At 35.1% G+C, this 52,651-nt stretch carries 63 protein-coding genes, 2 tRNA genes and 1 other RNA gene; 24 read left to right on the top strand and 42 right to left on the bottom strand.

Annotated features, from left to right (window positions below):
• Nucleotides 1-492: nickel-dependent hydrogenase large subunit (locus MV052_RS03555; protein ID WP_297441041.1), on the top strand; the 492-nt coding region annotated here is incomplete at its 5' end.
• Between the two features lie 10 nt (nt 493-502).
• The gene (locus MV052_RS03550; protein WP_297441039.1) at nt 503-1,615 is read left to right on the top strand and encodes a hypothetical protein; all 1,113 of its coding nucleotides are present in this window, start codon (nt 503-505) and stop codon (nt 1,613-1,615) included.
• A gap of 22 nt (nt 1,616-1,637) precedes the next feature.
• Here MV052_RS03550 and MV052_RS03545 read toward each other — a convergent pair whose 3' ends face one another.
• The 4 genes from MV052_RS03545 to MV052_RS03530 all read right to left on the bottom strand — a co-directional run bounded on the left by MV052_RS03545 (nt 1,638) and on the right by MV052_RS03530 (nt 4,717).
• Nucleotides 1,638-2,459, bottom strand: a complete 822-nt coding sequence (locus MV052_RS03545) for an EF-hand domain-containing protein (protein ID WP_297441037.1) — start codon at nt 2,457-2,459, stop codon at nt 1,638-1,640.
• A 62-nt stretch (nt 2,460-2,521) separates the two neighbouring features.
• Nucleotides 2,522-3,646 carry a HAMP domain-containing sensor histidine kinase gene (locus MV052_RS03540; RefSeq protein WP_297441035.1) on the bottom strand — a complete coding sequence of 375 codons (1,125 nt, stop codon included), beginning with the start codon at nt 3,644-3,646 and terminating at the stop codon, nt 2,522-2,524.
• A complete protein-coding gene (locus MV052_RS03535) occupies nt 3,636-4,292 on the bottom strand; it encodes a response regulator transcription factor (RefSeq protein WP_297441033.1) in 657 nt (218 codons plus the stop codon). Before MV052_RS03535 ends, MV052_RS03540 begins: the two co-directional genes overlap by 11 nt.
• Nucleotides 4,293-4,312: 20 nt before the next feature.
• Nucleotides 4,313-4,717 (bottom strand): cytochrome c, encoded by a 405-nt coding sequence (locus MV052_RS03530; protein WP_297441031.1) that lies wholly within the window; start codon nt 4,715-4,717, stop codon nt 4,313-4,315.
• 150 nt (nt 4,718-4,867) lie between these two features.
• Between MV052_RS03530 and MV052_RS03525 the strand changes: the two genes are divergently transcribed.
• The 6 genes from MV052_RS03525 to MV052_RS03500 are packed head-to-tail and all read left to right on the top strand — an operon-like array spanning nt 4,868 to nt 9,214.
• Nucleotides 4,868-5,284 (top strand): DUF1924 domain-containing protein, encoded by a 417-nt coding sequence (locus MV052_RS03525; RefSeq protein WP_297441030.1) that lies wholly within the window; start codon nt 4,868-4,870, stop codon nt 5,282-5,284.
• A gap of 9 nt (nt 5,285-5,293) precedes the next feature.
• A complete protein-coding gene (locus tag MV052_RS03520; RefSeq protein WP_297441027.1) occupies nt 5,294-5,833 on the top strand; it encodes a diheme cytochrome c in 540 nt (179 codons plus the stop codon).
• A complete protein-coding gene (locus MV052_RS03515; RefSeq protein WP_297441025.1) occupies nt 5,823-6,944 on the top strand; it encodes a cytochrome b/b6 domain-containing protein in 1,122 nt (373 codons plus the stop codon). Before MV052_RS03520 ends, MV052_RS03515 begins: the two co-directional genes overlap by 11 nt.
• A gap of 1 nt (nt 6,945) precedes the next feature.
• Nucleotides 6,946-7,329, top strand: a complete 384-nt coding sequence (locus MV052_RS03510) for a hypothetical protein (RefSeq protein ID WP_297441023.1) — start codon at nt 6,946-6,948, stop codon at nt 7,327-7,329.
• Nucleotides 7,329-8,006 (top strand): response regulator transcription factor, encoded by a 678-nt coding sequence (locus MV052_RS03505; protein WP_297441021.1) that lies wholly within the window; start codon nt 7,329-7,331, stop codon nt 8,004-8,006. Before MV052_RS03510 ends, MV052_RS03505 begins: the two co-directional genes overlap by 1 nt.
• Before the next feature lie 53 nt (nt 8,007-8,059).
• Nucleotides 8,060-9,214 (top strand): ArsS family sensor histidine kinase, encoded by a 1,155-nt coding sequence (locus tag MV052_RS03500; protein WP_297441020.1) that lies wholly within the window; start codon nt 8,060-8,062, stop codon nt 9,212-9,214.
• Here MV052_RS03500 and MV052_RS03495 read toward each other — a convergent pair.
• The 20 genes from MV052_RS03495 to MV052_RS03400 form a co-directional block, all read right to left on the bottom strand.
• Nucleotides 9,201-9,731 (bottom strand): YtfJ family protein, encoded by a 531-nt coding sequence (locus MV052_RS03495; protein ID WP_297441017.1) that lies wholly within the window; start codon nt 9,729-9,731, stop codon nt 9,201-9,203. The genes MV052_RS03500 and MV052_RS03495 overlap by 14 nt on opposite strands.
• A gap of 1 nt (nt 9,732) precedes the next feature.
• Nucleotides 9,733-10,329 (bottom strand): hypothetical protein, encoded by a 597-nt coding sequence (locus MV052_RS03490; protein WP_297441015.1) that lies wholly within the window; start codon nt 10,327-10,329, stop codon nt 9,733-9,735.
• 58 nt (nt 10,330-10,387) lie between these two features.
• Nucleotides 10,388-11,044: an MBL fold metallo-hydrolase gene (locus MV052_RS03485; protein ID WP_297441014.1), complete on the bottom strand. Its 657-nt coding sequence runs from the start codon at nt 11,042-11,044 to the stop codon at nt 10,388-10,390.
• The gene (locus MV052_RS03480; protein WP_297441012.1) at nt 11,028-11,363 is read right to left on the bottom strand and encodes a type II toxin-antitoxin system RelE/ParE family toxin; all 336 of its coding nucleotides are present in this window, start codon (nt 11,361-11,363) and stop codon (nt 11,028-11,030) included. The genes MV052_RS03485 and MV052_RS03480 overlap by 17 nt, the downstream gene beginning before the upstream one ends.
• Entirely contained in the window at nt 11,338-11,568 is a 231-nt protein-coding gene (locus tag MV052_RS03475; protein ID WP_297441010.1) for a hypothetical protein, read from the bottom strand. Before MV052_RS03475 ends, MV052_RS03480 begins: the two co-directional genes overlap by 26 nt.
• Nucleotides 11,569-11,702: 134 nt before the next feature.
• The gene (locus MV052_RS03470; RefSeq protein WP_297441007.1) at nt 11,703-12,269 is read right to left on the bottom strand and encodes a DUF3365 domain-containing protein; all 567 of its coding nucleotides are present in this window, start codon (nt 12,267-12,269) and stop codon (nt 11,703-11,705) included.
• Nucleotides 12,269-12,556 (bottom strand): DUF134 domain-containing protein, encoded by a 288-nt coding sequence (locus tag MV052_RS03465; protein WP_297441005.1) that lies wholly within the window; start codon nt 12,554-12,556, stop codon nt 12,269-12,271. The genes MV052_RS03470 and MV052_RS03465 overlap by 1 nt, the downstream gene beginning before the upstream one ends.
• 8 nt (nt 12,557-12,564) lie before the next feature.
• Nucleotides 12,565-12,939 (bottom strand): NifB/NifX family molybdenum-iron cluster-binding protein, encoded by a 375-nt coding sequence (locus MV052_RS03460; protein ID WP_297441004.1) that lies wholly within the window; start codon nt 12,937-12,939, stop codon nt 12,565-12,567.
• On the bottom strand, nt 12,936-13,712 hold the full coding sequence (locus tag MV052_RS03455) for a sulfite exporter TauE/SafE family protein (protein WP_297441002.1): 777 nt from the start codon (nt 13,710-13,712) through the stop codon (nt 12,936-12,938). The genes MV052_RS03460 and MV052_RS03455 overlap by 4 nt, the downstream gene beginning before the upstream one ends.
• A gap of 10 nt (nt 13,713-13,722) precedes the next feature.
• Nucleotides 13,723-13,884 carry a hypothetical protein gene (locus MV052_RS03450; protein ID WP_297441000.1) on the bottom strand — a complete coding sequence of 54 codons (162 nt, stop codon included), beginning with the start codon at nt 13,882-13,884 and terminating at the stop codon, nt 13,723-13,725.
• A gap of 81 nt (nt 13,885-13,965) precedes the next feature.
• Entirely contained in the window at nt 13,966-15,108 is a 1,143-nt protein-coding gene (locus MV052_RS03445) for an MFS transporter (RefSeq protein ID WP_297440998.1), read from the bottom strand.
• Between the two features lie 77 nt (nt 15,109-15,185).
• Nucleotides 15,186-15,887 carry a c-type cytochrome gene (locus tag MV052_RS03440; RefSeq protein ID WP_297440996.1) on the bottom strand — a complete coding sequence of 234 codons (702 nt, stop codon included), beginning with the start codon at nt 15,885-15,887 and terminating at the stop codon, nt 15,186-15,188.
• Entirely contained in the window at nt 15,888-16,349 is a 462-nt protein-coding gene (locus MV052_RS03435; protein WP_297440994.1) for a rhodanese-like domain-containing protein, read from the bottom strand. It abuts the gene before it with no gap.
• 71 nt (nt 16,350-16,420) lie between these two features.
• Nucleotides 16,421-16,567 (bottom strand): hypothetical protein, encoded by a 147-nt coding sequence (locus MV052_RS03430; RefSeq protein ID WP_297440992.1) that lies wholly within the window; start codon nt 16,565-16,567, stop codon nt 16,421-16,423.
• Between the two features lie 28 nt (nt 16,568-16,595).
• Complete coding sequence (locus tag MV052_RS03425; protein WP_297440990.1) at nt 16,596-16,979, bottom strand: DUF1566 domain-containing protein; 384 nt, start codon at nt 16,977-16,979, stop codon at nt 16,596-16,598.
• 2 nt (nt 16,980-16,981) lie between these two features.
• Nucleotides 16,982-17,407, bottom strand: a complete 426-nt coding sequence (locus MV052_RS03420) for a thioredoxin fold domain-containing protein (protein ID WP_297440988.1) — start codon at nt 17,405-17,407, stop codon at nt 16,982-16,984.
• Between the two features lie 8 nt (nt 17,408-17,415).
• On the bottom strand, nt 17,416-17,859 hold the full coding sequence (locus MV052_RS03415) for a DsrE family protein (RefSeq protein WP_297440986.1): 444 nt from the start codon (nt 17,857-17,859) through the stop codon (nt 17,416-17,418).
• Between the two features lie 23 nt (nt 17,860-17,882).
• The gene (locus MV052_RS03410) at nt 17,883-18,413 is read right to left on the bottom strand and encodes a carboxymuconolactone decarboxylase family protein (RefSeq protein ID WP_297440983.1); all 531 of its coding nucleotides are present in this window, start codon (nt 18,411-18,413) and stop codon (nt 17,883-17,885) included.
• Nucleotides 18,414-18,415: 2 nt separating this feature from the next.
• Nucleotides 18,416-19,015, bottom strand: a complete 600-nt coding sequence (locus MV052_RS03405; protein WP_297440981.1) for a YeeE/YedE thiosulfate transporter family protein — start codon at nt 19,013-19,015, stop codon at nt 18,416-18,418.
• Nucleotides 19,012-19,524: a YeeE/YedE thiosulfate transporter family protein gene (locus MV052_RS03400; RefSeq protein ID WP_297440979.1), complete on the bottom strand. Its 513-nt coding sequence runs from the start codon at nt 19,522-19,524 to the stop codon at nt 19,012-19,014. Before MV052_RS03400 ends, MV052_RS03405 begins: the two co-directional genes overlap by 4 nt.
• 90 nt (nt 19,525-19,614) lie before the next feature.
• Here MV052_RS03400 and MV052_RS03395 point away from each other — a divergent pair, with 90 nt between their 5' ends.
• Nucleotides 19,615-20,289, top strand: a complete 675-nt coding sequence (locus tag MV052_RS03395; RefSeq protein WP_297440976.1) for a MerR family transcriptional regulator — start codon at nt 19,615-19,617, stop codon at nt 20,287-20,289.
• Here the strand turns inward: MV052_RS03395 and MV052_RS03390 are convergent.
• The 10 genes from MV052_RS03390 to yajC are packed head-to-tail and all read right to left on the bottom strand — an operon-like array spanning nt 20,284 to nt 33,087.
• On the bottom strand, nt 20,284-23,277 hold the full coding sequence (locus MV052_RS03390) for a DEAD/DEAH box helicase (protein WP_297440974.1): 2,994 nt from the start codon (nt 23,275-23,277) through the stop codon (nt 20,284-20,286). The two genes, MV052_RS03395 and MV052_RS03390, sit on opposite strands and share 6 nt — an antisense overlap.
• A 9-nt stretch (nt 23,278-23,286) precedes the next feature.
• Entirely contained in the window at nt 23,287-24,252 is a 966-nt protein-coding gene (locus tag MV052_RS03385) for a M23 family metallopeptidase (RefSeq protein WP_297440972.1), read from the bottom strand.
• Nucleotides 24,245-25,393, bottom strand: a complete 1,149-nt coding sequence (locus tag MV052_RS03380) for a bifunctional folylpolyglutamate synthase/dihydrofolate synthase (RefSeq protein WP_366089041.1) — start codon at nt 25,391-25,393, stop codon at nt 24,245-24,247. Before MV052_RS03380 ends, MV052_RS03385 begins: the two co-directional genes overlap by 8 nt.
• 2 nt (nt 25,394-25,395) lie before the next feature.
• On the bottom strand, nt 25,396-26,940 hold the full coding sequence (locus MV052_RS03375; protein WP_297440970.1) for a GGDEF domain-containing protein: 1,545 nt from the start codon (nt 26,938-26,940) through the stop codon (nt 25,396-25,398).
• Between the two features lie 12 nt (nt 26,941-26,952).
• Nucleotides 26,953-27,474, bottom strand: coding sequence for an LPS assembly lipoprotein LptE (gene lptE, locus MV052_RS03370; protein WP_297440968.1), 522 nt, complete (start codon nt 27,472-27,474; stop codon nt 26,953-26,955).
• A 3-nt stretch (nt 27,475-27,477) separates the two neighbouring features.
• A complete protein-coding gene (gene leuS, locus MV052_RS03365) occupies nt 27,478-29,931 on the bottom strand; it encodes a leucine--tRNA ligase (protein WP_297440966.1) in 2,454 nt (817 codons plus the stop codon).
• Between the two features lie 9 nt (nt 29,932-29,940).
• Nucleotides 29,941-30,279 (bottom strand): DUF6394 family protein, encoded by a 339-nt coding sequence (locus MV052_RS03360; protein WP_297440963.1) that lies wholly within the window; start codon nt 30,277-30,279, stop codon nt 29,941-29,943.
• Nucleotides 30,280-30,291: 12 nt separating this feature from the next.
• Nucleotides 30,292-31,263 carry a protein translocase subunit SecF gene (gene secF / locus MV052_RS03355; RefSeq protein WP_297440961.1) on the bottom strand — a complete coding sequence of 324 codons (972 nt, stop codon included), beginning with the start codon at nt 31,261-31,263 and terminating at the stop codon, nt 30,292-30,294.
• Nucleotides 31,264-31,265: 2 nt separating this feature from the next.
• Nucleotides 31,266-32,831: a protein translocase subunit SecD gene (secD, locus tag MV052_RS03350; RefSeq protein ID WP_297440959.1), complete on the bottom strand. Its 1,566-nt coding sequence runs from the start codon at nt 32,829-32,831 to the stop codon at nt 31,266-31,268.
• Nucleotides 32,821-33,087, bottom strand: a complete 267-nt coding sequence (gene yajC / locus MV052_RS03345; protein WP_297440957.1) for a preprotein translocase subunit YajC — start codon at nt 33,085-33,087, stop codon at nt 32,821-32,823. Before yajC ends, secD begins: the two co-directional genes overlap by 11 nt.
• 84 nt (nt 33,088-33,171) lie before the next feature.
• Between yajC and MV052_RS03340 the strand changes: the two genes are divergently transcribed.
• From MV052_RS03340 to MV052_RS03330, 3 genes are all read left to right on the top strand, one after another.
• Entirely contained in the window at nt 33,172-34,380 is a 1,209-nt protein-coding gene (locus MV052_RS03340; protein WP_297440955.1) for an apolipoprotein N-acyltransferase, read from the top strand.
• A gap of 61 nt (nt 34,381-34,441) precedes the next feature.
• Nucleotides 34,442-36,541, top strand: a complete 2,100-nt coding sequence (locus MV052_RS03335; protein WP_297440954.1) for an RNA degradosome polyphosphate kinase — start codon at nt 34,442-34,444, stop codon at nt 36,539-36,541.
• 8 nt (nt 36,542-36,549) lie between these two features.
• The gene (locus MV052_RS03330) at nt 36,550-37,077 is read left to right on the top strand and encodes a gamma carbonic anhydrase family protein (protein WP_297440952.1); all 528 of its coding nucleotides are present in this window, start codon (nt 36,550-36,552) and stop codon (nt 37,075-37,077) included.
• On the opposite strand, the gene argJ is transcribed toward MV052_RS03330, so the two are convergent.
• From argJ to rpmB, 3 genes are read right to left on the bottom strand one after another with little or no spacing between them, the layout of a single operon-like run.
• Nucleotides 37,065-38,243, bottom strand: a complete 1,179-nt coding sequence (gene argJ, locus MV052_RS03325) for a bifunctional glutamate N-acetyltransferase/amino-acid acetyltransferase ArgJ (protein ID WP_297440950.1) — start codon at nt 38,241-38,243, stop codon at nt 37,065-37,067. The two genes, MV052_RS03330 and argJ, sit on opposite strands and share 13 nt — an antisense overlap.
• The gene (locus MV052_RS03320) at nt 38,236-39,366 is read right to left on the bottom strand and encodes a potassium channel protein (protein WP_297440948.1); all 1,131 of its coding nucleotides are present in this window, start codon (nt 39,364-39,366) and stop codon (nt 38,236-38,238) included. Before MV052_RS03320 ends, argJ begins: the two co-directional genes overlap by 8 nt.
• A gap of 15 nt (nt 39,367-39,381) precedes the next feature.
• Nucleotides 39,382-39,570 (bottom strand): 50S ribosomal protein L28, encoded by a 189-nt coding sequence (gene rpmB, locus MV052_RS03315; protein ID WP_021287002.1) that lies wholly within the window; start codon nt 39,568-39,570, stop codon nt 39,382-39,384.
• A 159-nt stretch (nt 39,571-39,729) separates the two neighbouring features.
• Between rpmB and MV052_RS03310 the strand changes: the two genes are divergently transcribed.
• From MV052_RS03310 to MV052_RS03290, 5 genes are all read left to right on the top strand, one after another.
• Nucleotides 39,730-40,533, top strand: a complete 804-nt coding sequence (locus MV052_RS03310) for an HDOD domain-containing protein (protein WP_297440946.1) — start codon at nt 39,730-39,732, stop codon at nt 40,531-40,533.
• Nucleotides 40,530-41,927: a chemotaxis protein CheX gene (locus MV052_RS03305; RefSeq protein ID WP_297440944.1), complete on the top strand. Its 1,398-nt coding sequence runs from the start codon at nt 40,530-40,532 to the stop codon at nt 41,925-41,927. Before MV052_RS03310 ends, MV052_RS03305 begins: the two co-directional genes overlap by 4 nt.
• 84 nt (nt 41,928-42,011) lie before the next feature.
• Complete coding sequence (gene rpe, locus MV052_RS03300; RefSeq protein ID WP_297440942.1) at nt 42,012-42,653, top strand: ribulose-phosphate 3-epimerase; 642 nt, start codon at nt 42,012-42,014, stop codon at nt 42,651-42,653.
• Between the two features lie 4 nt (nt 42,654-42,657).
• Entirely contained in the window at nt 42,658-43,242 is a 585-nt protein-coding gene (locus tag MV052_RS03295) for a phosphoribosylanthranilate isomerase (RefSeq protein WP_297440940.1), read from the top strand.
• Complete coding sequence (locus MV052_RS03290) at nt 43,232-44,038, top strand: 3'-5' exonuclease (protein WP_297440938.1); 807 nt, start codon at nt 43,232-43,234, stop codon at nt 44,036-44,038. Before MV052_RS03295 ends, MV052_RS03290 begins: the two co-directional genes overlap by 11 nt.
• Here MV052_RS03290 and accA read toward each other — a convergent pair.
• The 5 genes from accA to gpmI form a co-directional block, all read right to left on the bottom strand.
• Entirely contained in the window at nt 44,035-45,039 is a 1,005-nt protein-coding gene (accA, locus tag MV052_RS03285; RefSeq protein ID WP_297440937.1) for an acetyl-CoA carboxylase carboxyl transferase subunit alpha, read from the bottom strand. The genes MV052_RS03290 and accA overlap by 4 nt on opposite strands.
• Before the next feature lie 16 nt (nt 45,040-45,055).
• Complete coding sequence (locus MV052_RS03280; RefSeq protein WP_297440935.1) at nt 45,056-46,273, bottom strand: beta-ketoacyl-ACP synthase II; 1,218 nt, start codon at nt 46,271-46,273, stop codon at nt 45,056-45,058.
• Nucleotides 46,274-46,389: 116 nt separating this feature from the next.
• Nucleotides 46,390-46,617, bottom strand: coding sequence for an acyl carrier protein (acpP, locus tag MV052_RS03275; protein WP_297440933.1), 228 nt, complete (start codon nt 46,615-46,617; stop codon nt 46,390-46,392).
• 61 nt (nt 46,618-46,678) lie between these two features.
• A complete protein-coding gene (gene fabG, locus MV052_RS03270; RefSeq protein WP_297440931.1) occupies nt 46,679-47,425 on the bottom strand; it encodes a 3-oxoacyl-ACP reductase FabG in 747 nt (248 codons plus the stop codon).
• Nucleotides 47,426-47,448: 23 nt separating this feature from the next.
• Nucleotides 47,449-48,924: a 2,3-bisphosphoglycerate-independent phosphoglycerate mutase gene (gene gpmI / locus MV052_RS03265; RefSeq protein ID WP_297440929.1), complete on the bottom strand. Its 1,476-nt coding sequence runs from the start codon at nt 48,922-48,924 to the stop codon at nt 47,449-47,451.
• Nucleotides 48,925-49,027: 103 nt separating this feature from the next.
• Here gpmI and mraY point away from each other — a divergent pair, with 103 nt between their 5' ends.
• From mraY to MV052_RS03230, 7 genes are all read left to right on the top strand, one after another.
• A complete protein-coding gene (gene mraY, locus MV052_RS03260; protein WP_297440927.1) occupies nt 49,028-50,089 on the top strand; it encodes a phospho-N-acetylmuramoyl-pentapeptide-transferase in 1,062 nt (353 codons plus the stop codon).
• A 5-nt stretch (nt 50,090-50,094) separates the two neighbouring features.
• Nucleotides 50,095-50,658, top strand: coding sequence for a formyltransferase family protein (locus tag MV052_RS03255; RefSeq protein ID WP_297440925.1), 564 nt, complete (start codon nt 50,095-50,097; stop codon nt 50,656-50,658).
• Complete coding sequence (locus tag MV052_RS03250) at nt 50,646-51,245, top strand: TRIC cation channel family protein (protein ID WP_297440923.1); 600 nt, start codon at nt 50,646-50,648, stop codon at nt 51,243-51,245. Before MV052_RS03255 ends, MV052_RS03250 begins: the two co-directional genes overlap by 13 nt.
• 63 nt (nt 51,246-51,308) lie before the next feature.
• Nucleotides 51,309-51,384: transfer RNA gene (locus tag MV052_RS03245), tRNA-Phe, on the top strand.
• Between the two features lie 36 nt (nt 51,385-51,420).
• Nucleotides 51,421-51,496: transfer RNA gene (locus MV052_RS03240), tRNA-Phe, on the top strand.
• An 84-nt stretch (nt 51,497-51,580) separates the two neighbouring features.
• Nucleotides 51,581-51,957, top strand: a transfer-messenger RNA (tmRNA) gene (ssrA, locus tag MV052_RS03235).
• A 193-nt stretch (nt 51,958-52,150) separates the two neighbouring features.
• Nucleotides 52,151-52,477 carry an integrase arm-type DNA-binding domain-containing protein gene (locus MV052_RS03230; RefSeq protein ID WP_297440921.1) on the top strand — a complete coding sequence of 109 codons (327 nt, stop codon included), beginning with the start codon at nt 52,151-52,153 and terminating at the stop codon, nt 52,475-52,477.
• Nucleotides 52,478-52,651: the final 174 nt, after the last annotated feature.

Here is a 52,651-nt window from a genome sequence, read left to right as displayed (position 1 = left end):
AAATCAGGAAAAACACTACAAAGTCTCTACTCAACAACAGGAAGAACAATAGCAAGAGCATTGGAGAGTAAACTTATTAGCGATGTTATTAGCTCATGGGTTGATGAACTTAGCAGTAACATAGCAGTAGGAGATGTAACAAGCTGGAGCAAATTTGACTTTGATACAGCAAGTCAAAGTGCTCAAGGGTTTGGTGCGGAGGAGGCTCCTCGTGGAGCACTTGGACATTGGGTTAAAATTGAAAACGGAAAGGTTACTAACTATCAAGCTGTCGTTCCTTCTACTTGGAATGCCGCGCCTAGGGATTATGCTGGAAGACTTGGTGCTTATGAGAAGAGTCTTATAGGTGTAAAACTTTCAAATATTGATGAGCCTTTGGAAGTGTTACGAACTGTTCATAGTTTTGATCCTTGTATTGCTTGTGCTGTACATGTAATGGACACGCAAGGTAAAGAGCTAAGCTCTTATAAAATCAATCCTGTAATTCTATAAGGAATCTGTTATGAAAAAATTACATATAAAATTGCTTACTGTTGCACTTTTTAGTTATTTGTTTACAGGCTGTGGCGGTGGAGATACCACTAACACTGAAACGACGCCAACTGTTACAACGCCAACTGTTATGCCAACACAGGCTAATAAACTCAATACTTGGTATACTCCACGCGTATTTGCAAAGTCGCTTGCAAACTCTAGTTGTAATCAAGATAAGGTTTTTTCTCTGAGACCGCATCAAAATAGCATCAAAGCGAGATTAGTAGACTTTAGTATACCTGGTAGTCATCCTACAGGGTATCGTCTTTATGCCAAGCAGGTAAGAGATCCAAACATTGCATTTGAACTCAGCTACGACACCACTTTAAAACAATATGTAAAAGAGTGTAGCAGTGTCTCTTATGTAGACAAAAAAGATATCTATCCGACTTATTGGATTGAAGCAGTTGATGCAAATAATAGTGTTGTCACAAGAGATAAGGTAACACTCTATGATGGTGGAGATCAAAACTGTATTGCCTGTCATGCTTCAACAAGTGAGTATCCTTTAGCGTATGGGAGCAATCCAGCGAACAACCCAGATCCAGAAGTTGATTTTAAGACAAACATCTTGCGCATTCATGATCAAAAACACAACACAACACTTGAGCAAAAAGTCAATAATGGCGAAGTTGTCTCATGTACATCTTGTCATGGAATAAATGGTGTAATGCTCAGTGGACAGAAAAAATATCCATCGCTTACAAATGCACTGCACAAAGTACATGTAAACCTAAGTGAACCAAATTTAGTAGGTGCACAAAACTGTTTAACATGCCACTCTGGAGAAACTATACAAAAAACTTTTAGTGGGAAAATTGTGCACCCTTTTACCGATTTATGGAAAGATGAAGATGGTCATGGAGAATGGGTAGAGAGTAATGGTGCTGCAAGCTGTACCCTTTGTCATGGAATGGATCTTCGTGGAACACAAATCTCTAATAATGTAAGTTGTTACAAATGTCATGGTCAGGAGTGGAAAACACCCCAAATTGGGACAACAACTCTTAGTGCAATAAATTATGATCCATCAACTGAAACGCAGTATGAAGATGATGAAGATGATGAAGATGATGATTAAATCATCTTCATATTCACTTCTTTTATTGTCCCTGCATTCTTTTCATCATTCTAGACTGACGAAATACACGAAACTCTTGCGGTGAAATTTTTCCATCACCATTAGCGTCCATACTCTCAAATGATGGTGCCTTTGAAGCATTTCTCATCATCATTCCTGATTTTGCTCGTGCTTCTTGTTTTTGTTTGCGAACTTTTAACAGCTCCTCTTTTGTAATATAACCGTCTTTATTTAAGTCAAAATCCATAAATGTAGAACGATTGCGTCCCATTCCCTGTTTTTGCATTCCTTGCTTTTGCATCATACCCATTCTTTGCTGCATTCTTGATGCTCTATAGTTAGCAAACTCTTCTTTTGTAATGACTCCATCACCATTTGCATCAAACATTGCAAATGTTGGACGATTAGCCATACCTCTTTGCATCATATTCATCCCACCTTTACCATTCATGCGTGCTGCACAGGCAAAGTTTTTTGGAGGATAGTTTTCAAACATCCACTCAGCAACTTCTTTTAACTCTTCTTTTGAAATATTCTCTTTTTGTGAAGGCATCAAACCAAAACGAGCAATTTTTTGTGGCATACAGACAGCTTTTTCTTTACTAGGATTACGCACATAATCAACAATAAATGCTACAGCTTCATCTTTGTTTGGATATGCCATTTTTACATGACGCATCATGCCCATCAAAGCTGGTGCTACCATCGTTGAAAAATCTTGTGGCATCGTTTTTATATGGCACATGGCACACTTAGCATCAAACACCTTCTCTGCACTCGGTGATGCAAAAACAGATGTAGCTAAACCCACTAAACCTACTACTTTTATTATTGAAGATTTCATATCTTACTCCTTTAGTTTTGTTTATTATGCCATTTACATGTTAAGATGATGTTAAATTTGGTCTAAAAGAAGACTTTTACCGATACTTTTTGTTTGTGATTTTTTATTTCCAGGCGTAAATTATAATTTACACAAATTTTTTGCACAATATAAAGCCCAAGACCAAAACCACCTTCACTTTTATTTTCCCTTTCAAATTTTTTTATCACTTTTTCTTTGGCTTTTATTGATCCTGCGTTAATAATTTCTAAATAATTTTCATTCAGTTTTATTGTTATTGTTGCATGCAAAGGAGAGTATTTTATTGCATTGGAAAGTAAATTATCGACAAGGCGTATGCCATCTTCTTTGTCAATTTTCAACTCTTTTTGTTCTATTTGCATTTCGATGTGAAGATTTTTATTTTTAATAAAAGTCGCAAAAAAGCCAATTTGTTTTTTTAAAAGTTGATCAAATGCAATTTTCTCTACATGCTGCTTTTTTTTATGTTGCAAATTTACAAAACTTAAATCTTCAAACAACTTTGAAATTCGTAATGCAGAATTTTCAATTTTTTTAAACTCTTCACTTTTTGCACACTTGGGCTCCAGCTCTTTGGAGAGTTCTATATTAATTAATATGTTACTAAGTGGAGTGTTAATCTCATGCGTAGCGTCAGTTATAAAATCTTCTATATTCTTTAGTGCCAAACGCATAGGTTCTAAAAATATTTTTCCTAAAACAAAAGAGACAGCAATAATAAAAAGTCCACTTACAAGCATAAAGTAGATTATATTTTTTTGCAAATTTTTTATTGCACTACTAATATTCTTAGAGGTAATAAAATAAACATCACCCCAACGCTTATGCTCTTTGTGTAAATAATATATATCTTCATTCTTTATAAAGTATTCTTTTGAAAAATCGATACCTACAGGTTTAAAAAAACCGGTTTTGAATTTTTTATCTATGTAAATTGCTATTTTTTTATTATTGTACTGCGGTGGAATCCCTGTTTTTATAAAATGATTTTTGTGATTGGTTTTAATAAAATTTTCAATATCTGATTTTAAACTATTGATATTGTTTTGTGCAATATGCTGGTAGCTCATTTGATAATAAAACCATACTCCAAATCCTAAAAGCAACAACGAGGAAAAAACATAGACAAATAAAAACCTTTGAAAAGATCTCTTTTCAGCCAACATATCTATAACCCAAATTTTTAATTGTTTCTATTTTTTCTTTACCAATTTTTTTTCGTAAACTGTTGATAAATACACGCAATGAAGCATCGCTTGGTTCAGCAGAAAAATCATACAGCTTGTCAAATATTTCTCTACGGCTAAGTATATTGTTTTTATTCTGCAAAAAGAAACTCAGTAACAGTGTTTCCTTTTCTGTCAGATGCACAGGTATGCCATTTTTGTAGAGTGTGAGACTTTGTGTATCAAATGTATGTTGGTCGTCCATTATAAGTATCGAATTGTTTTGATAAACCCTGCGTAAAACAGCTTCTACTCTCATAAAGAGTTCAGCAAGAGAAAAAGGTTTTGTTATATAATCATCCCCACCACTTAAAAAGCCGCGCTCTACATCTTTTTGAGAGTTAAGAGATGTTAAAAAAATGATTGGAATGTTTGAATTTTTTCGTATCTCCTGTGCTACACAAAATCCATCTTGATTTGGAAGTTTTACATCCAATATAACAATATCAAAAGTTTCTTCATATACTTTTTCTACAGCACGCTTCCCTTCATATACGCTCAAGCATGCATATCCCTTCATTGTAAGATATTTAGTAACTGTCGTGTTTAAATCAATATCATCTTCTACTACTAATACTTTTTTCATAACAAAGAGTATAACACACTTTAATAACTGCTTCTTCCCATTCCTCCTTGACCCATTCCTCCTTGACCCATTCCCATACCTTGCCCCATACCGCGTCCTCTTGCTTTTGGTGCCTGTGCCAAGATATAATCTGCCAATACACTTAACTGCTCTGGTGTTAAGTTTGCATAAGGTGGCATTGCGCTATCTGCAAAACGACGATACTTCCCTTGAGATCCATTTCGTATACTGCTCATAATAATACTTTTTGCATCATCTCCATAAAACCTTGTATTTCTTCTCCCAATACCAGCAAAAGCAGGTGCATTTTTCATGCTTGCTACTGCATGACAAGAGAGACATCCATTCTCATTTATAATCTCCTGCGCACTTTGTGCTAATAAAAGTGAACTCAACATAACTGTACCAACTATAATTTTTCGCATAATAAGCTCCTTACATGTAATAAAAACATATTCTATAAACAGAATGTTTATGTAATGTTAATTAAAGTGTAAAGAAAGTGTAAAGAAACCTTCTTGCATCTCTTGACAAAAAAAGCGCATACTTTTATTATCTAAAAAAAGGAGCGTTTTATGAAACAGTTTATTTTAGCCCCACTACTTGTTAATGCACTGTTTGCATTTGATTTTAACCCACAGATGCAAAAATATATGCAACAATTAACACAAGAAGCTAAAAAGCAAAATAGCAATTTTTCCGGTTTTAGTTACAGTCGAGGTGAGCAGATTTTTACATCTAAACATATCGGGAAAAAAGGCAAGATGATTACTTGTACTTCATGCCATGGAGACGATTTGACACAAAACGGCAAAAATATCTCGACGGGGAAAGTTATCGAGCCACTCTCCCCCTCTGCAAATCCTAAACGATTTACAAAAGTAAAAAGTGTAAAAAAATGGTTGCGTCGCAACTTTCGTGATGTATATACACGAACAGGAACAGCGCAAGAAAAGGGTGATGTTATCACTTATATAGTCAATAAAAAATAGGAGAAGGTTATGAAAAAGATATTTGTTTTATTACTCGTTGCAGGTAGTTTAGTGTATGGTGATGGCTGGTTTGAAGAAGGTTTTTCATTTGGTGCAAAAAAAGCAGGTGTTAAACCAGTAGATAATAAACTCTACATAGAGGAGTGTGGTTCATGCCATTTTGCTTATCAGCCAGGTCTTTTACCTGAGCGTTCATGGAAAAAACTGATGGCAAATTTAGAAGATCATTTTCAAACAGATGCTTCATTGGAAGAGCAAGATAGAAAAACACTGCTTGCATATCTTATAAAAAACAGTGCAGACAAAGCGCATCAGTATAAAAGAAGCAAAAAAATAGACAGGAGCATACCGTCATCACAAACTCCAATAGCAATTACACAAACACCTTACTTTAAACATGAACACTATGAAATTCCAAAAAGATTTATCATACAAAAAGAGGTTCGCTCACTTGCAAATTGTGCAGCATGTCATACAAAAGCAGACAAAGGACTCTACTCAGAAAGCTTTATAGCTATACCAAATTATGGGAGATGGGATGATGACTGATATGACAAAAAAAACTTTTGTGTGGAGTATTTTTACACGAATATTTCATATTTTACTCATTATATGTGTAAGCATTGCCTATATAACAAGTGATTTTGACAACCTTCTTAGTTTTCATGCTGCTTTTGGATATACCATGGTTGTGCTTTTTTTATTTAGGATTGTATGGGGATTTATGAATGTACGCTATTCAAAATTTAGTGACTTTACTTTTAACCTTCATGATTTGTTTGATTATTTGACTCACATCTTTCATCCAAAAAAATCCTATATAGGGCATAATCCCGCTGCTTCTTGGGCAGTTGTAGCGATGATTATATTAGGTATTTTAACAGGAATGAGTGGTGCTTTAGTCTATGGTACACAAGAAGGAATGGGGATATTTTCTTTTTTAAACCATACATATTTTAAAGAGATGGAGCTTTTTGAAGAGTTGCATGAAGTTATTGCCAATGCTTTTATGCTTGTTGTTTTGGCTCACATAGCAGGTGTATTGGTAGATAAATTTGTGCATAAAGGTGATGCAATAACATCTATGATTGATGGCACAAAAAATGCAAACGCCACAAACCTTATACTTACATTTGGACAAAAAATCTTTGGTTTTGTTTGGGTAGCGACATCCATTCTTTTTTTACTCTACCTTTTATCATCTTCTGACAATCCTTTGTTAAAAGATGGGAATACTCACATCAATTATGAACAAGAACATGCACTCTTTTTTGAGGAGTGTAGTTCTTGTCACATTCTCTATCCACCTTTTTTACTTCCAGAGAACTCATGGAAAATCATGATGAATAATTTAGAAGATCATTTTGGAGATGATGCCTCTTTAGAAGAGGTAGATAGGCTTAGTATTAAAAATTATCTTTTAAGTCATGCAGCGCAGCACTCTACAAAAGAATCAGCACTTAAAATTATGCAATCAATGAAAAATAAGGATACAATTGCCATTACACAAACGCCTTATTGGATACAAAGGCATAAAAATATAGACAAAGCGCTTTTTCAAAGTGCCAAGGTACAAAAAAAATCAAACTGTAAGGCCTGCCATAAAAATTTTGAGCATGGCTTGCTTAACGATAAAGATATACACCTTCCAAAGGAATAGTATGCAAATATTACTTATTTTACTGCTTCTGTTTTCTGCTCTTGTTGCAGACAATGATGAATATCATCACACAGAACATATGCAAAAAGAGTTTTCACATATAGCGCTTACACAAGTACAAAAACAGCAAATCAAGAAAGTTTTACAACAATTTCGTTATGATTTGCAGGAGTATAGAAACCTAAAAAATAAGATACAAAAACAAAAACAAAGAGTTTTCATGAAAAAAACACTCAATACAAAAGAGTTAGAAAAAATCAATCAAAAACTTTATAAAAAAGCTATAGAGGTTGAAAATAATTTTTTAAGACAACTCCATGATATTCTCAATAAACAACAAAGAGAACAATTTCTTTTATATTTTGATGATTGGGAGGTGGAATAGTGAGTAAGACTATTTTGCTTATTGAAGATGATGTTGATATACAAAATCTTCTTGTAGAGTATCTAAAAAACTACAATTTTGATGTTGTTGTTTTTGCTAACCCACTTGATGCGCTTAAAACTTTTTCCGCTAAAAAAGAGACTTATAGTCTTGTCATACTTGATTTAATGCTTCCGCAGATGGATGGGTTTGATGTATGCAAACAACTGCGTAAAAATTCTGACATACCTATCATTATCTCTTCTGCTAGAGGTGAAGTCAGTGACAAAATTCTTGCCTTTGAAGCAGGAGCTGATGATTATCTCTCAAAGCCCTATGAACCAAGAGAGTTGATTATTCGCATCAATGCCATTATGCGAAGAGTACAAAAAAATGGAATAATACAAGTAGCTGATTTATCTATAAATGAAAATAAAAAAGAGGTTACAATAGATGGCTTTAGAGTAGATTTAACAAAAATCGAGTTTGATATTTTACTTTTTTTTGTGCAAAACAGCGAAAAAATTATCTCAAGGGAACTCCTTTGCAATGCTATTGAAGGGATTGAATATGAAACAAAAGGGAGAAGTGTTGATATGCATATAAGCAATCTGCGACAAAAAATAGGTGATGATGCAAAAAACCCAAAATATATCAAATCGGTTTGGGGTATAGGATATAAGTTTATAGGAAAATAAAAATGTCAATTTTTTTGAAAATATCTCTGCTTTTTTCTTTAAGCTTTGTTCTCATGTACTATATTTCCTATAAAAATGAAGTGTTAACCAAAAACACATTTACCTCTCTTATAGAGGAGCATTACCAATATGCTGCCAAAGAGCTATTTACATACTTAGCAAATAATAATACGCAAAAATTAGAAAAAAAAATCAAAGAACTTCAGTTTAAAAGAGTTGTTTTAAAGAAAAATGAGATTTACACTACCGTATATATACATAAAGATGACTTTTCAGGTGTGAAAATTTTACAAAACAAAAAACAGCAACACTTTCTTGTTATGCACTATCTTGATGATACTCTTACACTCACTGACACACGAGAGGAACACTATCTTCATGAAATAGCTATTCTTGATTATCTTATTGTAGCTGATATATTGATTTTGATACTTCTGTTTGTTTTTGTTGTTAAACTTCTCTATCCGCTCAAACAAATAGCATATAATCTTCAAAAGTTTGGAGATGGTGACTACACTATACAACTTGAACAAAAAAGCAATGATGAAATTGGTTTGCTGGCAAAACAGTTCAATAAAATGGCACAAAAGATAAAAAATCTTATTGATACAAGGGAGAGACTCCTTCGAAATGTCGCGCATGAACTTCGCACCCCTATTACAAAATCAAAACTTGCTTTAGAGATGCTTGAAGAGACTCCCTACAAAAAAATTCTTACGCAAGCAAATTATGATATGGACAGGTTAACAAATGAGCTCCTCTCTCTTGAAAAAATTCAGCAACAACAAAATCTTCTGCATCGGGATGATTTTACTGTTGAAACACTCATAACTGAAGCATTGTCTCAACTCCTGCTGCAAGATGAAACAAGTATACAGGTTCGTATTGATGAAAATTTTGCTATGCAAGGAGATCTCTTTTATTTGAGCATGGCTCTTAAAAATCTTATAGACAATGCACTTAAATTTGCTCAAACACTTCCAATAGAAATAATCGTAAAAAAGAAACAAATCATCGTAAAAAATCTGGGGAAATCTTTAGAACATCCCCTTGCATATTACTGTGAAAACTTTACACAAGGAGAATACGCAAGAACAACAAAAGGTTTTGGCATTGGACTCTCTCTTGTAAAAACAATTTTAGACAAACATCATCTCTCACTGCACTATAGCTATACAGATGGGAAAAATATTTTCACGATTTCTTGAGCAACTCTTTTATAACTTGAAAAGATTTTTGTCGCTCTATAGTATCTAATTTACCAGATTTATAAAACACCACTTCACCATTATTATTTAAAATCAAAAGATTAGAAGCGTCATCTTCTAATCCCCATTCTTTTACAAAAAAGCTTTTTTTATCTTTTACATAAACAATATTTGGAAACTCTTTTTGTTTCGATGCCAAAAGTTTTTCTATAACAAAATCTGGTTTCCATGTCGCAGCAAGATTTACTATAGCAACAATTGTAAAATCCAAATTATTCTCTTTTTTAAATTTTATTAAGGATTGCATATAGCCTTCATTATCACTTTTTTTATCCGGATCCATATATAAAATTACGCTTACATTTCCTTTGAGCGTTGCCGTATTCCATGGTTTAGCATCATGAACAAGAGATCCATTTTCACCCGATAAAACAACTTCTTTAGGAGTATCTCCTAAGCTTAATGCACTAAGATTTATCGCACAAAGTATTGATAAAAGAAAGAGTTTATTTTTCATCTTAAAGCTCTTTTCTTATCTCTAGAACTTCATCTATATTTTCAAATACTGTTTGAACCATTTCCTGAAATCTTCGAGGAAAACTCTCTTTATCTTCTGCTGTTGCATTTGGCACTATAGCACTTTTTAGAATTGCCATAGGGTTAACAATCTTTTGTGGTTTGTAGTTTATCGCTACTTTTTCTTGCGTATCAAGCCGTGTTAAACGAACATCACACGATATATCTGCTTCAAAAAAAAGCAAATCTCGTCTATTGAATTTACCCGTAGGAATACCTCCAAATCCATAATCTTTCGTAGCTCCTGTGATATTTGATAAAACAGAACCAACTACACCCGCATTTTCAACTCTTGGCGCTTTTTGAATTTCAACTTTTATCTTCCCTCTAACTGGAAGTTCATCTGGATAAAGAGCTTCTAAACCTTTGAGTGCAACTATATATGCTCCTGCCACGGTAGCACAACTATGCCCTGCTGTTTTGACTATATCTAAGTAACTAATCTCTACAAGACCATCCTTATTGACACCTAAAAACTGACTTAAATCATCATAAAGACGAATAGACTCGATACTGCTAAAATACTCTGGATATTCCATATCTTTTCTCCTACTGTTTATTTAAGAGAAAGTATATACCTATCATGTTAGCTTAATGTTAATTCTCTGTAAAATTTACTGCAAAAAGTGAGATGGCTTCATCTCCCGTGCAGTGTGTCGGCTTGGCATATTTGACACCCATTGTTTTGAGTACTTTTATGGTATTTAAAATCTTTTCTTCATCACTACGAAGTAGATGAAAACCGCCCATCACGCAGAGTATGTCTTTTTGTATCACTTCACGAGCCACTTTTGTGATATTTTCTATGCCAAAATGTCCACATCCAGTTACTACTGTTGGCGTGAGGGTATCTATGACGAGTGACTGCTCTGGCATCTCCTCACCCAAAAGCCCTGTTGTGTAGAGATCTCCAAAAAGATTTTGCGGTTTTTTACCGCAGACGATGACACTTTTTACTAAAGTTTTTAAATCATTGATGAGATGTTTAGAGAGTGAAGCGGGTACAAAAAGTGTTACATTAGGATTGAGTTCTATTATACTGTCAAGGCCACCAATGTGATCCCAATGAGAGTGGGTGATAAAGATGTACTCTATCTCTTGAACATCAACACCCACTTTTTGCATATTTTGCAAAAGCACACGCCCATTACTCCCTGTATCTAAAAGAAGTTTATACTCCTCAAAATAAGCACTAAAACCCCATAATGAGTGGCATCTGTCGCATACTTTATAGTTATCAAAGAGAATTTTCATTCAACTTCCTAAGCACTTCACTTAACTCTTTATCTGAAATATTTTCCTTCTGTGTCTTTGTATAAATCAGTAGTAATCTGATGACACCTTGATGATCAAGATAATAAGTTATAACTCTAAAACCACCACTTTTACCAGTAGGAATAGAAGAATTTGCAAGTCTAATTTTAAAACATTTATTTCCAAGTTCTGTGCCGAGCCTTGGGTTTAATAATAATTCTTCTTTTAGCAATTCTAAGTCAGTGGCTATCTTATTATAAGACTTTGCAAGTTTTTTAACCTGTTTTACAAATTCAGGAGTTGGTACTATTTTTAACATCTGCAATTAAGTCATCTAAGCTTATTTCATCTAGTTCTTTTGAATTTTGGAGTTTTGCTTGATATACAGATTTTTCCAGACTATTAAGCAACATCATTTTATTGTAGTTTTCTTTTATAAAATCAAAAAACATCTCTTTGTTACTACTAAATCCTTCTAAAAATATCTGTTCTATTTCAGGATTTTGAATTTTAAGTGTTATCATAATCTTTTCCTCTAATTGTATTTTAACACAAATGAGTTAATTATAGCCCATCATCCACAAACCTACTATCTGAATGAACAGCACTCACCTTTCCAAAGCTTAATTAAATGGCTGTAATGGGCATATACTTTTCCCTATTTTACAATATCAACAACAAAAGCACCTCTAAGATCGCCTTTTTTATATCCAACTGCTTTGTCATTTGGATATTTTGCTTTTATAAGTTTATATGCTTCTTCATCTCTTACGTCATTTGTGCCATGACAAGTGAGACAAACACCTTTGTTTATGAAAATTGGTTTGTAAACTTTATAATGATTTTTACCTACTTCTTTAACAAGCATTTTTGGAAGAGAGTTTTTTGTGTCAAACGCAGTATGTAACTCTTGTAAAACCTTTGCTTCATCTGCTGTTGGTTTGTCTGTTTGGTTTCTGTATTTTAGAGAGATTCTTTTGACTGAAACACCTTTTTCATACCCTGCATTTACTTCTTTGGCAATGCCTCTAGCTTTGTCAGAACAAAATGCTGCGGCTTGGACTGGTCCACCTGCTTTCATGTTTTGTTTCATATGCATTTGAAGTGTTTTACCCATCTTCATAATGGCAGCTTTTGCCTCTTGTTTTATCTCTTGGTTTGTTGTTGCACTTAAAAATGTAGCACTCATCGCTACAACGACTGTTGATACTATAATTTTTTTCATCATTCATCCTCTTTAAAAATTCTTAATGCTTTTGTATGTAGCAGTGCATCTGCTGTTTTTTTTCTTGCTGATTCTATAAGCCTTGAAAAAGTTGTTCGTGAGATGCCCATCTTATCAGCACACTCTTGTTGGTAAAGCCCTTCAAAATCAGCCAAGCGAATAGCTTCCATCTCATCTTCAAAAAGCTCTACTCTCTCAAGGTTTGCTCTTTTAATACCACAAGGTTTAAAACAGATACCACTATGATCTGCATCTATATGTCTTTGAACAACTCTTCTTGGACTCATACTCTCACCTAAATATTGCCATTTAAAAAGTTAGCAACAACCTCATCTGCCGTTGTGCCATGTTTTTGTCGTATTTTTTTAACTTTTAGATCAATAGATTCCAGTGCCTCTTTCATATTTTCACCAACAGCTTGTACTAAAATAATATCACAATCTTTCAAGGCTGCAACATCTTTTCTATGAGAGTTTGTATGCTCTTCATGTCCCATCTCAGAGTGATCATGTTCTTCATGCTCTCTGTGGGCATGATGCCCTCCATCATGGTGTTTGTTTGGAACTAAATCAACAAGTTTATCATCTTCATAAATTGCAAAATAAGCACTTTGCCCTGTTCTTTTTACTATTGTTTTTTTATCTTCATCTACTGCTAAAACTATTTTCATTTTTGGTATATCTCCTTTAAATTATCGTTCTTTTTTATTTCATTATTTTGTTTATCTGGGTCAAATTCACAACATTGACTTACTGTTTTTTGTGGATATTTTATGTAATAATACCCATTTCGCATAGTATATATTCCAAAAATCACAACACTTATAGCTGCGAGTGTCATCATAATATTTCTAAATTTACCATTTTTATACAACCCAACAAAAAATCCTAAAGAAAAAAGTGCAGGAATTGTACTAATGCCGAATATAAACATTACCAATGCCCCATACAATGGGCTTGCCGTACTTGCTGCTGTTATAGTAAAAAAGTAAACAAGCCCACAGGGAAGTAGTCCGTTAAGCATCCCTAGTATAAAAAAACTTACAAGAGATTTTGTTTGTAACAGTTCTCTAAAGAGTTTTGTATACCATGAAGTACTTGCAAACGAATGCTCTAGTAACGTTAGAAATTTGATTTTACCTGATAATGATAAACCAGCCAAAACCATAAATATTCCGGCAAATATAAGCATCAAGCCATTTGTAAGATTGTTAAAAGTAGCCACACCACCTAAGAAGCCAAACATAGCCCCTAATATAGTGTATGTTAAAACCCGCCCAGCAGAGTATAAAATATGTGCAATTGATTGTTTTGTTTTACTCCACTCATCAGATATTTTCGTCGTACTATATGCTACTACAATGCCACCACACATTCCTATGCAGTGCCCAAACGATCCTAAAAAAGCTATGGTTATTATTGATACTATATTTACCGAATCCATGCTTTAAAACTTACACATTACCTAGATTTCTTCTTCTTTGCATGCCGTTAACATTTCCTTGTCCTTGACCACGTCCACATCCTTGTCCTCGTCTATTTCTTTGTCCTTGTCCACGTCCTTGTCCTTGACCTTGACCTTGACAGCGTCCATTAAAAATATTTCCATTTCTCATAATTTTTCCTTCGTATCTTTTCGATACTTTTGTAATTTTATGCACATATGTTCGCATTATAACGAACATATGTTCAGATTGTCAAGCTTTTTTTATATTAAATGCGAAAGCAATAGCAATAAAAGCCATGACAGTTGCAATTTCATATGTTGCATCAAGCCCTATAACATCCCCAAAAAATCCCATCAGTAAAACTACTATAGAGCTAATACTAAAATTAATACTCATATAGACACTGTTGATAAAAGTCGGCATTTTTGTATCTAACTCATGGATCACTGAAAGCATAATGGGTCCATTTGCAAACATAAAAATTCCAAGTAGTGCCAAAAGTGGAAAAACTGTATAAACAGTATCTGCAAATAAAAATGCACTCATAGTTAATGCGGCTCCACTCGACATAAAAACTAAGGTTCTTTGCCTGCCAAATTTATCTGAGAGATTACCTGAAAGAAAAGTTCCAACAACCCCAAAAAATTGTAAAACTGATAATGCAGCACTTGCATACCACAATGAAAATCCGTGTCCGGTGAGATAGACGGCAAGGTAGAGTGTGACTGCCATCTTCATAGCTGATTGAAAAAACATAAATCCACTCATCACACCCAAAAGAGGAATGAACTTTTTAAGCTCACGCCAGCTGTCGCCCTTTTCTCTCTTTTTTGTAAAGCTTGTTTGCGTAAATTGAAAATCTTTGAGTTTATAGTACAAAATGATTGATGCTACAAAACCAAAAGGCATCAGTCGCCATGTTCCCTCTAGCCCCCACAAAGAGATACCACCCGTGATAAGCAAAGGTCCCAGCGTTCTAGCTAGCTCTCCACCAACCATATAAAAACTCATACCACGACCAAGTTTATCACCTGCTGATGCTTTTATCATTCCCGGAGAGGGTATATGAAAGAGCGTTGAACTAATGCCAGCCAAAACAAGAAGAAAAATTAAAATGACATAATTATCTGCTACACCTAACAAAGACATACTAAAAGCACTCAAAGAGGGAGACAATATCACAAAATACCGAGCATCTCTTCTCTCTGCCAAAAGTCCAAAATAAGGGTTAAGTAATGAAGGAAGCTTACGTGCAATATCTAAAAATGCACTCATCACAAGTGATAAACCAAGCTTTTCAATAAGCAAAGGCAAAATGGGTGCTAAAAACGCGGAGTAAGTATCTTGCACTAAATGTGCAAGAGAAACTGTTACTATTAAATTCTTTTTCATCTGCGAATTATAGCGGGCATATGTTCATAAGTCAAATATATAAAAATTATAAATATTCTTAATTTAATAAATAAAATTTATCTCTGTACAATCCACTCACTCAATACTTTTATATCTTGATCACTTATCTTTTTAGCAAAAGCAGGCATTACTGCACCGCGTGAAGTTTTATATTTATTAGAAGAACCATTTTTTATACTTTGCTCAATAGTGGTCATTTTACCATCGTACCGTTTGGCAATTGTATGAAAAGACGGACCGACTAAATCTTTGTTTATCTTATGACAACTCAAACATCCGTTTTGCAAAGCAAGTCGTTTTCCTTTTGGCATTTTTGCAAGTCTGTTTTCTAGCATTTGTGCTTGAGTGAGATTTTGTAAGGTGTAGTGTGAAAACATATACTCAGCTATAGCTTGAAGCTCATCTTGCGTTACTTTACCTTTTTGTGAAGGCATAACACCGTACTCTTTAAGGCTTTGTTTATCACAAAAAGATTTTGAAGCACTTGGATTTACTACATAATCCTTGACAAATTCTATCGCCTTTGGAATCTTATCACTCTCACTACTCGCATGAATAAAATCTTTTATATGAAAAGCAACAGCCATCATAGGCGGTGCTTTTTCATCGGCAAAAGTCTTCGGTGGTAAGTCAGTATTGTGACACTGAGAACATTTTTGTTCTAAAAGCTTTTTACCATCAAGATTTGAATGATGTTCCTGCTGCGCACAACCACTAAAAACTACGAGAGTCGCAAGAAAAAGAGATTTATACATCATTTATTGTAATGGTGCATTTTTTGGATTATCCGCTGTAGCTAAACCAATAAGCCCACCTTTTAATACATGAACATTTTTAAACCCAAGCTCTTTTAACCCAACCATAGCCATGGTTGCTCTTGTTCCTGAGTGACATACTAAAACTATTGGTTTTTTAAGTGGAAGTTTTTCTAAATTTTGTTTTAAAAAGAGTTTGCTCAGAGGAATATGAAGTGCATTTTTTGCACTCAAAGCAACAACAGAAGCCTCACCATCAGTACGGACATCAAGAATGGTAAAATCTTTTCCATCTTTATACATTTTCATCACAGCATCACCTTTTATAAAGGTTTTTGAGTGTGCCAATGCCTTGTGCGTTGCATGAGAATAGAACTTATTAAGTTCATTTGCTTTAGTTGTATCAAATGCCATTACAGCTGTAGTTAAACCTAACCCTAAAAGAGCTATCAATATCTTGTTCATAAAATATCCTTATAATTTTTATAAGTATTATATAACTTATTTGTTAATAGGCTCACTTTTGAGTTGCAAACTTAATAATAATCCAACAAATAAACATCATCTGCAAAAAAGGCTATGCTAAACGCAGTAATCATAAACATAAAACTCAAAGAGAGCATCTGTTTATAATTACTAATTTTTCTCCATAAGAGAGAACTCCCGACAATACTTCCAAGCATTTTTATACATTGTGTCTTTTATCTTTGTTTATCTCACGCAAAGCGCGTAGGCAGCACCGCATACTTCAAGAGCATGAACATGACCATTTGAATAGACTGCAAGAGCATTATCTTCTGGAGCTTTTGGATCAACACTAGAGGTCCAATAACTCCCAAGACGTATTTTTTTCAATGTGCCATTTTCAATGGATTTTTGAATTTCTTGGGGTCTTGGTAGTCGCCAATCACTATATCCATATTTATAAGAATTATCACAAAATGACTTCCCAAATCTCCAAGGATAAGTCTGGTCAGGGTTTGTTTGTTCTGTGCAGACACCCCACATAAGATGTTGCTGTGCATCAACAAGCGGTTCATTATCTTTTGCATTGAGTACAATTACACTTATTAGTAACAGTAGTATATATTTCATAATTACTCCAAACTATTCAATTTTTTTGTCGCTTTTTGTATCTCTTGTCTAAAAAGCGCTTTTGTTTTATAGCCATATGATTTTACTAAAATATTTTGTGTTTTAGGATCTATAAAATAGACCATGGGAAAAAACCTACTCTCATACTTTTGTGGCATGTTAGCATAACGATCTACAAGTACTTTTACAACTCCCTGCAACTCTTGTTTTATACCCTCATCACTCAAAGTTGTGCGTTTAAATTTTTTACACCAATGACAGCCATCTTCCACCACTACAAGCATCATAAGTTTATGCTCTTTTTTTGCTGTTTGTACTCCCTGCTTATAGGATTCTAAGTAGTGTAACTCTGTGGCCAGATCATGTGCTTCATTTGCAAAGAGAAAACTTCCTGCAAATAAACATAAAAATATAACTATTTTTTTCATCACTCTTCCTATTTGAAACTCATTAATGCATAACCATCATTTTGATAAGCAATTGTATCAAGAAAACTATTTGATGAAATTTTAATAAATGGCAATACCTCGGATTGTTCTATTGCATTGCTAGCTAAAGACATAGCACATACTGTTATAGAAATATTTTTTCGTTTTGAGAGCGCTTTTAGATACTTTTGTGACTGCTGTACCTCTGTGACTTCTTCGTCAGGAACAATCATATCGAAGTCTTTAGAAACCATAGCCACACATGAACCATGTAATGTTAATGCCGCTTTTACAGTATCGCCTTTTTTCTCAATCATATCCATCGTTTTTCCTATTAACCACATACGACTTTTAACATAGTGAGCATCGCTAGAACTACAATCAAACACTACCTTATATTCTCTAGCCTGCAAGTTTAGAAAAATCATCAAGGTCAATATTATTATTTTCATCTATTTTACTCTCCAAAAAAAATTTACTCACCAAGTCCAAATACATTTGAGAGTGTGTTGATGTAGTTAAAGTACCCCACAATTGCTACAGCTTCAAGTATCTCTTTATCGCTCCAGCCCATTGCTTTAAGAGCATCAATCTCTTCTTTGAGGATTTTATAGTTATCTTTTTGTGCTGCTTTTATACAAAATTTTAAAAGTGCTTTTTCTTTTGCATCTACGGCCATTGTATCTATACCTTGTAAAATCTGCTCAATCTTTTCTTCACTTAAACCCAACATTTTTGCGATATTTTTATGGACATCCACACACATTTTACAGCCATTCTCTTTTGAAACAAGCAAGGCTATTGCCTCTTTTATATCATAAGAGAGCAAAGTCTCATCCAAAAGATATTTTTGAATCATTCCATCTGTTGCAAAATAAATCTTCTCATCAAGCGCTAAAAGTTTAAATATCTCTCCTAGTGAGCCTGTCTTTTCTAAAATCGGTCTCGCCTTATCCTGGACAGCAGGTGTCATCTCTTCAAATTCAGGTAGTGTAATATGTGCCATTGTTATTCCTTTTCTTTAAAATCTGCAGGGTCTCTAAACTCTATGGTTGGAAGAAAATACGCAGTAATTAGCAGTATTGTACTAAAAATAAGTACAACAAGTAAACTATGATCTATAAAATAATCAAATACTTGAGGGGTTCCAAGATCTGGGCCCATCCAGACCTTCATCAGGGGATATAAATAAGTAAAAATAGCACCTCCAACCATACCGCCTAAAACACCAACAAAAGTATCAACTCTTCCCTCAGAAACAGAAACAAAAAAAGCAGACGGACATTTTCCAAGTATCACTAAGCCAATACCAAAAAGAAAAGCGCCCAAAACTAATCCTGTCAATAAAATAGGTTTCACGGCAAATGTAGCATAACCAAAATGAACTAGAAAATAAAATCCGACACTTGATAGTGCTACAGTAGTCATCGCCATACGAGGTACTAAAGTATCTTCAAATATCATAAAACCAGCCATCTTCTCAAATTTATCCAAACGAGAATAGGCAATAATCGCCCCAAAAAAGAACCCTATCACTAAAACTACAAAAACAGATCCGTGCCCTTCATTTGCCACTATATGAAACATATTAACGATTCTATCCATCATTTTTTGCACTCCTTTGCTTTATAAAAAAACCTTCCCATCACTACACCTGTACCAAGTGCTACAATAGCGAAAATAATACCACTTACAGCCAACTGACTTCCACCCGAGAGAATATGCCCTGCATTACAACCTCCAGCAAGTCTTGCCCCAAAAACAAGTAAAAATCCAGCGATAAAGCTCCATAACATTCGTGATTTTACAGAACTGTTTTTTCTTTTTTTCCAAAGTGTGGGAATAAAACTGATATGAAAACTTTTTGTAAGAAAGATAGATGTAAACAAACCACCAAACAATACACCTATTAGCATTACACCTTCCCATGCGCCAGATTGCTCTATCTGTGCTGTATATTCATAATGCTCTGCATCCAATCCAAAGAGTATTGTAGAGAGATACGCCATCCCCGTTGAAGCACCTATGGGACGATTTGCCCCAAAACCTGAAAAGCTGAAGTAAAAAAGCAAACTCATTGCAATTCCACCTATCCACCATGGTATTTGTCTTGGCATTCAAAATCCTTTATATAAAGTGTAAAGTGATACTTTACGTTTTGAATTATATGCTATAATACTTAAGAAAAAATTATATAGGGAATATATTTGGAATATAAAATATCAGAAGTAGTTGCTAAAACAGGTATACCAAAATCTACTATACTTTATTACATCAAAGAAGGTCTCTTACCTCAAGCCAAAAAATTAAAAAGTAATGTACATAGCTATAATGATGAGCATATAGAACTTCTCAAGTATATTCGATATATGAAAGACGAACTAGGCAGTACAAATGAGCAGATAAAATTTAGCCTTACAAATAAAAACAATTCCTTTTCGAGTTCATATACTATGCTGACACCCCTCATGCAAACTCTCAGTGGCATTGCCCCTGATGCAAAATACTTTTCAAAAGAAGAGTTTATTGAACATTATGATATTGACAAAGAACTTTTAGCCAAATTATTGCGTGAGGGAATCATTATGCCTTTACAAGATAAATATACACAAAAAGAAGCCTCTATTATCCATCTTGTTGAAATGTTTTTAGAAGAACATACTGAGTATACAATACTCAAAGAGTACCTAGAACACGCAAAAAAACTAGCCGAACTAGAATACAAAATGCAAATTACTTTATGTAGTTTGAAAAAAGAAGATAATTTTTCACGACTATGGAAAATTATGTTTGAAACACTTTTCACTGCAAAAGATTATATTTTTAAACGCTCAACTTACACAATTTTCCATAAAGCATTAAAAGATGAGATGAAATTATAATACTTTTGGTTTAGCATTTCTGAGATAAAAAAGTGTCGCTTTGATAATGTCGTCATCATCTCTTGAGTCTGATTTTATTGTCTCTTTTGATTCATTAAAATAGGTAAAAGTGATGTTTTGACCATAATTTCCTATGGATTTTATCTTTTTATCTACACTTAGGAGTTTGATAACCATCAGCTCAAAGAATTGTTTTGTCGGCTCATCAAGCTCACCAAAACGGTCTATCAGCTCTTCTTCTATCTCATAAATCTCAACAGCATTTTCAGCTTGAGAAAGGCGACGGTAGATATCTAAACGCAGTCTATCTTCTTTCACTACTTCATCAGAGATGTATGCAGAGATAGTCAGCTTGATGTCAACTTTTGCCCGCTGCGTTTGAACTGTGTTACTCAACTCTTTTATGGCATCTTCTAACATTCTAAGATAGAGCGAATAGCCAATGTTTTTGATATGTCCACTTTGTGCATCACCAACCAAGTTTCCACCACCACGTATTTCAAGGTCATGATGCGCAAGAACTGAGCCTGAACCCAAAAATGAGTTTGATTCAAGTGCTAAAAGACGTTTTTTTGCTTCATCTGTCAAGTTCTCTTTATTTTGTACAATAAAGTAAGCAAAACCTTCACTATGTCCACGACCAACACGACCACGAAGCTGATGCAAATCAGCAATACCAAACCTATCTGCCCCATCAACTAAGATAGTATTAACACGTGGCATATGAATACCACTCTCAATGATAGACGTCGCTAACATCAAGTCATACTCACCAGCTTCAAATTTTAGTAGCTCTTTTTCTGTCTCAACAGCTGAGATTTTAGAATGAAGCATCAAAATTCTCAGTTCTGGTAAGAGTGCTTTGAGTTCACCCATTTTTATAGGCATATGATCGATAGAATTATGCACATAAAAAACCTGTCCCCCACGACGAAGCTCTCGTAGGATGACCTCTTTTATAAGTTTTTCATCATACTCTTTTACAAAAGTTCTCACACCTTGACGCTCACTTGGTGGGGTTAAGAGCTGACTCATAGTCTTGATGGAACTAAGCGCTTGATTGAGTGAGCGGGGGATAGGTGTCGCACTCATTGAGAGCAGATGCACATTATGATACAACTCTTTTATCTTCTCTTTTTGTTTTACACCAAATTTATGTTCTTCGTCAATGATAACCACACCAAGGTTTTTAAACTCAAGTCCAAATAAAGTATGTGTTCCCACAACACAATCAATCTCTCCACTCGCCAAGCCTTTTATGATGGCATTTTTATCTTTTGTACTGACAAATCTATCGAGCTTAGCATAACGAATCCCCATACCAGAAAAACGCTCATCCAAAGAGCGCCAGTGTTGTGCAGAAAGCAAGGTAGTAGGAACGATAAAAGCAGACTGATACCCCGATTTGTATGCCGCATATATAGTGTTGAGTGCTATTTCTGTTTTTCCAAAACCAACATCACCACTGAGGAGTCTATCCATAATATGACCTGAACTTATTTGAGCTAGTATTTCATCCACTGACTGCGTTTGATCATCTGTATATTCAAATCCTGCAAGTGCTTGAAACTCTTTGAGCTCTTTTTTTGTAAGTGAAATTTTTGGTGCTTTTATTAGCGCTCGTGCGGCTGCAGTATTGACAATCTGACTAGCAATTTCAAGTAACCTTTTACGTACTTTTGCTTTTAACTTACCAAAACTCCCTTTACCAAGTCTATCTAGAACAGGGGTAGAACCACCTCCTGCGATATAGCGGTCGATATAGTCAAGATTTTCCACTGGAAGTAAAATCTTATCTTCGCCTACGTATTTGATAACGATAAAGTCTTTGACACCGCCAAGAATTTCAGTCTGTTCAATCTCTTCAAAGATACCCACACCATAATCTTCATGCACAACATAATCCCCAGCTTTGAGGTCATCAAGGAGTATTGAGCTTTTTCTTCGTCTTCTTTTTTTATCAGGTTTATTGAGTGAAATAACAATTGCATCAGGTGTCAAAATATTTAAAATATAAGGAGCTTCTACAACAGTTATATTTGTAGTGTCATAAATCCCTGCTTGTTTGATGGTTGCTTTATTCGCTGCTATGAGGGTTATTTTTTTATCCCGATGCACTTTTAGGAGCTGCTCTACATTAGCAACGACAAGCTCTTTGACTTCATCATTCTCTTCAAGTATTTCAAGTTCAAAGGCATCTCTTGAAATTTGTGGATTGTTGATTCCATATGCATCTTTGAGTGTAGCTTCTAAATTACGTACAAGCTTGACAGTTTTGTTTGCCATAAAGTTCTCAGCAAGCTCGTCCAGATGCCAAAAACCTAAAGAAGCTACGTCCCGGTTGAGTGCATCAAATTCACTGCGCTGTACCTTTTCATTGAGTTTATTAAACGATGCTTCATTAAGGGAGAAAAAGGCACTATATATCTCTACCTCTTCAAGGTCCACGCCAAGCGTTCGCTGCGTTTCAAGTTCAAAAGCTTTTATCTGCTCTATCTCATTGTCAAAAAGTGAAATACGAACAGGATTTTTAGATGAAGGGACAAAAATATCTATAATGTCGCCCCGATGGGAGATCTCCCCCTCAACTTGCACCATATCTACAAAGGTATAACCCCAAAACAACATTTGTTCTTTAAACGCAGTAAGTTCAATTTCACTGCCAAATTCCAAAGTAGTTGATCCTAAAATTTCCTCTTTTGGCAAATCAAAAAGCAAGGTTTTTAGAGGAGAGATAACCAAGGGCTTTTTCTTCATTGCGTAGTATTTACGTAGTGCAAAAAAGAGTTCATGCAGCTCTTCTTTATAAGAGCGTAAATCATCTCCATATGTTGGACGAAAATCTGGAAAAACTATCACATCTTTATTGAAAAACTTTGCAATGGCTTCAAGTTCATGTGCTTCTTTAGCATCTTCACAGAGTAAGAGTTCTAAGTCGTCCTTTTTTTCATGTTTTTTAAAATAGTTGTATAAAATTGCTTGTGACATAGTTAATCTTTATTTATTTGAATTTGTGTTGAGTTTTTCTTCTAGTTTTGAGAGCGACTGCGTTTGCGATATTGGTACTATTTTAATATAACTCATAGCTTGTATAATGGCCAACCAAGGCACTTTTTTTTCTTTCTCAAAAAGTTGATAAAAATTCTTTGGTGTCCATTTAATAAACCAAAAAGGATTCAGTGGTCTTTGGATAAAACGAATCTCATAATGCAAATGCGGTCCACTACTTATGCCTGAGTTTCCTGTATACGCGATCAAATCACCTTTTTTTACAAATTGTCCTGATTTGACTACAACTTTTTTGAGATGTCCAAAATAGCTTTTAAATCCAAAAGCATGCACCAAAATAACTAAGTTTCCAAATCCACTGCGTTTATGATATCCTGCCCACTCTACCATCCCATCGGCCGTTGCATATACGGGAGTATTGCGCTTTGCTTTCATATCACTACCTTTATGAAACTCTCTCTTATGCAATATTGGATGGGTTCTATAACCAAATTTACTCGTAATGCCATGATATTCTATGGGTGAGCCACTTGGGATAAGCTGCATCAGTGTTGCATGCTGTTCAGAGTTGAGGAGTGTGATATTGACACGATCTTGTAAAGAGTCTGCTTCTAAAGGTTTTAGTCCTATCAACTCTTCTATTTCACTAAGCGAATCAGAAAGTTCATCAAGTTGGGCTTTTTTCTTACGCAGCAAGTTCTGTGTAGTTTGCACTTTTGATTCAAGAGCTTGTTTTTCTTGTTCAATTTTTTTATAGGCTTTTTCTATATTTTCTTTTTTTTTCTGTGTTTCATCAACACTATAATTAAGATAGAGAATTGTTCCTGCAGAGATGACACCTACACTTGCAAGAAACAGTACAAACCAAAAAAAGAACTTTTTTACAAGTTTGTGAATATTAAACTGTTTGACTCCATTTTCATCATGGATTGTTACTGTAAAATGTTTATCCATGCGTATACTTCTTTAAAAAAGCTTCTGCTACGCTAAAGGAACCAAAAACCAAATATTTTTCATCTGCTTCAATTGTATCAAATTGTTTATAAGCTAGTCCAAGTTCTTCTATGGCTTTTTCTATCTTTTTTGCATCTTCTATGCGTTCTTCCTTGACTTCGATAAGTTCTACCTCTGAAATGATTGGAAATAAAATACGCAAAATATCTACATAATTTTTATCTTTATAGCTATTGTAAATAAGTCTATATTTTTTACCTTCTAGGGCTTTAGCTATTGCCTCTGCTGCAAGAGTATTATGTCCTACATCAAGCAAAATATTTTCTGAAAGCTGCGAGAGTCTTCCAAATAATTTTGCATTATCAAAATCTTCTACTTTATACGCAAGTCCGAGTATATGCAGTGCAGCTATAGAGAGTTTTAAATTTTCTTGCAAATAATCGGCAAGATGATTATTTTTTGCAATTAAGGCAGACTTTTTATGGTCCTCTTCATTTAACAACTCTGTATAAGATCTAAGGGTTAAGCCCTTTTCATCTGCTATATTTTGAGCGATTTCATACACCTCTTTGTGTAACTGTCTTCCAAGAAGAATCTTTTGCTTTGCTGCGTTTAGTTTTGTTTGAGCGATAGCTTGAATATTTGAGCCCAAAAAAGCTTCATGGTCAAAGCCTATGGGTGTTACAACTGTGAGTATATTCTCAAACACGGCCGTTGCATCATACTCACCACCAAGTCCAGCTTCTAGCACGACATAATCACACTCTTCATATATAAGCATTGCTAACAAAGTCGTGTATTCAAAATAGCTCAATGCTTCAGCATCCTCTTTACGCAACAAAAGCAAAAGTTTTTCATGCGCTGCGTTTAGTAAATCATCACTAACATTTTTTGCGTTTAGCCAGATGCGTTCATTGAAGTTCATAATATGAGGAGAGGTGTAATGCCCAGTATTAAAACCCTGTGCATAGAAGGCTGAAGCTAAAAATCGTCCTGTTGTCCCTTTGCCATTGGTACCAATGAGATGAATAATCTTAGGGAGTTGCAACTTCTCTTTTATACTTTCATAAATTCTAGGCATACGTGTGCAGTCTATTTCATCATAAAAAAGTGGTTTTGCATTTAAAAATTCTTCTAACAAAATTATCTTCTATACTCCACGCGATTTCTGCCCTCTTGTTTTGCTTTATAGAGGTATTCATCAGCAGAGTTTATCGTCGCTTCTAAAGAGATATGTTTTGCTCTCTCACTCACTCCAGCACTAACCGTCACACTAATGCGTTTACCCTTATACATAAAGCGAGCTTTCTCTACATGTTTTCTCACTTTCTGGGCAAACTGAGCGCCACCCTGCGTATCTGTTTCACTTAATATTGCCAAAAATTCCTCTCCACCAAAACGACCAACTATATCCACCGTTCTACAATCTTGTTTAAGAATCTTTGCAAACGCAGTAAGCACAGCATCTCCAGCTTCATGTCCAAAGGTATCATTGACCTTTTTAAAGAGATCAATATCAAACATCACAACAGAAAAGTTACGATTGTAACGTTTGTACTCCGCCTCTTTTATCTGCATAAATTCATCTAAGGCACGTTTGTTGCAAAGCTTTGTTAAAAAGTCTTCTTTGGACTCTTTTTTAGCAGCTTCAAGCTCTTTTTCAAGCTTGTGAACACGCTTACTCAGTGCTGAAACTTCATCACTGTGTCCTTTGAGGTTTTTACTCAACACTGCTGTATTTTCTTCTAGCGCAACAGCAATAGTAAAAAGCTTTTTATGTGCAACTTTAAAATTCGTTGTGGACATTTCTGTATAAGACTCTAACTCTTTTTTTATGACTTGAATTTCACTGTTTGAGCTATCCGAACTCTCTATCATATCAATAAGACGCAGGGAGAGTTTATCTAAAACGCCATCGATAGACTCAACCATCTCCTTCACGCTCTCTTTATCAAGTGCTATACGCAAAGATATAGTCGATTTTATCTCTCTTTCTATATCATCCCGCTCTAGGAGTGCTGGATTTTTGGAAATTCTTTGACTAATTTCAGCAATTGTCTCATTCACACTTGATGCAATAGAAGGAACAAAAGAAGCAATAAGAAGCTTTGAAATCTTTTGTAAATCTACAGACTCTCCTGTATGCGTACTAGGCACTGCGTTTAGCTTTTCTATACTCTTTTTCAAATCTAGCGTATCAATCTGTCCGTACTTGTCTAATTTTTTTAAAAAAGTGTCATCATAAGTCGTCAAAAAATTCACCCAGTGTTGGCGAATATCATCAAGTTGTTGCGGTTGTGCTCCTATTTCTATAAGGTCGATAGTTTTAAGTGCCAAATCACTTGCTTGCTTATTGTGCAAAAGCGTTATAGATTGCAGCACACGCTTAGCAAGAAGCGTCTGCGATTCTAAAATTTGTGAGCATATAGAAGGGTTCATACGGTTGAGTTTTGCTACTAAAAAACGAATAAACTCTTTTATTGTTCGAATTCGATAATTTTTCAAATCTTTTTGCATTTGTGGATTTAAAAGATTTGTAAAAGTATCTATATGGTTGCAGTCCTCAACTCTCATATTTGCACGCGTTGCTTCTTTACAGAAAGCTTCAGCATAAAAATCAGGAGTTAGGAGTTTCCCTTCTGCTTTTAATCGTTTAATCGTATTGTTGATAATCGTCTGAATAGTCATCACAACCCTCTCTTATTTTTTACTAGAGCCTTCTGCTGAAACCTGTGCTATAAATGATGAAATAGCTTTAGCAGCACCAAATTTAATCGCATCAAAACGCTCTTGATCTGTAAGCACTGCGTTTGGAAGCACAGCAAAGTCATACGTTCCTCGTGCTGTATACTTTTTCTTTACATCTTTAGACTCTCTCGTAATGTAAAGTATAATTGTAGCACGATATCCAACAACAAAACCATCACTATTATACTGAATAGGTGCATAAGGAGGCGTAACAAGTTGAATACTCAAATGCGTATCTGCATACTTTGCTGGGGTTAAAGAAGTATGAAATATCTCAACAAGAGCACTATCAACTGCTTCTTTAATTAGCACAGTATTTTCAGGATCTTGTGCAGAGATGATAACACTTGTACTAATTTTATTCCCTAAAACATTTCTAGCATACTTTGAACTCGGTTTGTAACCACAGGCAGAAAATAGCATCATGCTTAAGGCAAGAATAAAAAACTTTTTCCCTAATGTGACTAAATTCAATGATTAGCCTTTGATAACAAGATTGACAAGTTTTTTAGGAACAACAATCTCTTTTATTATTTCTTTTCCCTCAAGCCATTTTGCTACTTCTTCTTTTGCAGCAGATACAATCGTCTCTTTATCTGCATCTGCAGCAACTTCTATTTCTCCTCTTTTTTTCCCATTGATGGAAACACAAAAAGAGATAGAATCTTCAACAAAAACCTCTTCGATAATTGTTTGAGGAGCAAAGTTTTTAAGATTAAAATATTTTTCGCTTATTTCTGAAGCTATGTGAGGAATGATAGGTTCCATAATTGAACTTAAAATCCAATATCCTTCTGTCCAAACATCACTATTTTTTTGTGCATTAAGTGCATTCATCGCTTCCATAACACCGGCAATCATTGTGTTAAAAGTATATCTTTCATTGTAAACTTCTTCAGAACGTCTCAATGCTTCATAGACTTTCTTACGTGCAAACTTTTCTTCTTTTGAAAGTGAAGCGTGCTCAATAACGGGCTTCACATCAGTTACCACTGCGTTTGAACTTCTATCGAAAAATCTTTTGATAAACTTATGTGCTCCATCAACTGCACTATCATTCCACTCTAGCTCTTGTGTTGGCGGTGCTGCAAAAAGGATGAAAAGTCTTGCTGTATCTGCACCATATTTTTCAATAATGGCATCAGGATCAACCGTATTTCCTTTGGACTTACTCATCTTTGCACCATCTTTAAGCACCATACCCTGAGTAAGTAACTTCTCAAATGGCTCATCAAAATCTAAGTAGCCTAAATCACGAAAAACTTTCGTAAAAAATCTTGCATACAAAAGATGTAAGATGGCATGTTCAATCCCTCCAATATAGTGATCAACACCCATCCAGTACTTTATCTGCTCAGCAGAAAAAGCTTCTTTTTCCCAGTTTTGTGGAGAAGCACAAAAGCGTAAAAAATACCATGAAGACTCTACAAAAGTATCCATAGTATCTGTTTCACGCAGAGCATCACCTCCACACTCAGGACATTTACAATGTTTCCATGTTGGATGATTCTCTAGTGGAGAACCCTCTCCATTAATCTCAACATCATCAGGAAGTGCTATTGGAAGATTTTCTTTTTTCTCCATCACTAAACCACACTGTTCACAATGAACAAAAGGAATAGGCGCACCCCAGTAACGTTGACGTGAAACACCCCAATCTTTGAGTTTGTAATTTGTAGTTTTTTTACCAATATTTTTCTCTTCAAACATTTTAATAATGTTATATTGAGATTTTTTAGAGTTCAGTCCATCAAATTCACCAGAATTAAAAAGCACACCAACTTCGGTATATGCATTAGTAGAGATATCTACATCTGCATCTTTAGGCTTGATGACGGCTTTCATTGGTAGATCATATTTTTTAGCAAAATCGTAGTCTCTATCATCATGAGCAGGAACTGCCATAACAGCACCAGAACCATAATCCATCAAAACAAAATTCGCTATCCAAACTGGAATCGTCTCGCCAGTCAAAGGATGAATAACATTGATACCTAAAGGAAGTCCTGCTTTTTCTTTTTGTCTATCAATTGAAGAAGTGTTTTTCATCTTTATAATCTCTGCAATTACATCTTCACTTAAAAGTTTATGTTCTATCATGTAAGTTACAATAGCATGTTCAGGTGCTAAAGCTGTATAAGTAACTCCATAAATAGTGTCAGGACGTGTTGTAAACACATCAAAACCCTCAAAAGCTGCGTTTAGTTTTTCTCTACTCTCATCATCCAAATACAAATCAAAAGCAAGTCCATTTGATTTGCCTATCCAGTTCTCTTGCATTGTCAAAACTTGCTTTGGCCATCCATCTTCAAGCTGTTTTAAATCATCTAACAATTCATCCGCATACTTGGTGATTTTAAAATAGTATTGATTCATATCTTTTTTAACTATTGGCGTATCACAACGCCAACAACAGCCATCAATCACCTGTTCATTTGCCAGTACTGTTTGATCATGAGGACACCAGTTGAGCATCCCTTTTTCACGATAAAGCAAACCTTCATTATACATATCTATCATAAAAGCTTGTTCAAACTTCGTATATAACTCATCTGAAGTAGCAAGTTCACGTTTGCGAGAAAAAGAGAAACCTAAAGAATAAAATTCATTTTTCATATACTCTATATTGTCATATGTCCAAGATTTAGGATGCGAACCATTTTTAATTGCTGCATTTTCAGCAGGCATACCAAAACTATCAAAACCTATAGGGTGCAGAACATTTTTCCCTTGCTGTCTGTGATATCTTGCAAAAGCATCTGAGATAGAGTAGTTTCTAACATGTCCCATATGTAAACGCCCACTTGGGAAAGGGAACATTGAAAGAATGTATTTTTTTTCTTTAGTAAAATCTTCACTTGGCTCAAAACTTTCGTTTTCTTTCCAATACGCTTGCCATTTTTTTTCTATTTCTAATGAATTGTATTCCAACAATTTCTCCTAATATTCTTCATGTGTTTTACTGCTCTCAATGTAGACAAGTCCCATTGAAAAAGTATTTGCGATTAATGCCCCGATTGAGAGTGCAATAGCCCAAGAATCATTCCCTACTATTACTAAAAATACAAAAGCAGGAATAAGATGTAAATCAGCAACTAAAGAAGAAGCTAATAGTTCTGCTGAGAGTAAATTTCTCACACCTATTTTTAAAATAGTTGAGATAAGGTTTACGCTCGCTGCAATAAACAAAGAAATAGCAGTATTTTCATACAAAAAACCTGCTATCGATGTTAAACTCATTAATGAAAAAAATACGTATATTACTTTACCCCAGTCCATACTAAAGCTCCTTTACATTACACCAGATTCAAATTCTGCTCTCATTCTATTTTTTTCTGCTTCTCTTTTTGCTTTTTCTCCAAGTTTTACATGATAATTTTTCACATCAAATCCAAACCAAATAAGGATTGGCGAAGCAACAAAGATAGAAGAGTATGTACCAACGACGATACCAACTAAGAGTGTAAATGCAAAGGCATGAATAATCTCACCACCAAACATAAAGAGTGTAAACACAACAAAGAAAGTTGTTAATGATGTTAGTGTTGTACGAGCCAATGTTCTTGTAATAGACTCATTCACTATCTCTGCAAGATTTGAATTTTTAGATTTTGTAATACCCTCACGAATACGATCAAAAACAATAATCGTATCATTCAATGAGTACCCTAAAAGCGTTAATATCGCAGCTAAGACGTCAAGGTTTACATCTATTTGAAAAAGTGCCACTGCACCCATTGCAATAGAGACATCATGCACTAATGCAACGATTGAAGCAACCGCAAAACGCCACTCAAATCGAAATGCAACATAAATTAAAATCGCCATGACAGACAAAAGAAGCGCCATCAGACCTTTTTCTTTTAACTCTGAACCTACTTTTGGTCCTACTATATCAACACGACGAACTTCATAGTTTCCCGTACCTTTGAGTGCTTCACGTGTTACATCACCAATATCTTTCGTAACACTCCCCGTTGTTGTTTTCATACGAATAACAACCTCTTGGTCTGAACCAAATTCACTAATAGAAGCCCCATCAAAAAGCTTGTTGGATTTTAATTTTTCACGCATTGCATCTATTGGTGCTTTTGTGTCATATTTAACCTGAACAATTGTTCCTCCGGCAAAATCTATGCCGTAATTTAAACCTTTCACTGCCAAAATCGCATAAGATACTACAATAAGTAAAATAGAAATTGACATTGCAATTTTTGATTTTCCCATGAAATTAAAGGGACGAGTATATTTAAAAAATTCCATAATTATCCTTTAATCCCAAACCAAAAACGGTAGTTTTTACTTTTCTTCATTTTTGATTCTAGCATTTGATAGATACCATGTGTACCAAGTATAGCTGTGAGCATCGAAGCTAAAATACCTATACTCATAGTAACGGCAAAACCTTTAATAGCACCAGTCCCATACACGTACAGCACAACCGAAGCTATCAAGGTCGTAATATTGGCATCTAAAATAGCTGTCATTGCATTTGAATATCCATCTTCAATTGCTTTGTGCATTGACTTTCCTTCATAAAGGAGTTCACGAATTCTTTCAGAAATAATAACATTTGCATCTACTGCCATACCGACTGTCAGAACAATACCTGCCATACCAGGAAGGGTGAGTGTTGCGCCAAAGAGCGACATAACCGCTAAAAGAATAACTAAGTTCGCAATCAAAGCAATATTTGCTATAAGCCCTGCCATACGATAATAGACTAACATAAACGCTATAACCAATACAAAACCACCAATCAAGGCAATCATAGAAGCTTTAATACTATCAGCACCTAAACTTGGACCAACAGAACGTTTTTCCATAAGATAAATTGGAGCGAGCAATGCACCAGAACGCAGGGCAATCGCTAAATCTTTTGCTTCTATAACAGTATAATTACCTGAAATTTGTCCACTTCCGCCACCAATGCGTTCATTAATATTTGGAGCAGAATAGACTTTACCATCTAAAACCACAGCCAGACGTTTACCAACATTTTTACCAGTAAAATCACCAAAAATATCTGCACCTTCAGCATTAAGTTTGAAGTTAATTACTGGACGATTGTTTTGGTCAAAACCAACATTTGCACCAGTTAACATTCCCCCATCTAAGATAGGAATCTCATGCACAAGGTACTTTATTTGAGGATTTTTTGCATCTTCTAAAATAACATCACCATAAGCAGCTGCATCCGCATCACTCATGTTATACACTCTAGCATTTCTCTCTTCGTCCACAGCCATTAACTCTAACTTTGCAGCACGTGAAATCAATTCTCTTGCACGTTGTTCATCTTCTTGCGATTTAATACCTGCAAGTTCTACTAGGATTTTATCTTTCCCTTGACGTGCTACAATAGGCTCAGATAAACCAAATTGATCAAGTCTATTTCTAATAGTCTCTATAGCCTGATCAACCGCTTGTTGTTTTGTCTTTTTAATCTCTTCTGGCGTTAGAGAGAGTGAAATTACATTGTTTTCATGAGTAACTTGAACACCCTCAATTTCTGATAAAAAAGTATCAAAAGCTTTTATCTCATCACTATCGAGTACCTCAAAGGCAATACTCTTGTCATTAAAAGTTAGTCCATCTATAAGAATATCGTTACGCTCTGCGTAGTGTTTGATACTTGCTGCAATTGATTTAATATGTGACTTTGTCGCCTCCTCAGTTTTTACACCTAAAAGCATATGGAGTCCACCTTGAAGATCAAGACCAAGTGTTATTTTCTTGCCACCCTGCGTTTGAAGAAGTGAAGGTATGGAAAAAGCAATACCAAACACTATAGCCAATGCAAAAATGACTATGCGATAATTAAGCTTCATCCTCGTACTTCTTTGCAATGGAATCTTTTGTGATTTTAACGATTGTATCATCGTTCATTTTTACACTTAAAAAGTTCTCTTCAACTTTATGAACAACAACAATAAAACCACCATTTGTGATCACCTTATCACCTTTTTTCAGAGCCTCTAGCATCTCTTTTTTGGCTTTAGCCTCTTTTTGTTGTGGGCGAATAATCACAAAATACATAATTGCGATTAAAAATATAAACGGTAATAGTTGAGAGATAATTTCCATATCTTTAGTTTCCTTGTTTTATAAAATTGCAGCAATTATACAAAAAATATGCTAAATAGCTCTTAAATTGAGTACAATTTCATCATGAAACAATTTAGCATAACATTTTTACTAGCAATTATTACGGCAATACTCTATAGTTCATTTATCTATTTTGAATATTTTGACATGACAAACAAGCTTGTCAATACTCTTTTTGGTATCACAGCTGTTGCAATGCTTCTTTATATTCCTAAAAAATCAGTTCTATTGGCTGGATTTTTCATCGGTCTATTGTGGTTTTACTGGATAGGATACAGCTTTAAGTATCAAGGTGTAGGGTATATGACACCTATTGTCACATTTTCTTTTGGCATTATTTATCTACTATTTTTTGCCCCTTTAGCTTTTACAAATAAGCCCTATATTCGGGCAATTTTACTCTTTGGGTTAAGTTTTATAGAACCTTTAGGGTGGAACTGGATGAAAATCGAACTCCTTTTTGTCAACAGTTATATTGGAGTATATAAGTATCAACTCTTCGCTCTTTTACTTGCACTTTCACTCCCTGCGCTGATTAAAGAGAAAAAATATAAATTTTTGCCTTTACTTCTTTTGTTTACTGCGTTTAACTATGGCTACCCCAAACAAGATGATGCACCACTGAAGATCAAACTTGTACAAACAGACATCAAACAAGATGTTAAATGGACTCGAGCTGCTTTATATCCTACTGTACAAATGCTTTTTAAAGAGATTACAAACGCAGCAGATAAGGGCTATGATCTCATCGTATTACCCGAGTCAGTTTTTCCTCTTTTTATGAATAACAACCCTAAACTTCTTCAAGAAATAGCTACGCTTTCGCAAAAGATAGACATCATCGCCGGTTCGCTTATCCGTGAGGGTACTCTTAATTATAATGTTACCTACTTTTTTCACAAAGGAAATTTTCAAATAGCAAAAAAAATGATTTTAGTCCCTTTTGGCGAATATATCCCACTGCCTAAATTCGCGCAAAAATTCATCAATGATACTTTCTTTAGCGGAGCGAGTGATTTTACTGTGGCAAAAAAACCAACAGACTTTATCATCAAAGGGGTGAAGTTTAGAAATGCAATCTGCTACGAAGCAACTTGCAAAGAGTTGTTTCAAGGTGATGTAAAGTATATGATAGCCATCAGTAACAATGCTTGGTTCACACCTTCAATTGAACCGACCCTGCAAAAACTCCTGATGGAACTTTATGCAAGAAAGTATGGAGTCACCATCTACCACTCAGCGAATGTGAGTGGAACGGGTGTGATACACTAATCTTTTTGTAATCTTATTGAGATATAATCATAAAAAATATTATATTTTAGGATGCAAACAGATGCTAAACCTTAAAAATCCAAATCTATATCTCAATAGAGAACTTTCATGGCTACAATTCAACACAAGAGTACTCAAACAAGCACAAGATGAGAGCTTGCCTCTTCTTGAACGCTTGAAATTTCTTGCAATTTATGGAACAAATTTAGATGAATTTTATATGATTCGTGTTGCAGGTTTAAAAAAACTTTTCTCAGCTGGTGTTATTGTCTCAGGTGCTGATAGACTCACACCACTACAACAACTTCGTGAAATTCGTAGTTACTTACATCAAGAACAACAAGTAGTAGAACACTGCAGAAGTGAAATTTTTAAAAAACTCGAGCCACTAGGAATCAGTGTTAAAACTTATGATGAAGTGAATAATCAAGAAAAACATATTCTCAACAAATATTTTAATGAGAACATATACCCAGTCATCATTCCCATCGCCGTTGATGCAACACATCCTTTTCCTCATTTAAACAACCTTAGTTTTGGTCTTATCGTTAAACTGCGTGATGATGACAATGAAAGCATTGAACGTTTTGGTATTATCCGTGTACCTCGCGTACTTGCACGTTTTGTAGAGCTTGGAAATGGCACATACATCCCTATTGAGAGTGTCGTTGAAAAGCATGTTGATGACTTGTTTCCTGGCTATTCGCTAATAAAATATGCACCATTTCGTATTACGAGGAATGCAGATATTGCCATTGAAGAAGAAGAAGCTGATGACTTTATGGAGATTCTTGAAGAGGGTCTAAAGCTTCGTCGTAAAGGAGAGATGGTACGTCTCGAGGTTGGCTCAAATGCCGATGATGAAATCATCAACTTTTTTAATAGCCACGCACATGTTTACAGAGATGATATCTATAAATTTCACACTTTTTTAAATCTATCAAGTTTATGGCAAATCGTAGGCAATAAAAATTTTGCACATCTGCTAGCCCCTTCGTTTCAACCAAAAACACTTCCTCCTTTTGACACAAATGAGGATACTTTTAGTATTTTAGACAAACAAGATGTTTTGATGTATCACCCATATGAGAGTTTTGATCCTGTTGTCAATCTTGTTCAGTGTGCAGCAAAAGATAAGGATGTAGTTTCTATCAAGATGACTCTGTATCGTTCAGGTACTAACTCTCCCATAGTAAAAGCACTTATGGATGCGAGTGAATCTGGAAAGCAAGTGACTGTTATGGTTGAACTCAAAGCAAGGTTTGATGAAGAAAACAACCTTATTTGGGCAAAAGCACTTGAAAAATCAGGGGCTCATGTTATTTATGGTATTCAAGGCTTTAAAGTTCATGCAAAAGCGGCTTTAATCACAGTAAGAAGAGATGGAAAACTAAAACAATATGCTCACTTAGGAACAGGAAACTACAATCCTGCTACTTCAAAAATATATACAGATATGAGCTATATGACAAGTAAAGATAGCATAACCAATGACCTTACTCGCTTTTTTCACTTTTTAACAGGTTTTAGTAAAAAAGGGAAACTCAATGAACTTTATATGGCTCCTTCTCAAATTAAGCCAAAACTTCTTTCACTCATTCATAACGAAACAAGACAAGGAATAAATGGACGTATTATTGCCAAAGTAAATTCTTTAGTTGATGAAGATGTTATTCGTGCGCTCTACAAAGCTTCACAAGCTGGTGTCAAGATTGATCTTATCGTTCGTGGTATTTGCTGCTTAAAACCTGGAATTGAAGGCGTGAGTGAAAATATCCGTGTTGTCTCTATTCTTGGAAAGTATCTTGAGCATGCTCGTACATTTTACTTCAAAAATGATACATCTCAAATATATATTTCAAGTGCAGATTGGATGCCTAGAAATCTTGTTCGTCGTATTGAATTGTTAACGGCTATTAAAGATGAAGCTGCACAAAACAAAATCATACAAATTTTAAAACTGCAATGTTCAGATAATGTTTTAGCACATGAGCTTCAAAGTGATGGAACATATATCAAAGTAAAAGCCAAAGAGGGCGAACGCAGTACGAACAACCATAAACTGTTAGAGGATTATGTAAACAGAATTGCAAAAGCGACTAGAAAAGAGACTTCAACCTATGTACAACAGCTCATCAAACGTCTTTTTATTGAAAGTTAGGAAGAAAAATGATTCATAAATTTAAAAATATAACACCAAAAATCGCACAAAAAACATGGATAGCACCCTCAGCGGATGTTATAGGTGATGTAACCTGTGGAGAAAATTGCTCTATCTGGTTTGGCTGTGTTGTTCGAGGGGATGTGCACTACATTAGTATTGGCGATAGAACAAATATTCAAGATTTAAGTATGGTTCATGTAACACACTACAAAAAAGCAGATAAAAGTGATGGGAATCCTACTATCATTGGCAGTGATGTCACCATTGGGCATCGTGTTATGCTTCATGGTTGTACTATAGAAGATGCTTGTCTTATTGGAATGAGTGCTACTATTTTAGATGGTGCTGTTATTGGCAAAGAAAGTATCGTAGGAGCAAGTTCTCTTGTCACAAAAAATAAGGTTTTTCCCCCTCGTTCACTTATCATGGGAAGTCCCGCAAAGCTCGTGAGAAGTCTCAGCGATGATGAAGTTGCAGAGTTATACGCCTCTGCACAACGTTATGTTACCTTTAAAGAAGATTACGTTCTGTAATCTGCGTTTATTTTGACATATTCGTGTCCGAGATCACAGCCAAACGCAGTAAATGCACCTTCATTAATTCCCAAGTCACAACTGATAGTGAACTCACTTTTTTTCATGACTTTGGAAGCTTTTGCTTCCATCTCTTTATCAAAATGCAAAACACCTGCTTCATACACACAAATATCATCAAAAGAAATACTTAAAGTATCTTCAAACGCAGTAACACCACTCGCACCTACGGTTGAAGCTATACGACCCCAGTTTGGGTCTTCCCCATAGAGTGCAGTTTTGACAAGTAAAGAATTTGAAAGTGTTTTAGCAACTATCTCAGCTTCTTCATCATCTTTTGCTCCTGTTACCTTATAAGTGACAAGTTTTGTAGCTCCTTCACCATCGCGTACCATTTCACGTGCTAAAAAGCGCATAATATTATGTAAAGCTTCTTGAAACGCAGTAGCGTGATACACTCCACTCTTCGCGTTCGAAAATAACATTACCGTATCATTGGTTGAAGTATCCCCGTCTACACTTGCAGCATTAAATGTAGTCGCTAAATTTTCCTTGAGGATTTTCTGCATCTCTTTTTTTTCTACAGCAGCATCAGTTGTAATAAAACATAGCATAGTAGCCATCGCAGGATTTATCATCCCCGCACCTTTTGCCATTGCCCCTATATGAAAACTACTTCCATCTTCTAGCTCTACTTTATACGCTATCTGTTTTGAAAAGGTATCTGTCGTCATTATCGCCTCGGCTGCTGCGTTTGGATTTTTTTGAGAGGGGTCAAACAGTTTTGCACCTGTAATAATTTTCTCTTTTGGCAATCGTACACCAATCACTCCAGTAGAACTCATCACAGGATTGATAATATCCTTAGGTAGAGTATCAAGAATATCATCTATATCTGTAATCCCTTCCTTCCCAGTCATTGCATTGGCATTTTTAGAATTTATCAGCACAAAATTTGTCTGAAAATATCCTTTTTGCTTATAATGTCGAATGGGAGCTGCTGTCATTTTATTTGTCGTAAAAGTAGAAGCTATTTCACATAATGTATCACTATATACAAAAGCCATATCTTTTGCACCTTTTGCTTTTAGCCCTGCACTCACTCCATCAGCATAAAATCCATCTGCAGCACAAACACCACCCTCTATTTTTGTTAATTTATACAAATTTCAGCTCCTTTGGTTTCACTCTTTTAGAGAGTAAATCTTTTGTTATTTTAATGCCATCTTGTGTACCAATAACTAAAAGTTTTGACTCACTTGTCACTAAAGTATCTCCTTTTGGCATGGTCAAAAACTTTCCATCTTTTTTTGTTATACCAACGACAGAAGTATTGGCTATCTCACGTATATGTGTCTCTTTAAGTTTTTTAAGAACTGCCCAACTATAACGAGGAACTGTAATTTCCTGCATATCAAGAGGGTTATCTGTTTTATATAAAAATTCTTCTAAAAGATTTTCCATATCTGGACGCGCAGCCATTGCACTCACTCTTTGTGCTGTAAGTTTTGTTGGTGATACTACTGTGTCAGCCCCGAGTTTTTTCAATTTTTCTACATCACTCATAGTTTCTGCTGAAGAGATAACATAATACGGACGCGGTAAAAAATGCTCTTTTTCAAAGAGTCTCACCGAAGCAATAAGGGCAATATTATCTGCAATAGAATCGGATAAAGTTATCAAACCTTTTGCAGAAGAGAGATGTGCCTTGAGCATTGCAAGCTCTGCATGTGGTTCAGCTTGTAAAAAATGTGGATACTTATACTCTACAGCCCACTCATGAATCTCTTTTCTTGGGTCAATTACAATGAAAGGAATGTGATTTTTACGCAACTGTTTTGTAACTTCTATTGTATAGTCATTATGATAACATACGACAAAATGTTTCTTTAGCCTTACTATATTATAAAGCATTTTTCTCTCCTTCAATATGGCCACAATATGACCCTTGTTGAGTTCATTTACTAAGATACCTATTGCACTAGAAAATACAGCGAAACCAGCGATAATAAGATTGATGGTAAATATTCGTCCCGCATCAGAGATTGGTGCTATCTCGCCAAAACCAACTGTAGTAAATGTTATAGCAGTCTGATATATTGCATCCATAACGCTAAAATTCTCAATAATGACATAACCAGAAGTACCGATAAGCATTACTATAACAGTTAAAATAAGTGGTAACCGAAAAGCTTTGAGATGGGGATAAACTTCAGGAAGAAGTTTTGGGTCAGGTTTGGGAGGAGTCTCCCAATTGAGGAAGTCACGAATCCTTTGTAAAAGATTCAAAACAATTCCAGGTTGTTACGAATTTTTCTTAAGTGTGCGTAATTCTTTTGCAGAAATCTTAATTTTTTTCGTTGTACCATCTTCTAATGTGATACGCACTGTTCTTAGGTTTAATAAAAAACGACGCTTTGTTCTGTTTTTTGCATGAGAAACATTGTTCCCACTCATAGGGCCTTTGCCGCTAATAGCACATCTTCTTGCCATTTGAGTATCCTTGAATGATATTTTAAAGTTGCGAATTGTATCAAATCAAAGCAAAACTTCAACTTAAGCCTAAACTATTTGTCTTACTTTATATAAATTTATATTGATTTTATGAACTTATGGTTAGAATGCACCATACAGAGTTATAAAGGTATTTACGTGATAACTAAGAATATAATTGACACATATATAGAACAAATTCCTCCAGCGCCTGAAGCTTTAAAAAAAACAATTTCTTTTCTAAACGCAGCTGAGTTAACAAAAGCTGCACAAGCTGCGCAAGATGATTTAGCTCTAAGTAGCTATCTCAAAGAGTTGGTAAATAAACCAATCTTTGGTTTTAAAAATGAAGTCTCAAATATTTCTCAGATATTTGGTATATTAGGTGTTGAAAAATCCCAACAAGCAGTTTATAACTATATGATAACTCTTTTGTCACCTTCAAAATGGAAAATGTTTCAGCTTAACCGTAACTCTTTTTATAACCTACAAGCTGACTTGAGCGTCAACTGGCAAAAGATACTCCATCATCTAAACATCAGTGATAAAGAAATTCACAGTGCAATCACTTTACTTCCTGCAAGTATTCTTGTAGCTGAAGCACTTTTTTGCCAAAAGAAAGAAGATGTAAACCTTTTAAGAAGTGCAAGTGCCATTGATTTAAACACCATCTTGCAAAGGCTTTGTGCTATGGACCTCTTTGATATATGTCAAGCTATTTCTCAAAAATGGGAAATGGACGCAAAAATTGGCGTAATTGTGCAGGCAGCAAGTGGTGTAAAACCTGCAGATGATGAAGCAATAAATATACTTGGAAAATGGATGCATCTTCTTCTCTTTTATACTCTTTCAAAACCCAGCTATATAGAGGCTGGACTAAATGACTTTATCGATTTTCAGATTGATTATGTTGATGACATTTATTCTGAATTTGCACAAGTAATGGAGAGGTACTTATCATGAGAGCAATAGTAAAAAATGGGGTAGGAGTATTTCATCCTCAAGGATTTTTAGATGGCAATGCCAGTGGCGTTTCATTTTTAAGTATTGATGATATTCATGCTACAGTGCATAGTAATGCTGACATCATTCTTGTCTCCTTAAAAAAGGTAATCTTTTTCAACCGTAACGGTCTAGATACTTTTGTAAAAATGTTTTTAAAAGTTCGATCAGAAAATCATATCATTGTTGGCTTTTGTGATTATGACAAAAAAAAATATGAAGCAATTCAAAAATTCTACAAAGATGAATTGACTTTTTCACTTTTTAAAACCCAAGAAATTGCAACTCTTTTTTCTTCAAATTTTAAAAACCAAAGTAAAAACATCCTTCTATACAGTGATGACAAATCTCAAAGAGCAGCACTAGCAATAGAGTTACATGACAATGGACATAATCCTGTTGTTGCACAAACAAAAAAAGAGTTTGATGATAAATCAAAAAAAGAGGGTGCCTATGACTTTATCATAGATGAAACTTATTTAGGGCAAATTGGACAGCAAGTGGCTACGAGAGTTACTGGTAATGCTATTATTTATACGCTCAGCACTTTTTTGGATGCCGAAATAGGAAACAGTTTTAATATCGCTTATCATAACAATTCTCTCAATGTTGGATTTAGACTCTTTATTTTTGATGCTTATAAAGTTGTAAGTATGAACGTCCATGCCCTCAACTTTTTTTCTAAACTAGCTTCTTCTGGTGCGGAATATAATGCAACCATCTGTTTTGTAGGTATGACTTTTGAAAAAACACCTATTGCATTTAAAGAAACTCTAGAAGATGCTGGGATTATGTTCTTTGATCAAATGAATGATATACTAGAAAATAAAGAGCTCCTAGATGAACTCGGAGCAAGCAGTGCAGCAGGTGCGAAAACCAAACGTCCTCTCAATAAGTCCATCGTTTCAGAACTTCCAAACTTCATTGACGCAACTGTAGCAACGATAGAGATGATGACAAACTCCCGTGCTTCTAAAGAAGCTGCCAAAGTTGAAGAAATAGATATCAAAAATAAAGAGAATAAAATTGCAAGCTCTATAGGTTTTTATGGTGATATTGACGGAATGGTGATACTTGTTTTTCCTATAGATATAGCTAAAAAAGCCTGTGAATTACTTATTGGAGAATCCACAGATGATAAAGAACTTATCCTTGATACCTTAGCAGAACTCGTCAATATAGTCGGTGGTAAAATCAAAACACTTCTTAGTGATGAAAAAATCAATGTAGATATTACCCTTCCTAGAACCTATCCTGATGTAGATGCTCTTCTTGAAATTGCTCAAGCAAAAAAGGGTGTGCAGGTTGATTTACTATTTAATGATGAAAAGTTTTTATTTTTCTTAACAAGATAAGTGCCTGAAAAAATGTTATTTATTTTTGTCAGGCACTTAAAAGCTACACTTGCTTATAATTACGCATTAATTTAAAGGACAATAATGCAAGTAGCACCTAGTATTCTCTCTGCAGATTTTGGTAATTTAGCTCGTGATGTAAAAGAAATTTGTGACAGTGGTTGTAATTTCGTTCATGTTGATGTAATGGATGGACATTTCGTACCAAACCTTACTATCGGACCCGTCGTCGTCTCTGCAATTGCAAAAGCAGCAACTAAACCACTAGATATACACCTTATGGTTGAGAACAATACTTTTTTTGTAGAACTCTTTGCCCCTTTAAAACCTGCATATATCTCTTTTCATATAGAAGAAGAGAAACATCCTCACAGGCTTATCCAAAAAATACGTTCGCTTGGGATAAAACCAGCAATAGTTTTAAATCCAAATACAATTCCTGAAGAGTTAGAATACCTTCTTGCTGATTTGGATATGGTTCTTTTAATGAGTGTCAACCCTGGTTTTGGTGGACAATCTTTTATAAATACCGTTTTACCAAAAGCAAAAAAACTCAATGAAATGAGAAATAGACTCAATCCAAATTGCCTTATTGAAGTAGATGGTGGGGTAAGTGACAAAAATATACAAGCTTTAAAAGATGTTGGTGTTGATGTCGTTGTAGCAGGAAGTTATGTCTTTAAACATCAAAATAAAGCTCAGGCTATAAAAAGCTTACAGATATAATCGTATGCGTACAAAAATCTGCGGGATCACTTCCTATGAAGATGCAATGATTGCCATCAATGCAGGTGCTGATGCATTAGGTTTCGTATTTTACGAAAAGTCTCCACGCTATATCACAATTAAGGAAGCCAACAGCATTATTAAACGACTGCCTCCTTTTGTAGAAAAGGTTGCTCTTTTTGTCAATGTAGATGCAAGAACTGTCAATGAAACCTCTCAGGCAGTCGGGGCAACACTTGTACAAATTCATTTCGATGCAGATCCTAGTTTTTATGCAGAGTTGCAGCTTCCATATATCAAAGTTGTAAGAGCACAAAAACAAGAAGATATTCTTAATTATTCTAATGAATATCGACTTGTTGATGCCTACTGTGAATCTTATGGTGGAACAGGAAAGCGCATCAACCTTGAATGGTTTAAAGATGTTGACTGCTCAAAAATCATACTTGCTGGAGGACTGAGTCCTGAGAATGTTAGTGAGGTAGGTTCTTATGGTTTTTATGGTGTTGATGTCAGTAGTGCAGTTGAAATTTCACATGGGAAAAAAGACCCCTTAAAAGTAAAAGAGTTTATCAAAAATGCTCAGTAAAGATTTACAACTTGATGCAAAAAGCATCTCAAGACTTGCCTCGCGTGGACTTTCTTATAAGACTCTCAAAGATCAGCTCAACGAGGAACTAGATCTGACTATGGAACTATGGAAGGCACAAGGTCTCAACATTGTTAAGCATCAAGGATATTACTATTTTGACACACATTTCATAGCAATCAAAGACGTAGAGTTTTGCATAGTAGATATTGAAACGAATGGCTCAAAAATTGAAAAACATCAGATAATCGAGTTAGCCGCCATAAAAGTAAAAAATGGCGAAATCATTTCTCGATTTGACTCCCTTGTTCAAACACAGGAGATAAATCCACACATTACAGCCATCACAGGTATATGCGCTGAAGATACTAAAGATGCTCCAAAACTAAACGAAGTTTTGGAGAAGTTTAAACTTTTTTTAGGTGATGCAGTATTTGTCGCTCATGATGTCAAGTTTGACTATAGTTTTATATCTAAAAGTTTACAAAAAATAGGACTTGAGCCCTTACTCAACAGAAGCCTTTGTTCTCTTGGACTTGCGGAGAGAACCCTAACTTCATACCGCTATGCTCTCTCATATCTCAATGATACACTCAATCTAAATCCATATGCTACACACCACAGAGCTATGAGTGATGTGATGACAACGTATGGACTCTTTCTATTAAGTTTAGAAAAGTTAAATGATGATATAAAAACTGTTGAAGATTTAATAAAATTTTCTAAAGAGGCACCTCGGCTCAAAAGACCAAAGTTTGACCCTCTCTTAGAAGAGGAAAAGATACAAGAGGACTAAGAGTCACTCTTTGGTTTTAAAATTTTTATACTGTCTAAAAGTGATGTACTTTCTGGTTCATCACCTGCTTCTTTAAACTCGCCTGGTGCAATGAGTTTTGCATAACGAGCATCCATTCTCTCTTGCGTAGTCATTGTTTTAAGCTCTTTAAGCGTATCTAAAAAGTACTCTTTTAAAGCTTCTGCCGCTTTTTCTTTTTCTCGATGTGCTCCAATTAACGGTTCATTTATAATGTCGTCAATAAGATTTAACTCTTTTAAATCAGCGCTTGTAATTTTGAGTGCATTGGTAGCTGTTTCTACTTTTTTAGGATCATTCCATAAAATCGCTGCACAACCCTCAGGTGAAATAACACTAAAAATAGAGTAACGCATCATAGCAAATTTATCCGCTACTCCAATTGCTAATGCTCCACCTGAACCACCTTCACCAATAACAACTGACACAGTAGGAGTATCAAGCTCGGCAAATTCAAGAAGGTTTCTTGCAATTGCTTCACTTTGATTTCTTTCTTCTGCACCAATTCCAGGATATGCACCCGGTGTGTCTACTAGCATAAGTATTGGAATTCCAAATTTTTCAGCTAATTTTGCTGCACGTAAGGCTTTTCTATAACCTTCAGGGTGAGGCATACCAAAATTACGTTTTAGTTTGTTTGCAGTTCCACGACCTTTTTGTTCACCGATAACCATAACTTTTTCATCACCGATGTAACCCATATAGCATAATATAGCAGCATCATCACGAAAATGTCTATCCCCATGAATCTCATACTTATCTCTCATTATAAGATTAATATAATCTAGCGCATACGGACGATCCAAGTGACGTGCGAGTTGAAGTTTTTGAAAGTCAGAAAGATTTTTATAAATCTTTGCCACTTCCTTATCAAGTTTTTTTGTTAGTTCTTCAACCGCACCAGGGTCATGACGAACTTGCGCAGAAATTATATCTTCTTGAATAAATTTTATTTTATGTTCAAAGTCTAAGTATGTTGCCAAATTAAATCCTTAAAGGTTAGATTTTTTTGAAAATCAGAACGCCATTTGTTCCACCAAAACCAAATGAATTACTCATAACTACATTCAATTCTGCTTTTCTTGCGCCCTCAGTAACATAATCAAGGTCACAGTTTTCGTCAGCTGTTTCAAAGTTGATTGTTGGTGGTATTATTCCATCTCTCATCGCCATTAAACATGTAACTGCTTCAATACTACCAGCAGCTCCTAAGCAGTGTCCAATTTGACCTTTAATCGAACTCATCGGAGGACAGTTTTCTTTACCACCTACAAGCTCTTTTAATGCTGCTGTTTCATTTTTGTCATTTACCGGAGTAGAAGTTCCATGAGCATTTACATAATCAAGTTTAGGTTCGCCTGCCATTTTATATGCAGCTTTCATTGCACGAGCAGGACCATCAAGAGAAGGTGTAGTAATATGATTTGCATCACCACTTTCTCCAAAACCAACAATCTCACCATAGATTTTAGCACCACGTGCTACTGCTGCATCATACTCTTCAAGAACTAATGCGCCAGCACCTTCTCCCATAACAAATCCATCACGATTTGCATCAAACGGACGTGATGCATGTTTAGGATCATCATTGTTTGTTGAGAGTGCTTTCATTGCAGCAAATCCGCCAACACCAACACCAGTAATAGCTGATTCAGCACCAACAACCAACATTCGATCAGCACCATTACACATTATAGTTTTACACGCTTCACTTACTGCGTGTGTACCAGCTGCACAAGCTGTTACGCTTGAGAGATTAGGTCCTTTTGTTCCATGCTCAATTGAAACAAATCCCCCAAGCATATTGACTAAAGCACCTGGGATAAAAAATGGAGATATTCTTCTTGGGCCTCTGCTATCTAATATAACTGAATTCTTTTCTATAGATGGCAATCCACCAATCCCCGAACCAGCACTAATACCAAATCTTTCCATATCGATGTCTTCTGGTAAGTTTGCATCAGCCATAGCTTCCTGAGCTGCTTTTAAGCCAAGATGGATAAATCTATCTGCTTTTTTAACTTCTTTTGGAGGCATAACAGTTGATGGGTCAAAATTTTGAACTTCACCTGCTATTTTTACACTGAACTTCTCTGGATCAAAAAGAGTAATCGTATCAATTCCACATTCACCTTCACATATTGCTTTAAAAGAACTTTCTTTATCATTACCCACTGAATTTATCATACCTAAACCAGTTACAACTACTCTTCTCATACAATCATCTCCAATATAAAATATAAAAATACTTTTAAAAACTAAGTCTTCTAAAAATTAACTTCTAAAAATATTTGCTTATCAAGGGAGTAACAGCTCCTCTTGATAAAAGTTAACTATTTGTTTTCTATGTAATTAACAACATCTTTTACAGTTTGAATTTTCTCTGCTTCATCATCAGGGATTTCAATATCAAATTTTTCCTCAAGAGCCATTACTAATTCAACTACGTCAAGGCTGTCTGCACCTAAATCTTCTACAAATTTTGCGTCTTCTTTAACCTCATCTGGGTTTACACTTAATTGTTCAACTACTACTTCTTTAATATCGTCTAAAAGTGCCATTATAGCTCCTGTTTTTTAGTTTAAAATCCCGTAATTATAACACAACTATCTTAGATAAGATTTATGCCATGTTAAGGCCACCATTAACTTTTAATGTTTCACCAGTGATATAACTTGCATGATCAGAGAGCAAAAATGCCGTTGCTTCTGCCACTTCACTTGCATTTCCAAAACGATTCATCGGTATATTATCTGTGAAACTTTTTTTAACATCATCACTTAGAACTTCTGTCATTTCTGTTGCTATAAATCCAGGTGTTACAGTATTGTATCTAATTCCGCTTGTTGCTGCTTCAATAGCAAAACTTTTTGTCATAGCAATGACTCCACCTTTTGATGCTGCATAATTTGTTTGCCCACCATTTCCTGTTTCACCAACAATTGAAGCTATGTTTACTACTGAACCAAACTTTTTCTTTCTCATAACTTTCATAGATTCACGACAACCAATAAACGCAGAAGTAAGATTTGCATTAATTACTGCCATAAAATCTTCTGTTTTCATACGTAATGCAAGCTTATCTTTTGTAATTCCCGCATTATTTACAAGGTATGAAAGTTCCCCATCACTATCGACTATTGTTTTCATTGCATCTATAAATGCAGCTTCATCTGTCACATCAAAACCAATGACTGCTGCACAACCACCTGCTGCTTCAATAGCTTCTTTTACTGCATCCGCTTCGGCTGCTCCACTTCTATAGTTTACCCACACCTTTAAGCCAAACGCAGCTAATGTTTTTGCTATTTCAGCACCTATACCACGACTCGCACCTGTTACTAATACATTTGTACCACTAAATTTCATATTGACCTACTCCTTTGATTATTTTAAACTAAACTTTCATCCATCTCAGATGGTATTTCTAAATCCATCAACTTTAAAACTGTCGGTGCTACATTATTGAGTCCACCTGGTTTTACTTTCTCTACGCCTGGAGCTTCTACAAAACACCAAACCTTTCCAACGGTATGGTTTGTAAGAATATTTCCATCTTCATCTCTCATCTCTTCACAGTTTCCATGGTCACTTGTCAAAACAAAAGCGTATTCTCTTTCTTTTGCTTTATCACGAATTTTACCAAGTTGTGCATCTACTGCTTGGACAGCTTTTTTGGCAGCTTCTATGTCGCCCGTATGACCGACCATATCACCATTTGCAAAATTTACAACTATAAAATCATAATCAGCATCCATAGCTTTTAAAACAGCCTCACCTACCTCTGCCGCACTCATTTCTGGTTTCATATCATAGGTTTTTACATTGGGAGAAGGTATTAAAACTCTTGTTTCATTCTCATATGGCTCATCAATTCCCCCATTTAAGAAAAATGTCACATGTGCATATTTTTCAGTCTCTGCTGTGTGTAGCTGTCTTAAACCTGCGTTTGAGATAACTTCTGCAAGCGTATTTTTTGGAGCATCCTTTTTAAACATCACAGGATAGTGAAAACTTTTATCATACTCTGTAATCGTTGCCAAATTAACTGTGCTAACTGATCTTTCAAATTCGCTAAACTCTTCGCTAGCAATAGCCGTTACCAATTCACGCATTCTATCGCTTCTAAAGTTGATAGTTAAGATGCTGTCGCCATCTTTTATCCCATCATAACCACTAAACGCAGTAGGCTCAACAAATTCATCTGTTTCTCCTAATGAATAAGAGTGACCTATATACATTTCAGGACTCATATCAGTTTTGGGTGTTGCATTAACTATGGCATCATAGGCACGTTTTATTCGCTCCCAACGGTTATCTCTATCCATCACATAAAAACGTCCTGCAATTGTTGCAATAACAACATTTTCATTCACATGTTTTTGTACCTCTTCAAGATATTTTTGCGCTGAAGTTGGCGAGACATCTCTTCCGTCCGTTATTAAATGAAGAAAAACTTTTTTACCATTTTTAGCTGCAATATCTGCTATGCCCATAAAATGGTCTATGTGAGAATGTACACCACCATCACTCATAAGTCCGATCAGATGCAATCTATCAGACTTTTGAAACAACTCTTGTAAAACTTCATTTTTCTCTAGTGAACCATCTTTTAGGGCCAAAGATATCTTTACTAAATCCTGATATAAAACACGACCACTTCCTATACTCATGTGCCCTACTTCTGAGTTACCCATTTGTCCCTCAGGTAGTCCAACACTTAAGCCAAAAGTATCTATCAAAGAGTTTGGAACTTCCTTAAAAAGTTTATCATACGTTGGTTTTTCTGCATTATGAAATGCATTATATTCATGTTTTGGACTATATCCAATCCCATCTGTAATGACTAAAATTGCTTTTTTACTCAACTTTTTTCCTTACGGCAAAATATGCCCGTTAATAATTTCTTTTATGATTGTACTATAATGTTACTTTTAATTCATAAACAAAGCAAATTTTTGAGGATATATATTGATTTATTGGCTACATACTTTACTCGACATCAACATTTTGGGATACATTACTATCCGGGCAGGTATCTCATTTTTTATAGCACTTTTTGTAACACTTTTTTTACTTCCAAAGTTCATTCGATGGGCACAACGAACTGCGAGTGTGCAGCCCATAAATGAGTGGGCACCCGAGCGACACCAACAAAAAACATCCACTCCAACTATGGGAGGAATAGTTTTTATTGGTGCCACAATTTTTGCATCACTGCTCACTATAAAGCTTACAAATGTATATGCTCAAGCTGGCTTATTAACACTTGTTTTATTCTCTCTTATCGGCTTTCAAGATGATTATGCAAAAATACGAAAAAACGAAAACCTAGCAGGTCTCAAAGCAAGAACCAAGCTTATGCTCCAAATTTTTTCTGCACTTATTGTCGCATCTTTTTTATACTTTTTTGCAGATTTCAACACCGATCTTTATGTTCCTTTTCTTAAAAACCCTCTTTTTGATATGGGTATTTTCTCCCTTATTCTTTGGGTTTTTGTAATTATTGCCACTTCAAACGCAGTAAACTTAACTGATGGGCTTGATGGGCTAGCTACAGTCCCCTCCATCGTTGCACTCACTTCTTTTAGTATTATTATCTATATTACTGGTCATATTAAATTTAGTGCTTATCTTTTAATGCCACATTTTCAAGTTGGTGAAGTTGTCATCATAGCGAGTGCACTCATCGGTGCATTAACAGGGTTTTTATGGTTTAACTGCCATCCCGCAGAAGTTTTCATGGGAGATAGTGGTTCCCTCACGCTTGGAGCATTTCTAGGTTACCTTGCTATCATCTCTAAAAGTGAAATTTTATTACTCCTTATAGGTTCTATTTTTGTCATAGAAACACTCTCAGTTATTTTACAAGTAGGAAGTTACAAGCTTCGTAAAAAAAGGGTCTTTCTTATGGCACCTATTCATCATCATTTTGAGATGAAAAACTGGGCTGAAAACAAAATAATTGTTCGATTTTGGATTATTGCGGTGCTTTCAAATATACTAGCACTTATCACCCTCAAAATCAGATAATAGTTATGAAAAATATCGCTATATTAGCTTCTCACAGTGGTAGTGGACTTGATGCTATCTATGAAGCAGTACAAAATGCTACCTTAAAATGCAACATTGCAGTTGTCATCTCCAACAATACAAACGCAGTAGCACTACAAAAAGCAGAGAAATATGGTCTGAAAAACTTTCTTGTAAACGCAGCAAACAGTGAAGATCCAGATGAAAGACTTTACTCAATTTTACAAGCAAATAATTGTGAATACATTTTTCTCAGCGGATATATGAAAAAACTCTCTCCAAAAATAACTCAAAACTTTAAAGTCATCAATTCACACCCAGCCCTACTTCCAAATTATGGAGGAGCAGGCATGTATGGTAGATTTGTACACGAAGCCGTAGTGCGTAATCAAGAAGAAAAAAGCGGTGTTACAATCCATGAGGTCAATGAGAACTATGATGAAGGTAAAATCATTTTACAAAAATCTCTTCTTTTACAAAAAGATGAAACGCCACAAAGCTTAGAAACCAAGATAAAAGCACTAGAAAAAATAGCTATAGTAGAAGGCTTACAGCTGTGTTTGAACTAGCAGAGTATGTTGGTATCATTGCTTTTGCAATGAGTGGATTTTTTGTTGGTGTAAGAAATCATCTTGATCTGCTCGGTGTCTTAATCGCTACATTTTTAACAGCACTTGGTGGAGGTATCATTCGCGATATCATCCTCAACAAAGTTCCCTTTACATTCACACACAACTATCCCGCACTCATTGTTATCGTAGTTATGCTTTTACTTATTATATTCAAATTTCATAAAAGAAACTCGCTTGAGAATAAGATGCTTTTTATTATGAGTGATTCTATTGGTCTTGTTTCTTTTAGTATTTCAGGGGCACTCTTAGCACTACAACATAACTTCAACATAGCAGGGGTTATAGCCTTGGCTTTTATCACGGCTGTTGGAGGAGGAATCGCTCGGGATGTCATCATAAATGAGGTCCCATTTGTTTTAAAAACAGGGTTTTACGGCACAGTTTCTATCATTATTGCCATTATATTATACATATTTTATCTTTTTCATATCACTTCTTTTTTTACTATTGCCCTACTTTTTGGTGCAGCCTTGACACTGCGTTTAGTCGCATATTATGCAAAGTGGTCTATTCCCCTACGTTAAGCGTTCGATGACATAAGCTAACTTTCAGTACACACTAGCTATAATTTCGCTCTTTAAAAGAACGGCCTGTTAGCTCAGTCGGTAGAGCAAGTGACTGAAAATCACTGTGTCCTTGGTTCGATTCCGAGACAGGCCACCACCTTTTAAAGACTTTTTACACTACAATATTTACCGTGGCCAATTAGCTCAGTCGGTAGAGCAACTGACTGAAAATCAGTGTGTCCTTGGTTCGATTCCGAGATTGGCCACCACCTTTATATCAAATCCTTTTAATAATTAACAAATATAAAACATTAACTTTGATATAATTTGATAGCTTTGTAAAAAGTAAATATGGGGCTGACCTGGTTTCGACGGGACCTAGTAGCTTCCAACTGCATGTCGGACTGAGCATTTCCGTTACACGGCTCACAATTGCTTAAACGCAAACAATACAAATTATCGCCCAGCTTTAGCAGTAGCTTAAGTTTTAACCCCTCGTAAGAGGCGGGCTGCTTCACCTGTGGATTCTAAATAAGCAGGACTCGAAGTATAACCCTTCATTTAGATATATTTTAGATGTGTCTCCATCTAAAACGAATTTTAGAGGCTGGTCTTGTGTAGTTTTGCAAGTTGTATGAAGCAAGATAAGATTTTAACAACTTTTCTAAGCATGTAGACGTTGGGAGTAGCTAGGTTTCGGACTGCGGTTCGATTCCGCACAGCTCCACCAAAATTCAATTAAATACACTCCAATAACCCCCATTAAACACCCTTAAATACGATACTTTAACAATATTACTATAAAATACGGTACAATACAAACAAGAGAAATGTAACTTCTTTTTTTACATTAGAGGTTACATTACACTTTTAAAATGTAACTTCATTTAATGATGTAACTTAAATTGTTGTAAAGGTCAATTATGCCACGAGTTGTAACACCACTTAATACCAAACAAATAGAAGCACTAAAGCCACAAGAGAAAGCATATACTAAGGCAGACGGTAACGGACTGCAATTATTAATAAAACCTAACGGGTCTAAATTATGGGAGTTTATATACAAAAGCCCTACCTATCCAAACAAGAGACGAAAAACATCTTTTGGTACATTTCCAAATACAACACTCAAAACAGCAAGAAATAAGAGAACCGAATACATTACAAAAATTAGAAACAATATAGATCCACTTGATGAAAAACAAGAAGCAAAATTATTAAACCCGAATTATGCAATAGAACCCCATTAAAATTATAAAATATTATAAATAAGTACTGATTTCATACTGTTTTTATCCTATAATGAACCCCAAAAATCGAACCAGTAAATTTTCAAATTTAATTTCAAAATGTTACAATTGAAATAGAAAATATAGGGATAAAGAAATGAGTAAGAAGAGAAAAAGTTATAATGCAGATTTCGA

The sequence above is a fragment of the Sulfurimonas sp. genome, from assembly GCF_026988655.1.
Taxonomy (GTDB): domain Bacteria; phylum Campylobacterota; class Campylobacteria; order Campylobacterales; family Sulfurimonadaceae; genus Sulfurimonas.
This window is presented reverse-complemented; position numbering and strand designations above follow the sequence as displayed.

Bases quoted from the DNA above. Each gene is read 5' to 3' on its own strand.
- MV052_RS03550 (WP_297441039.1), top strand. From the start codon at position 503: ATGAAAAAATTACATATAAAATTGCTTACTGTTGCACTTTTTAGTTAT.
- MV052_RS03545 (WP_297441037.1), bottom strand. From the start codon at position 2,459: ATGAAATCTTCAATAATAAAAGTAGTAGGTTTAGTGGGTTTAGCTACA.
- MV052_RS03540 (WP_297441035.1), bottom strand. From the start codon at position 3,646: ATGTTGGCTGAAAAGAGATCTTTTCAAAGGTTTTTATTTGTCTATGTT.
- MV052_RS03535 (WP_297441033.1), bottom strand. From the start codon at position 4,292: ATGAAAAAAGTATTAGTAGTAGAAGATGATATTGATTTAAACACGACA.
- MV052_RS03530 (WP_297441031.1), bottom strand. From the start codon at position 4,717: ATGCGAAAAATTATAGTTGGTACAGTTATGTTGAGTTCACTTTTATTA.
- MV052_RS03525 (WP_297441030.1), top strand. From the start codon at position 4,868: ATGAAACAGTTTATTTTAGCCCCACTACTTGTTAATGCACTGTTTGCA.
- MV052_RS03520 (WP_297441027.1), top strand. From the start codon at position 5,294: ATGAAAAAGATATTTGTTTTATTACTCGTTGCAGGTAGTTTAGTGTAT.
- MV052_RS03515 (WP_297441025.1), top strand. From the start codon at position 5,823: ATGATGACTGATATGACAAAAAAAACTTTTGTGTGGAGTATTTTTACA.
- MV052_RS03510 (WP_297441023.1), top strand. From the start codon at position 6,946: ATGCAAATATTACTTATTTTACTGCTTCTGTTTTCTGCTCTTGTTGCA.
- MV052_RS03500 (WP_297441020.1), top strand. From the start codon at position 8,060: ATGTACTATATTTCCTATAAAAATGAAGTGTTAACCAAAAACACATTT.
- MV052_RS03495 (WP_297441017.1), bottom strand. From the start codon at position 9,731: ATGAAAAATAAACTCTTTCTTTTATCAATACTTTGTGCGATAAATCTT.
- MV052_RS03490 (WP_297441015.1), bottom strand. From the start codon at position 10,329: ATGGAATATCCAGAGTATTTTAGCAGTATCGAGTCTATTCGTCTTTAT.
- MV052_RS03485 (WP_297441014.1), bottom strand. From the start codon at position 11,044: ATGAAAATTCTCTTTGATAACTATAAAGTATGCGACAGATGCCACTCA.
- MV052_RS03480 (WP_297441012.1), bottom strand. From the start codon at position 11,363: ATGTTAAAAATAGTACCAACTCCTGAATTTGTAAAACAGGTTAAAAAA.
- MV052_RS03475 (WP_297441010.1), bottom strand. From the start codon at position 11,568: ATGATAACACTTAAAATTCAAAATCCTGAAATAGAACAGATATTTTTA.
- MV052_RS03470 (WP_297441007.1), bottom strand. From the start codon at position 12,269: ATGAAAAAAATTATAGTATCAACAGTCGTTGTAGCGATGAGTGCTACA.
- MV052_RS03465 (WP_297441005.1), bottom strand. From the start codon at position 12,556: ATGAGTCCAAGAAGAGTTGTTCAAAGACATATAGATGCAGATCATAGT.
- MV052_RS03460 (WP_297441004.1), bottom strand. From the start codon at position 12,939: ATGAAAATAGTTTTAGCAGTAGATGAAGATAAAAAAACAATAGTAAAA.
- MV052_RS03455 (WP_297441002.1), bottom strand. From the start codon at position 13,712: ATGGATTCGGTAAATATAGTATCAATAATAACCATAGCTTTTTTAGGA.
- MV052_RS03450 (WP_297441000.1), bottom strand. From the start codon at position 13,884: ATGAGAAATGGAAATATTTTTAATGGACGCTGTCAAGGTCAAGGTCAA.
- MV052_RS03445 (WP_297440998.1), bottom strand. From the start codon at position 15,108: ATGAAAAAGAATTTAATAGTAACAGTTTCTCTTGCACATTTAGTGCAA.
- MV052_RS03440 (WP_297440996.1), bottom strand. From the start codon at position 15,887: ATGATGTATAAATCTCTTTTTCTTGCGACTCTCGTAGTTTTTAGTGGT.
- MV052_RS03435 (WP_297440994.1), bottom strand. From the start codon at position 16,349: ATGAACAAGATATTGATAGCTCTTTTAGGGTTAGGTTTAACTACAGCT.
- MV052_RS03430 (WP_297440992.1), bottom strand. From the start codon at position 16,567: ATGCTTGGAAGTATTGTCGGGAGTTCTCTCTTATGGAGAAAAATTAGT.
- MV052_RS03425 (WP_297440990.1), bottom strand. From the start codon at position 16,979: ATGAAATATATACTACTGTTACTAATAAGTGTAATTGTACTCAATGCA.
- MV052_RS03420 (WP_297440988.1), bottom strand. From the start codon at position 17,407: ATGAAAAAAATAGTTATATTTTTATGTTTATTTGCAGGAAGTTTTCTC.
- MV052_RS03415 (WP_297440986.1), bottom strand. From the start codon at position 17,859: ATGAAAATAATAATATTGACCTTGATGATTTTTCTAAACTTGCAGGCT.
- MV052_RS03410 (WP_297440983.1), bottom strand. From the start codon at position 18,413: ATGGCACATATTACACTACCTGAATTTGAAGAGATGACACCTGCTGTC.
- MV052_RS03405 (WP_297440981.1), bottom strand. From the start codon at position 19,015: ATGATGGATAGAATCGTTAATATGTTTCATATAGTGGCAAATGAAGGG.
- MV052_RS03400 (WP_297440979.1), bottom strand. From the start codon at position 19,524: ATGCCAAGACAAATACCATGGTGGATAGGTGGAATTGCAATGAGTTTG.
- MV052_RS03390 (WP_297440974.1), bottom strand. From the start codon at position 23,277: ATGTCACAAGCAATTTTATACAACTATTTTAAAAAACATGAAAAAAAG.
- MV052_RS03385 (WP_297440972.1), bottom strand. From the start codon at position 24,252: ATGGATAAACATTTTACAGTAACAATCCATGATGAAAATGGAGTCAAA.
- MV052_RS03375 (WP_297440970.1), bottom strand. From the start codon at position 26,940: ATGACTATTCAGACGATTATCAACAATACGATTAAACGATTAAAAGCA.
- MV052_RS03360 (WP_297440963.1), bottom strand. From the start codon at position 30,279: ATGGACTGGGGTAAAGTAATATACGTATTTTTTTCATTAATGAGTTTA.
- secF (WP_297440961.1), bottom strand. From the start codon at position 31,263: ATGGAATTTTTTAAATATACTCGTCCCTTTAATTTCATGGGAAAATCA.
- secD (WP_297440959.1), bottom strand. From the start codon at position 32,831: ATGAAGCTTAATTATCGCATAGTCATTTTTGCATTGGCTATAGTGTTT.
- yajC (WP_297440957.1), bottom strand. From the start codon at position 33,087: ATGGAAATTATCTCTCAACTATTACCGTTTATATTTTTAATCGCAATT.
- MV052_RS03340 (WP_297440955.1), top strand. From the start codon at position 33,172: ATGAAACAATTTAGCATAACATTTTTACTAGCAATTATTACGGCAATA.
- MV052_RS03335 (WP_297440954.1), top strand. From the start codon at position 34,442: ATGCTAAACCTTAAAAATCCAAATCTATATCTCAATAGAGAACTTTCA.
- MV052_RS03330 (WP_297440952.1), top strand. From the start codon at position 36,550: ATGATTCATAAATTTAAAAATATAACACCAAAAATCGCACAAAAAACA.
- rpmB (WP_021287002.1), bottom strand. From the start codon at position 39,570: ATGGCAAGAAGATGTGCTATTAGCGGCAAAGGCCCTATGAGTGGGAAC.
- MV052_RS03305 (WP_297440944.1), top strand. From the start codon at position 40,530: ATGAGAGCAATAGTAAAAAATGGGGTAGGAGTATTTCATCCTCAAGGA.
- rpe (WP_297440942.1), top strand. From the start codon at position 42,012: ATGCAAGTAGCACCTAGTATTCTCTCTGCAGATTTTGGTAATTTAGCT.
- MV052_RS03295 (WP_297440940.1), top strand. From the start codon at position 42,658: ATGCGTACAAAAATCTGCGGGATCACTTCCTATGAAGATGCAATGATT.
- MV052_RS03290 (WP_297440938.1), top strand. From the start codon at position 43,232: ATGCTCAGTAAAGATTTACAACTTGATGCAAAAAGCATCTCAAGACTT.
- MV052_RS03280 (WP_297440935.1), bottom strand. From the start codon at position 46,273: ATGAGAAGAGTAGTTGTAACTGGTTTAGGTATGATAAATTCAGTGGGT.
- acpP (WP_297440933.1), bottom strand. From the start codon at position 46,617: ATGGCACTTTTAGACGATATTAAAGAAGTAGTAGTTGAACAATTAAGT.
- fabG (WP_297440931.1), bottom strand. From the start codon at position 47,425: ATGAAATTTAGTGGTACAAATGTATTAGTAACAGGTGCGAGTCGTGGT.
- MV052_RS03255 (WP_297440925.1), top strand. From the start codon at position 50,095: ATGAAAAATATCGCTATATTAGCTTCTCACAGTGGTAGTGGACTTGAT.
- MV052_RS03230 (WP_297440921.1), top strand. From the start codon at position 52,151: ATGCCACGAGTTGTAACACCACTTAATACCAAACAAATAGAAGCACTA.